This is a genomic window from Phycicoccus mangrovi (assembly GCF_018729305.1).
In the GTDB taxonomy this organism is placed as follows: Bacteria; Actinomycetota; Actinomycetes; order Actinomycetales; family Dermatophilaceae; genus Phycicoccus; species Phycicoccus jejuensis.
The window spans coordinates 57672-112820 of the sequence record NZ_JAHHWP010000001.1; the positions used below are offsets into that span (position 1 = coordinate 57672).

Sequence of the window (55149 nt, forward strand, 5' to 3'; positions counted from 1 at the left end):
TAGAGGTCGTCGGCCGACGCCTCCTCGACGAGCCCGCCGAGGTACATGACGCCGATCCGGTCGCTGATGTGCCGGACCACCGCGAGGTCGTGGGCGACGACGAGGTAGGTGAGGTCGAACTCGTCCTGGAGCTCCTCGAGCAGGTTGATGACCTGCGCCTGCACCGACACGTCGAGCGCGGACACCGGCTCGTCGGCGACGATGAGCTTCGGCTCGACCGCGAGGGCCCGGGCGATGCCGATGCGCTGGCGCTGGCCGCCCGAGAACTCGTGCGGGTACTTCTTGAGGGCCGCCGCCGGCAGGCCGACCGCGGCGAGCAGCTCGCGCAGCCGCGTCGACGTGGCCTTGTCGTCGGTCGCGAGCCCGTGCGCCTTCATCCCCTCGACGAGGAGCGACTCCACCGACTGCCGGGGGTCGAGGCTGCTCATCGGGTCCTGGAAGACCATCTGGAAGTCCTTGCGCCGCTTGCGCAGCTCGGCGCCCTTGAGCGAGGCGACGTCGGTCCCGTCGACGACGACGCTGCCCTCGGTCGGCGGCTCGAGGTTGAGGATGGCCTTGCCGAGGGTCGACTTGCCGCAGCCGGACTCGCCGACGAGCCCGTAGGTCTCGCCCTTGCGGATCTGCAGGTCGACCCCGTCGACCGCGTAGACGTGGCCGATCACCTTGTCGAAGATGACGCCCCGCTTGATGGGGAAGTGCACCTTGACCCCGCGGGCGTCGACGAGCAGCTCGCGCTCGTCGGCGGGCGTCTCGGCGGGCGTGGGTTCGGCGGTGGCGGTCATCGCGGTCCTCCGACGGGGTTGAAGCAGCGCAGGGCGCGGCTGCCGGACTCCTCGAGCTCCGGTGTCCGCTGGGTGCAGACGTCGACCGGCTGCGAGCAGCGGGGGGCGAACGCGCAGGCGCTCGTCCACGGCAGGTTGTCCGACACCGAGCCGGGGATGGGCGTCAGCGGGGCGCGCTCGGCGTCGAGCCGGGGGATCGACGCGAGCAGGCCGTTCGTGTAGGGGTGGCGCGGCTGCCCGAACAGCTCGTGCCGGCCGCCCCGCTCGACGATCCGGCCGCCGTAGAGGACGTTGACCTCGTCGCAGAGCCCCGCGACGACGCCGAGGTCGTGCGTGATCATGACCAGGGCGGTGCCGGTCTCCTGCACGAGCTCCTTGAGCAGGCTGAGGATCTGCGCCTGGATCGTCACGTCGAGCGCGGTCGTCGGCTCGTCGGCGATGAGCAGCCGCGGCGCGCAGGCCAGGGCCATCGCGATGAGCGCGCGCTGGCGCATCCCGCCGGACATCTGGTGCGGGTAGTCCTTGAGCCGGCGGTCGGGGTCGGGGATGCCGACGCGCTGGAGGAGGTCGCGGGCCAGGGGCGTCGCCGCCTTGCGCGACATCTTGCGGTGCCGCTCGAGGACCTCGGTGACCTGGAGGCCCACGGGCACCACGGGGTTCAGCGACGAGAGCGGGTCCTGGAAGATCATCGCGATGTCGCGCCCGCGCCGGTCGCGCATCTCGGAGGAGCCGAGGCGCAGCAGGTCGGTGCCGTCGAAGGTCGCGGTGCCCTCGACCCGGTTGCCGCGCTGGGGGAGCAGCCCCATGATCGCGAGCGAGGTGACGGACTTGCCGCAGCCGGACTCGCCGACGAGGCCGACGGTCTGGCCGGGCCGGACGTCGAACGAGACGCCGTCGACGGCGGTGAACGGCTCCTCGCCCTGCCGGGTGAACGTGACCCGCAGGTCGCGCACGGACAGCAGCGGCTCGTCGCCGTGACGGTTCGCGGACGGGGTGGTCGCCGTGGCGGTCATCGGCCGGTCACCTCCTGGTCTTGGGGTCGAGGGCCTCGCGCAGCGACTCGCCCATGAGGGTGAAGCCGAGGGCGACGACGATGATGCACAGCGCCGGGTACACGGCGAGGTGCGGGGAGTCGTAGATGTACTGCTGTGCGCGGCCGAGCATCTGCCCCCACTCGGGCTGGCGGTCGTTGGGGTTGCCGAGGCCGAGGAAGCTCAGGGCGGCGGCGTCGATGATCGAGGTCGCGAGGACGAGCGTGGACTGGACGATGACCGGCCCGAGCGCGTTCGGCAGCATGTGCCGGAAGACGACGGCCCGCTCGGTGACGCCGAGGGCGCGGGCGGCGAGGACGTGGTCGCTGTGCCGCTGGGCGAGCAGCGAGCCGCGCAGCAGCCGCGCGAAGATCGGCACCTGGACGGCCGCGACGGCGATGATGACCGTCAGCTGTGTCGGGCGGGTGGCGAGGGCCGCGATGGAGAACGCGAGGAGCAGCGAGGGGATCGAGAGCAGGACGTCGACGATGCGCATGACGAGCGCGTCGACCCAGCCCCCGAAGGCCCCGGCGAGGATGCCGAGGACGAGCCCGCCCGCCAGCCCGAAGACCGTCGCGACGACACCGACGATGAGCGTCTGCTGGCTGCCGACGAGGAGGCGGGAGAGCAGGTCGCGCCCGATGTCGTCCGCCCCGAGCGGGAACCCCGGCTCGGGCCCGGGCACCGGGTTGGACTGGGGGCGGACCTTGTCGAGGAGGTAGCCGACGGCCGGGTCGTGCGGCGCGATGAACGGCGAGATGAGCGCGACGACGACGAACACGGCGCTGATGCCCGCCCCGATGAGGAAGACGGGGTTGCGGCGCAGGCGCTTCCACGCGCTCGCGATCAGCGAGACGCCGGGCTTCTCGTCGACGGTGCCGGCCTCGCGCACGAGCACGGCGGTGCCCCCGGAGGAGGCGGCGAGCTCGTCGATGCGGTCCTTGCGGCGGTTCATCGGGTTCGTGGGGGTCATCGGGTCCTCACCCTCGGGTCGATGACGGCGTAGGAGATGTCGACGAGCAGGTTGATGATGACGTACACGCCGGCCGCCGCGAGGATGAGGACCTGGAGCACGGAGTAGTCGCGGTACTGGAACGCGTCGGCCAGGGCGTTGCCGATCCCGCCCCAGTTGAAGACCTTCTCGGTGAGGACCGCGCCGGCGAGCAGGCCGCCGGTCTGCAGGCCGATCGTCGTGACGACGGGGAGGAGCGCGTTGCGCAGGACGTGCCGGCCGCGGATGATCCGCGCGGTGAGGCCCTTGGACTCGGCGGTGCGGACGTAGTCCTCGCCGAGCACCTCGAGGACCGAGGCGCGGGTGATCCGGTAGATGACGGCGAAGGGGATCGTCGCGAGCGTCACCGACGGCAGGACGAGGTGCTTGAGGGCGCTCGCCGAGCAGTCGAACTCCCGGGTCAGCAGGCCGTCGAGGACGAAGAAGTTCGTCACGCGGGTGCACCCGAGGTTGTCCTGCCGGCCCGAGACGGGGAAGACGTTGTGCTCGACGGCGAGCTGGTACTTGAGGAGGAAGGCGAGGAAGAAGACCGGGACCGCGACGCCGATGAGGGAGACGATGACCAGCCCGCTGTCGACGACGCTGTTCGCGCGGCGCGCCGAGACGTAGCCGAGGGGGATCGCGAGGACGACGGCGATGAGGAGGCTGAAGAAGCTCAGCTCGATCGTGGCCGGGAAGCGGGCGAGGAAGATGTCGAAGGCGTCGGCGCCGGGGAGGACCTTCGTCGAGGCGCCGAACTGGCCCTGGGCGGCGCGGGCGAGGAACTTCCCGTACTGGACCCAGATCGGCTCGTCGAGGCCCAGCGCCTTCGTCAGCGCGGCCCGGGTCTCGGGGGTGGCGCGCTCGCCGAGGATCGCGGAGACCGTGCCGCCGGGGAGGGAGCGCAGCCAGAGGAACAGGAGCAGGGAGAGCACGAAGACCACCCCCACCATCTGGAGGAGTCGTCTGATGATGAAACGGGCCAAGGGGGGCTCCTGGTGTTCCCGGTGGACGACGGTGGCCGCCCCGAACGACTGTGTTCGGGGCGGCCACCGACCCTATACGGATGTGCTCGCGGGGTGGGGACCCCGCGCGGTCACTTGCCTGCGGTGACGGTGTCGAACATCTCCGCCGTCAGCGGGCTGGCCACGAGGCCCTGGACCTTGCCGCTCGTGACGAGCGCCGGCGGGGAGTGGCTGATCGGGATGCCCGGCAGGTACTCCTCGGCGATGCGCTTGTTGAGGTCCTGGTACGCGGCCTCGCGCTCGCCCTCGTCGACGATGGCGTCGTCCTTCTTGAGGTCCTCGGAGAGGGTCTTGCCCCACGGCATGACGCTCGTGTGGAAGTCGTTGCCCTTGAGGTCGCTGAAGAACGTGCCGAGGAAGTTGTCCGCGGCGTTGTAGTCACCGGTCCAGCCGAGCAGCCACGCGTCGTAGGCGCCGTTGGCCGAGACGTCGTCGAGGTAGCCACCGTTCCACGGCTTGCTCACCTGCTCGACCTTGATGCCGACGGCCTCGAGGTCCTTGACGAACGCGGCGTGGATCTTCTGGGGGTCCGGCATGTACGGCCGCGAGACCTCGGTCGGGAAGGCGAACTTGAGGGTCATGCCCTCGGCGCCGGCCTCCGCGAGGAGGGACTTGGCCTTCTCCGGGTCGTACGGGTACGGCTGGAGCTGGGTGTTGTAGCCGGACACCGTGTCGGGCATGAACTGCGAGGCGACCTTGGCGCCCTCGGGCAGCTGGCTCTTGACCATCTGGTCCCGGTTGAGGGCGTAGGCGATGGCCTGGCGCACCTTGAGGTCCTTGAGCTTCGGGTTCCGCTCGGGGTTCAGACCCATGTAGAGGATGTTGAAGGCGGGGCGGACCTCGACCTTGTTGCCGGCGTCCTGCAGACCCTTCCAGTCGACCGGGTTCGGCAGGTCGTAGCCGTCGATCGAGCCGGCCTGCAGCTCCTGGCGGCGGGTGCTCTCGTCGGGGATGATCTTGAAGACGAGGGTCTTGGTCTTCGGCTGCTCGCCGTAGTAGTTCTCGTTGGCGACGAGCGTGACGGTCTTGTTGGCCTCGTCGTACTTGGAGAGCTTGTACGGGCCGATGCCGACGGGGTTCGTCGAGTACTCGGGGTAGGTGAAGCCCTCGCCCTGGGTCTGGACGTTGTTGGCGTCGCCGTCCTTGAGGGCCTTGGGCGACTGCATCGAGAAGGAGTCGAGCGACAGGATCGTCGGGAAGCTCGAGGTGGTGCGGGTGACGTCGATGACCGCGGTGTTCTCGTCGGGGGCCTCGCACGACTTGTAGAGCGAGCCGGACGGGTCGTCGCTGAAGGTGCCGAAGAAGTACGTCCAGTACTCGGCCGCCGTCTGGCCGGCGCCCTTCTGCTCGAACATGCGCTGCATGTTGTCGCAGACCGCCTGGCCGTTGAACGGCTCCCCGTCGGAGAACTTCACGCCCTGACGGAGCTTGAAGGTCCAGGACAGGCCGTCCTCGGACGGGGTCCAGCTCTCGGCCAGCTCCGGCTGGATGTCGGCGGTGCCGGGCTTGATGCCGAGCAGGCCCGAGTGGATCTGGCGGGTGATGCGGAAGGTCTCGCCGTCCGTCGCGTAGAGCGGGTCGAAGACGTCGGGGGCCCCGGCCGCGCCGAACGTGAACGTGTCCTTGACGTCCGAGCCGGAGCTGCCGTTGTCGCCGCCCGAGTCGCGCTCGGACTGGGCGCACGCCGTCATGCTCAGGGCGGCGGCCGTCACGAGCACGAGAGGCGCCGTGCGCTTGCGTGTCATCAGTGTGAACCTCGCTTGGGTGTGCGATCGCTCGGACCGCCCGGGTCGGGCGGACGAGGTCCCGCGCGGGCACCGGTCGTCCGGCCCCTCGCGGTTGCACGGACCCTAGCCAGCAAATTGCGCGGGGGGAACGGCCCGACGCGAGTGGTTACCCAAGTGAGACCGAATCCGTGACGCAGACCTTTCGGCCGGCCCCGCGCCCGCGCCACTACGCCGATTCGGTCGCTGGCGCAAGACCTGAGAGACTGGTGGGCATGTCTGCCTCCCGCCGCGACGACCTCCGTAACGTCGCCATCGTCGCGCACGTCGACCACGGAAAGACCACGCTCGTCGACAAGATGCTGTGGCAGTCCGGAGCCTTCGGCGAGCACCAGCACGTCGACGAGCGCGCCATGGACAGCGGTGACCTCGAGCGCGAGAAGGGCATCACGATCCTCGCGAAGAACACCGCCGTCCGCTACGCCGGCCCGGCCGCCGTCGACGCCGGGATCACCGACGGCATGACGATCAACATCATCGACACCCCCGGCCACGCCGACTTCGGTGGCGAGGTCGAGCGCGGCCTGTCGATGGTCGACGGCGTCGTCCTGCTCGTCGACGCCTCCGAGGGCCCGCTGCCCCAGACCCGCTTCGTGCTGCGCAAGGCGCTCGCCGCGCAGATGCCCGTCGTCCTGTGCATCAACAAGGTCGACCGCCCCGACGCCCGCATCGCCGAGGTCGTCGACGAGGTCTACGAGCTCTTCATGGACCTCCTCGTCGACGCCGAGCACCACCAGGACCAGCTCGACTTCCCGGTCGTCTACGCCTCGGCCAAGGCCGGCCGCGCGTCGCTGACCCGCCCGGCCGACGGCGGCCTGCCCGAGGACGAGGACCTCGAGGCGCTGTTCCGGACGATCATCGAGACGATCCCGGCGCCGTCGTACGACGACGAGGCACCGCTCCAGGCGCACGTCACCAACCTCGACGCCTCGAACTTCCTCGGCCGCCTCGCGCTCCTGCGCGTGCACAACGGCACGATCCGCAAGGGCCAGCAGGTCGCCTGGTGCCGCCGTGACGGCTCGACCGTCCCGGTGAAGATCACCGAGCTGCTCATGACCGAGGCGCTCGAGCGCCGCTCCGCGGAGTCCGCCGGCCCGGGCGACATCATCGCCGTCGCCGGCATCCCCGAGATCACCATCGGCGAGACCCTCGCCGACCTCGACGACCCGCGGCCGCTGCCGCTCATCACGGTCGACGAGCCGGCCATCTCGATGACGATCGGCATCAACACCAGCCCCATGGCCGGCCGCGTCAAGGGCGCCAAGGTCACCGCGCGCCTGGTCAAGGACCGCCTCGACCGCGAGCTCATCGGCAACGTCTCGATGCGCGTCCTGCCGACCGAGCGCCCCGACGCGTGGGAGGTCCAGGGCCGCGGCGAGCTCGCGCTCGCCATCCTCGTCGAGCAGATGCGCCGCGAGGGCTACGAGCTGACCGTCGGCAAGCCGGTCGTCGTCACCCGCGAGGTCGACGGCAAGGTCCAGGAGCCGGTCGAGCGCCTGACCATCGACACCCCCGAGGAGTACCTCGGCTCGATCACCCAGCTGCTCGCCGCCCGCAAGGGCCGCATGGAGCAGATGACCAACCACGGCACCGGCTGGGTCCGGATGGAGTACCTCGTGCCCTCGCGCGGCCTCATCGGCTTCCGGACGCAGTTCCTCACCGACACCCGCGGCACCGGCATCGCCAACCACGTCTTCGAGGGCTACGAGCCCTGGCTCGGCGAGATCACGACCCGCATCAGCGGCTCGCTCGTCTCGGACCGCTCGGGACCGGCGACCGCCTACGCGATGATGAACCTCCAGGAACGCGGGACCCTCTTCATCCCGCCGACCACCGAGGTCTACGAGGGCATGATCGTCGGCGAGAACTCGCGGGCCGACGACATGGACGTCAACATCACCAAGGAGAAGAAGCTCACCAACGTGCGCTCCGCCGGTGCCGACGTCCTCGAGCGGCTCGCGCCGCCGCGCGCCCTCTCGCTCGAGCAGTCCCTCGAGTTCTGCCGCGAGGACGAGTGCGTCGAGGTGACCCCCGAGGCCGTCCGCATCCGGAAGGTGGAGCTCGACCAGACCCTGCGCGCCCGCGCCGCGGCCCGCGCCAGGAGGAGCTGACCGCCGGGCATGACGAGCAGGAGCGACCGCAGGGCCGAGCCGGCCGCCGTCTCGCGCAGCGCGCGGCGGCGGGCCGGCCGGCGTCGTCCGACGCGCCTCGTCGTGGGGCTGGTCCTCATCGTCGTCGCGGCCGTCGTCGCGGCGGGGGTCGTCGTGGCCCGCCAGCGCGGCGACGGCACCGGGTCCGACACGCTGCCGACCTCGGCGGTCGGCGACCGGGTCGAGACGCGCGGCGGCACCCTCAGCGCGCTGTCGCTGGGACCGGTGCCCTCGTGGGACCCGCAGCGCATCGCCTCCCGCGCCGACATGGCGTTCGCCGGGCGGGTGTTCGCCCGCACCCTCACCGCGTACGCGCCGAGCACCGACCCGAAGCAGCAGTCGCGCCTCGTCGGGGACCTCGCGACCGACACCGGCACCGCGAGCAAGGACCTCAAGACCTGGTCCTTCACCCTCCGCGACGGCCTCACCTGGCAGGACGGCAGCGAGCTGACCTGCGAGGACGTCGCCTACGGCATCTCGCGCACCTTCGCGACCGACGAGGTGACGGGTGGGCCGACCGACGCGCTGGCCGTGCTCGCCATCCCGCGCGAGGCCGACGGCACGAGCACCTACGACGGGCCCTACGGCTCCGGCTCGGCCGCCAAGGCCGGGCAGGCCGCCTTCGACAAGGCGGTCACCTGCGACGACCGCCAGATCACCTTCACGCTGAGCACCCCGGTCGGCGACTTCGCCGAGATGCTCTCGCAGCCGGCGTTCGGCCCGGTCAAGCGCTCCTCGGACCGGCGTGGCGACGGCACCTACGACGTCTTCAGCAGCGGGCCGTACATGCTGCGCGGGGCGTGGGAGCCCGGCCGCGGCGGTCTCTTCGTCCGCAACCCCCACTGGTCGGCGGCGAGCGACCCGGTCCGCAAGGCCTACCCCGACCAGATCCGGTACCAGGAGGGGCTCGACAGCGAGGCCGTCGCGCAGCAGGTGACGGCCGACAACGCCGCCGGCCGCGCCTCGGTGGCGCTCGCCTCGGTGCCCCCGGCCATCCAGCAGCAGGTGACGGCGGTGCAGAGCCTCGACGAGCGCTCGGTCAACCCGCTGACCGGTGTCGTCGACTACCTCGTCCCCAACGTCGAGAGCGCCGTCTTCGAGGACGAGAAGGTCCGGCTGGCCCTCGCGGCGGCGACGAACCGCGACGCGTACGTGACCGCCATCGGCGGGGCGACCGCGGCGCGGCCGTCGCTGTCGCTCCTGCCGAGCGCCCTGCCGTCGGCGCACGACGACGACCCGGTCGGCACCGGCCTGCGCGGCGACCCCGCCCGGGCCAAGGCCCTGCTCGCGGAGGCCGGGGTGGACGAGCCGGTCGAGTTCACCCTCGCCTACCGCTCCGACCCGACCGCCGACAAGGCGATCGCGGCCCTCGTCGCCGGCTGGCGGCAGGGCGGTTTCGCGCCGACCGTCGAGCCGATCACCGAGGACTACTTCTCGACGATCGCGCAGAAGTCCGCGGCCGACGACTACGACCTCTTCTGGTCGAACTGGGCGCCGGCCTGGCCGTCGGGCTCGACGGTCCTCCCGCCGCTGTTCGACAGCACGATCAACCTCACCGACGCGGGGCCGGGCCGCGACTACGGGTACTTCAGCGACCGTCGGCTCGACGAGCAGATGACGAAGACCTCGACCGTCGCCGACCGCACCGCGCGTGAGCGCGGCTGGGCCGACGTCGACCGGCGCCTGCTCCAGCAGGGCGCCTACATCGGCCTCGCCGAGCGCCGGGCGCTCTACGTCGCCGGCAGCGACGTGCGCAACCTCTCGGCCAACGCGGTGCTCGGCGGCGTCGTCGAGCTCGCCGACATCGCGGTGGCGCCGTGAGGGACCTGCTCGACGGGCTCGACCTCGGGGGGAGGCCGGCGCGGATGCTCTTCGTCCACGCCCACCCCGACGACGAGACCCTGACGACCGGGGTCGCGCTCGCCCACCACGCGGCCCGCGGCGACGACGTCCACGTCCTCACGTGCACGCTCGGTGAGGAGGGCGAGGTCATCCCGCCCGCGCTCGCGCACCTCGAGGGCGACGGGCCCGCGCTCGCCGCCCACCGCCGTGCCGAGCTGCACCGCGCGATGGCGGTCCTCGGGGTCACCCACCACCTCCTCGAGGACGCGGACGGGGCGTTCCGGGACTCGGGCATGGTCGGCTCGCGCGCCGCGGCCGACCCCCGCGCCTGGGCGGGGGTGCCGCTGCCGGTCGCCGCGGCCGCCGTGGCCGAGGTGGTCCGGCGCCTGGACCCCGACGTCGTCGTCACCTACGACGCCGGGGGCGGCTACGGCCACCCCGACCACGTCCGCACCCACCAGGCGACCCGGGAGGCCGTGCGCACGGCCTCCGCCGAGGTCCCGCTGCTCGCGGTGCTCACCCCGCTGTCCTGGGCGACGCAGGACCACGCGTGGCTGACGGCGCACGTCCCCGCGGGTGAGGGCTGGGTCGTGCCGGACGCGACGAGCGAGTACGCCGGGGACGTCGTCCCCGACGAGGTCGTCACCCGGGCCGTCGTCGACCCCTCGGTCGTGCCGGCCCAGGAGCAGGCCCTGCGGGCCCACGAGACCCAGGTCGTCGTCGGCCCCGGCTGGTACGCGCTCTCGAACCGGCACGTCTTCCGGCTCGCCGGTCGCGAGGGCTACGCGCGCCTCGACCTCGCCACGGGCCGTCCGGTGGGGGAGGCGTCGTGAGCGCCCCCGACGAGGCCGTCTTCCGGCAGGCGATGGGCCGGATGGCCCAGGGCGTCAGCATCATCACGACGAGCCAGGGCGGCCACGACCACGCGATGACCGCCGACACCGTCACCTCCGTGTCGCTCGACCCGCTGCTGGTCCTCGTCTGCGTCGAGACCGAGAGCCGCTTCCACGACGCCGTCGTCGACGCCGGCGTCTGGGGGGTCAGCGTGCTCGGGGTCGACCAGCGGCCCCTCTCGGACTGGTTCGCCACCCGGGGGCGTCCGCTGCACGGTCAGCTCGACCGGGCGCCGCACCACCGGGGGCCGCAGACCGGTGTACCGCTCGTCGACGGGGCCCTGACGACGCTGGAGTGCCGCACCACCGCCGTCCACCCCGCCGGGGACCACGTCATCGTCGTCGGCGAGGTCCTCGGCCTCGAGATCCCCGACACCGTCGGGCCCGCCCTCGTCCACTACCGCGGCCGCTACGGGAGCATCGCATGACCGACGACCTGCTTCGGCACGAGACGTGGGACGAGCCCGCGTGGGAGGACCCCGCGCCGGGCCGGCGCCGCTGGCCCTTCGTCGTCGGTGGGGTCCTCGCCCTCGCGGCGGTGCTGTACGGCGCCACCGCCGCCTGGGCCGGGGACCGCGTCGCCCGCGGCACGACCGTCGCGGGGGTCGACGTGGGCGGCCAGGACGCCGCCGCTGCCCGGGCCACGCTGGACCGACGGCTCGGGGGCGCCGCGCAGGAGCGGCTGACGCTCACCTCGCCCGCCGGCGAGGCGGCCCTGACGCCGGCCGACGCCGGGCTCTCGGTCGACGTCCCGGCCACCGTCGAGGGGCTCGTCGGCTTCAGCCTGTCGCCCGCCGACCTGTGGCGGCACGTGGCCGGCGGGGGCGAGCGCCCGGCCGTCGTGCGGGTCGACGACGCGGCCTTCGGGCGGGCCGTCGAGGACGTGCGCGACGAGCTCGACGCGAAGGCCGTCGAGGGCCGGGTCTCGATCAGCGGCGGCAAGGTCGCCCACAAGGCGCCCGTCCCCGGCGTCGAGACCGACGTGGCGCGCACGGCCGCGGCGGTGCGCCGCGCCTGGCCCGGGAGCAACACCGTGGCCGTCGTCGGCGACGTCCGGGCCCCGAAGGTCGCCGCCCGCGAGCTCGAGCGCGTCCGCGACGAGTTCGCGCGGGTCGCCGTGTCCGGGCCCGTCACCGTGCGGGTCGGGGAGAAGTCCTTCGAGCTGTCCGCCCGGCAGCTCGCGCCCGCCGCCGTGCTCACCCCCGCGGAGGACGGCACCATCACGCCGCGGGCCGACGACGCGAAGCTGCGGCGCATCGTCCACGAGGCCGCGCAGGAGGCGAAGGTCGAGGTCGAGCCGAAGGACGCGGTCGTCACCTTCGCCGGCAACGACTGGCGCCGGCCCCGGGTGCGCGACTCGGTCCCCGGCAGCGAGCTCGACGACGCCTCGATCAGCGCCGCCGTCTGGACCGCCTTCTCGACGGCGTCGAGGACCGCCACGGTGACGACGAAGGAGGTGCAGCCGGACTTCACCACCGCGGTGGCGAGGAAGACGCTCCCGAAGGAGAAGGTCTCGAGCTTCACGACCTACTTCGAGGCCGGGGCGCCGCGCGTCACCAACATCAAGAACGCCGCCCGCCTCATCGACGGCACCTACGTCCCGCCGGGGGAGCAGTTCAGCATGAACGGGGTCCTCGGCGAGCGCACGCCCGACAAGGGCTACGTCAAGGCCGGCATCATCCTCAACAACCGGCTCTCGGAGAGCTACGGCGGCGGCATCTCGCAGGTCTCGACGACGATCTTCAACGCGTCGTTCTTCGCCGGGGTGCGGCTCGACGCGTGGCAGGCGCACTCGTTCTACATCTCGCGCTACCCCGAGGGGCGCGAGGCGACGATCTCGTGGCCGGACCTGCACAACAAGTTCACGAACACCCTCGACGGCGGCATCCTCATGGACGTCTCGACGACCGACACCTCGATCACGGTCACCTACTGGGGCACCAAGAAGTACGACGTCGAGGCGACGAAGAGCGCGCGCTACGACATCGTGCAGCCGAAGGTCGTGCGCGACGACAGCCCGACGTGCAAGCCGCAGAGCCCCGTGCCCGGCTTCAAGGTCGACATCGGCCGCATCTTCAAGGAGAAGGGCAAGGTCGTCCGCACGGCCTCGTTCACGACGTCCTACGTGCCCGAGGACGACGTGACCTGCACCGGCACGACCTCCTGATCCGGAGGCCGCGCGTCAGGGGCGGCGCAGGGTCGTGTACTCGTGGTGCACGACGAACCCGGCCCGCCGGTAGAGCGACTGCGCGGCCGTGTTGTCGGTGTCGGTCTGCAGGTGCAGCGAGCGGACGCCCCGGTCGGCGGCCTCGGCCGCGAGCCGTCGCAGCAGGGCCGACGCGACCCCGCGCCGGCGCGCCCGCGGCTCCACGAACATCGCCGCGACGCCGCCCCACGCCGACGCGACGCCCAGCCGACCGACCCCGAGCACGCCCTCGTCGTCCTCGGCGCTCGCGAACACCTGGTCCGGCGACCCGGTGAGGACCGCCCGGGCCGGGCCCTCCGGGGCCTCCCGGTACCCGCGGTACGCGGCGAACCAGCTGTCCGACAGGCTCGTCGAGGTCGCGACCGAGACGCCGGGGGAGGGGCGGGCGGGCAGCGCGGCGAGCACGCCGTCGACGCCCGCGGTGAGGGCGCTCGTCGCCACCCGGGGGGCGTACCCGCGCGCGATCAGGAGGCGGCCGAGCGCGTCCTCGGACGTCCGGAAGCCGGCGGGTCCGGCGAGCGTCAGCATCGGCGCCAGCCCGCGGGCGGCGTACCAGTCCTCCGCCGCGTCGAGCGCCGCCTCGAGCGTCGTGCCCGGGTTGCCCACCGCGAGAACCGAGTTCGCACGGTGCGTGAAGCCGCCGGCGGCCCGCAGCAGCCAGTCGCCGAGGTGCTCCGTCTCGGGTGCCGGCCACGCCCCGACCATGACGCGCTCGAGGTCCTCCACCGAGAGCGCGAGGTGCGGCGCGCCCCTCCGGGAGGGGCGCGGCGGCACCTCCTTGACGACGGTGACCGACGGCCGCGGGACGGCGACCTCGCCGCGGCGCGTGCGGACGAGGAGGTGCGCGGCGTCGGCGAGGACGAGGTCGCCGACCACGTCGGTGAGCGTGGCGCCCGTCCGCGGGTCGGGGGCCGGGAGCCGGTGCCGCACGACGACGCGCGTCCCGACCGGCGGGACGGCGGGGGAGTGCGGCGGCGGGCCGCCCTCCGGGGTGCTCATGCCGTGAATAGTATGGGCGGCATGACGTACGTGATCGCGCAGCCCTGTGTGGACCTGAAGGACAAGGCCTGCATCGAGGAGTGCCCCGTCGACTGCATCTACGAGGGCGAGCGCAGCCTCTACATCCACCCCGACGAGTGCGTCGACTGCGGTGCGTGCGAGCCGGTCTGCCCGGTCGAGGCGATCTACTACGAGGACGACGTCCCCGAGCAGTGGGCCGACTACTACAAGGCGAACGTCGAGTTCTTCGACGACCTCGGCAGCCCCGGCGGCGCGGCCAAGCTCGGCGTCATCGCCAAGGACCACCCGATCATCGCCGACCTGCCCCCGCAGGAGCACGACGAGTGACGGGGTGCTGACCCTCCCCGACTTCCCCTGGGACTCGCTCGCTCCGGCCAAGGAGCGGGCGAGCGCCTTTTCCGACCCCGACCTCGGGCCCGACGCGGGGCGCGGCCTCGTCGACCTGTCGGTCGGCACCCCGGTCGACCCGACCCCCGGGCTCGTGCAGCGGGCGCTCGCCGAGGCGGCGGACGCCCCCGGCTACCCGCAGACCTACGGCACGCCGGACCTGCGCGAGGTCGTGGCCGCTTGGTTCGCGTCGCGGCGCGGGGTCCCGGACGTCGACCCCGCCGGTGTCCTGCCGACGATCGGCTCCAAGGAGCTCGTCGCGTGGCTGCCGACGCTCCTCGGTCTCGGTGACGGCGACGTCGTCGGCTTCCCTCGCGTCGCCTACCCCACCTACGACGTCGGTGCCCGGCTGGCCCGCGCCGTCCCGATGGCCGTCGACGCGCTCACCGCGCTGGGGCCGCTCACCCCTGCGACCACGCCGAGGCTGCTGTGGCTCAACACCCCCGGCAACCCGACGGGCAAGGTCCTCGGGGTCGAGCACCTGCGCAAGGTCGTCGACTGGGCCCGACTGCACGGCGTCGTCGTCGCGTCCGACGAGTGCTACGCCGAGCTGGACTGGCGTCCGCGAGAGGAGGGTTCCGCCGAACCGCCCACCACGCCCTCGATCCTCGACCCGCGCGTCTGCGGCGGCTCCCACGAGGGGCTCCTGGCCGTCTACTCGCTCTCGAAGCAGTCGAACCTCGCCGGCTACCGGGCCGCGTTCGTGGCCGGCGACCCCGCCCTCGTCCGGCAGCTGCTCGAGGTCCGCAAGCACGCCGGGATGATCGTCCCGTGGCCCGTCCAGCGGGCGCTCGTGGCGGCCCTGTCCGACGCCGGCCACGTCGAGGAGCAGAAGGCGCGCTACGCCGCCCGGCGCGCGGTGCTGCGGCCGGCGGTCGAGGCCTTCGGCCTGCGCGTCGACGACTCCGAGGCCGGGCTCTACCTCTGGGCCACCGCGGGCGAGGACTCCCGGACCACCCTCGACCGCCTCGCCGACCGGGGCGTGCTCGTGGCCCCCGGGGACTTCTACGGGCCCGCCGGCCGCGAGCACGTGCGCATCGCGCTCACCGCGACCGACGAGCGCATCGGGGCCGCCGCCCGGCGCCTCGCCCGACCGGGGCGGTGAATCTCACGCCGCCCCCGTTTTTTCCACCGGTGACCGGCGGGTAGGGTCGAAAGGACGCCCAACGCCCATCGAACCCAAGGATCGCGACATGACCGACGGAGCAACCCTCCACGCCGCGGGCACGCAGCTCGACCTCCCCCTCGTCCCCGCGACGGAGGGCAACAGCGGCTACGACATCTCGAAGCTGCTCAAGGAGACGGGGAACGTCACCCTCGACGCAGGGTTCACGAACACCGCCAGCTGCTCCAGCGCCATCACCTACATCGACGGCGACGCCGGCATCCTCCGCTACCGCGGCTACCCCATCGAGCAGCTCGCGAAGAGCTCGACCTTCCTCGAGACCTCGTACCTGCTCATCTACGGCAACCTGCCGACCCCGACCGAGCTCACCCAGTTCGAGGACCGCATCCGCGAGCACACGATGCTCCACGAGGACCTCAAGGGGTTCTTCCGCGGCTTCCCGCGCGACGCGCACCCGATGCCCGTGCTGTCCTCCGCCGTCTCGGCGCTGTCGACCTTCTACCAGGACAGCCTCGACCCGTTCGACGAGGACCAGGTCGAGATCTCGACGATCCGCCTCCTCGCCAAGCTGCCGACCATCGCGGCCTACGCGTACAAGAAGTCGATCGGCCAGCCGTTCCTCTACCCGGACAACGACCTCAGCCTCGTCGAGAACTTCCTCCGGATGACCTTCGGCGTCCCGGCGACCCAGTACGACCTCGACCCCGAGATCGTCAAGGCCGTCGAGCTCCTCCTCGTCCTGCACGCCGACCACGAGCAGAACTGCTCCACCTCGACGGTGCGCCTCGTCGGCTCCTCCCACGCGAACCTCTTCGCGTCGGTCTCGGCCGGCATCAACGCCCTCTTCGGCCCGCTGCACGGCGGCGCGAACCAGGCGGTCCTCGAGATGCTCGAGCGCATCGACGGCGCCGAGTACACCGCCGAGGAGTTCATGAAGAAGGTGAAGAACAAGGAGGACGGCGTCCGCCTCATGGGCTTCGGGCACCGGGTCTACAAGAACTACGACCCGCGCGCGGCCATCATCAAGGACACCGCCCACAGCATCCTCGCGAAGACCGGCGGCAACGACCGGCTGCTCGACATCGCGATGCGCCTCGAGGAGATCGCGCTGGCCGACGACTACTTCGTCGAGCGCAAGCTCTACCCGAACGTCGACTTCTACACCGGCCTGATCTACAAGTCGATGGGCTTCCCGACGCGGATGTTCACCGTCCTGTTCGCCCTCGGCCGCCTGCCGGGCTGGATCGCCCAGTGGCGCGAGATGATCGCCGACCCGGCGCTGAAGATCGGCCGCCCGCGGCAGGTCTACATCGGCGAGGGCGAGCGGTCCTACGTGCCGCTCGACCAGCGCTGACCGACCGCGCGTCGCACCCGACGGCCCGGTACCCCTCGCGGGTGCCGGGCCGTCGTGCGTCCGTGGACGTCCGCTCAGGCGGCGAGCCGGATGACGACCTCGCGGTCGCCGGCGCCGCCCCCGTCGCTCCACGTGAACGCGGAGTCGTCCATCGAGCGGTCCCAGCGCAGGCCGTGGGTGCTGACCTGCGTGGCGCCGGTGTCGGTCGCGCGGGCGACGGCCCACGAGCCGACCGCCCAGGCCTCCTGGGAGGAGCCGGTGCGCACCCGCACCGTCCCGTCGCGCCGGGTGGCGGTCAGGCCGAAGTCCTTCTTCACGAGGGCGACGAGCGCGTCGGCGTCACCGACGCCCTCGGGGGCCCGCAGCGCGCAGCCGATGCCCTGCGCCGTCTGGCCGGAGAGCACCGAGGCCGTCGCCCGCGCCTTCTCCTCGTGCTGCGCGTAGGCCGACCCGGCGGCCGAGCGCTGCACCTCCTGGGCGGCGACGGCGATCTCCATCGAGGTGTAGCCGTCGACCTTCTCGAGCGCGTCGTAGAACTTGTTCGTCGAGTACTCGGGGTCGAGGATCTGCTCGGCCGAGCCCCAGCCCTGCGAGGGCCGCTGCTGGAAGAGCCCGAGCGAGTCGCGGTCGCCGAAGCGCACGTTGCGCACCTTGGACTCCTGCATCGCCGTCGCGATGGCGATGGAGGCGGCCCGCGGCGGCAGCCCGCGCTTGACGGCGATGGCGGTGATGGCGGCGGCGTTGCTCGCCTGGTCCGGGGCCCACTCGTGGGTGGCGCCGGCCGCGGTGACCCGGCACTGCTCGCCCGAGACGGCGTGGAGCAGCCGCTGCACCCCGCCCCAGCCGACGACCCCGAGCCCGACGACGAGCGCGAGCACGAGCACCGCGGCGACCCGGCGGCCGCGACGGGCGGGCCGTCGCTGCTCGGCGAGGGTCACGGAGCCCTGGCGGGTGCGCGGCATCGGGGGCGGTCCTTCGGCTGGCTGGGGTGGCGGGTGCGGGTGGCGGTGCGGGTCGGTCAGTCGTTGGCGTGGAGGGCGGAGTTGAGGACGATGCCGTGCCCGTCGCGCGGCCGGGCCTCGACGGTGCCCGTCACCGAGTTGCGCAGGAACAGCAGGCCCGACTGCCCGGACAGCTCGCGCGCCTTGGTGACCGTGCCGTCCGGCAGGGTCACCTTCGTGCCGGCGGTGAGGTAGAGCCCGGCCTCGACGACGCAGTCGTCGCCGAGGGCGATGCCGAGGCCGGCCTCGGCTCCGAGCAGGCAACGCCTGCCGATGCTCACCCGTTCCGTCCCACCGCCGGAGAGGGTCCCCATCGTCGACGCGCCCCCGCCGATGTCCGAGCCGTCGCCGACGACGACGCCCTGGCTGATCCGGCCCTCGACCATCGAGGAGCCGAGGGTGCCGGCGTTGAAGTTGACGAAGCCCTCGTGCATGACCGTCGTGCCGCTCGCGAGGTGCGCGCCGAGGCGGACCCGGTCGGCGTCGCCGATGCGCACGCCGGCGGGCAGGACGTAGTCGACCATCCGCGGGAACTTGTCGACGGAGAGGACCTGGACCGGGCCGCGCGCCTGCATCCGGGCGCGGACGGTCTCGAAGCCCTCGACGGCGCACGGGCCCTGGGTGGTCCACACGACGTTGGGCAGCACCCCGAAGAGCCCGTCCAGGTTGAGGGAGTTGGGCTCGGCGAGGCGGTGGGAGAGCAGGTGCAGGCGCAGGTAGGCGTCCTGCGTCGACGCCGGGGCGGCGTCCAGGTCGACCCGGACGGTCGCCGTCTCGCGGGCCACGCCGCGCACGTCGTCGGCGACCGCGAGCGCCCGCAGCTCCGGCGGGGCCTCGGAGCCGTCGGGCTCGCCGAGGGCGGGGGCGGGGAACCAGGCGTCGAGGACGGTGCCCTCGGCCGTGCGGGTCAGGAGGCCGTGGCCCCAGGCGGTGCGCGTCATGGGCTCCAGCCTACGGGGGGAGCCCGGGCGCCCCGGACGACCCCGCCGACCGCTCACTAGGGTGTCGGCATGACCGGTCCCACGCCCGTCCTCGACCTCTCCCTCGACGTCACGAGCCTCACCGCGCAGGTCTGCGACGTGCCGTCGGTCAGCCTCGACGAGGCGGCCCTCGCGGACGCCGTCGAGGCCGCCGTGCGCGCCGTCGGGCGCCTCGAGGTGACCCGCCTCGGCAACACCGTCGTCGCCCGGACCGCCCTCGGCCGGGCGGAGCGCGTCGTCCTCGCCGGCCACCTCGACACCGTCCCGCTGACGAGCGACCCGGCCAACCTGCCGACGCGCCGCGTCCCCGGCGCCGACGGCGAGGTCCTGTGGGGCCGCGGCACCGTCGACATGAAGGGCGGCGTGGCCGTGATGCTCCGCGTCCTCCACGAGGTCACCGAGCCGAACCGCGACATCACCTACGTCTTCTACGAGGGCGAGGAGATCGACAGCGAGTACAACGGGCTGCTCCACGTCGAGCAGCAGGCGCCCCACCTCGTCGAGGACGCCGACTTCGCCGTGCTCCTCGAGCCGACCGACGGCCGCGTCGAGGGCGGCTGCAAGGGCACGCTGCGGGCCGAGGTGTCGACCAAGGGGATCGCGGCGCACTCGGCGCGCCCGTGGAAGGGGCACAACGCCATCCACGACGCCGCCGAGGTGCTGGCCCGGCTCGTCGCCTACCGGCCGCGGACGGTCGAGGTCGACGGGCTCGAGTTCGCCGAGGCGCTCAACGCCGTCAAGGTCGAGGGCGGCATCGCCGGCAACGTCATCCCCGACCGCTGCGTCGTGACCGTCAACTACCGCTACGCGCCCTCGCTGTCGCCGGAGGAGGCCGAGGCGCACGTCCGGGAGGTCTTCGACGGCTTCGAGGTGAGCGTCGGCGACAACGCCGGCGGCGCGCGCCCGGGGCTGCACCTCCCGGCGGCGAAGGCGTTCGTCGAGGCCCTCGACCTGCCCGTCCTCGCCAAGCAGGGCTGGACCGACGTCGCCCGCTTCTCGGCGATGGGCGTGCCGGCCGTCAACTTCGGCCCCGGGGACCCCAACCTCGCGCACATGGACGACGAGCAGTGCCCGGTCGCGCAGTACGACGCGTGCGAGGCCGCCCTGCTGCGCTGGCTGCGCGGGTCGGACGGGTGAGCCACCTAGGCTGACGCCGTGGAGACCCCCGAGCAGCCGCAGGAGCGCGACTACCACCAGGGCCCGGTCGTCATGCGCCGGTCCAAGGTGCCGCGCTCGACCACCGACCAGCGCCTCCTCGACAGCCGCGGCTCGGCGGAGTGGGTCCACTCCGACCCGTGGCGCGTCATGCGCGTGACGTCCGAGTTCGTCACCGGCTTCGGGGCGCTCGCCGAGCTCGGCCCGGCGGTCAGCGTCTTCGGCTCGGCCCGCACCCGTCCCGACAGCCCGGAGTACGCGCTCGGCGAGCGCGTCGGTCGGGCCCTCGTCGAGGCCGGCTACGCCGTCATCACCGGGGGCGGCCCCGGCGCGATGGAGGCGGCGAACAAGGGTGCGCTCGAGGCCGACGGCACGTCGGTCGGCCTGGGCATCGAGCTGCCCTTCGAGGCGGGCCTCAACCCCTACGTCGACCTCGGCGTCAACTTCCGCTACTTCTTCGCCCGCAAGACGATGTTCGTCAAGTACGCGTGCGGCTTCGTCGTCCTGCCCGGCGGCTTCGGCACCCTCGACGAGCTCTTCGAGGCGGTGACGCTCGTCCAGACCCAGAAGGTGACGAGCTTCCCGATCGTCCTGCTCGGCACCGCGTACTGGGGCGGCCTGCTCGACTGGCTGCGCGGGACCGCCGTCGCCGCCGGCACGATCAGCGAGAAGGACCTCGCGCTGCTCATCGTCACCGACGACCCCGACGAGGCCGTGCGCGTCGTCGTCGAGGCCGACCGGGCGGTCGTCGAGCAGCGAGCCGCGACGACCCGGCCCGACTGACCCCCGGGACCCGGCCCGGCCGCAGGTCCGGATCGTAGGATCCCCCTCGTGGTCCCCGTCCTGCTCGTCCTCGTCGCGCTGGCGCTCGTCGCCGTCGTGGCCCTCGTGGCGACCGGCCGTCTGCGCGTCGACCCCCTCGCCGACGCCGTGACGAGCACGCCCGACCACGGCCTGCCGGAGGAGCCGGCGGCCGCCGACGTGCGGTCCGTGCGCTTCGACACCGCCGCCCGCGGCTACCGGATGGACGAGGTCGACGCCCACCTGCTCGACCTCGCCGACACGCTCGCGGCGCGCGAGCGTGAGGTGGCCGAGCTGCGGGCCGACGCCGCGGCGACCGCCGCCGCCCCGACCGACGCCACCCCCCGGGAGAGCTGATGGCCTTCACGATCCGCCGCGCGAGCGACCTGCCCCGCGAGGCCGCCTGGGACGCCGTGACCGACCTGCGCGCGCACACCGCCCACGTCCCGCTCACCGACGTCGAGGTGCCCGACGGCGGCCTCGCCCTCGGGGCCGAGGTCAACGCCGTGACCCGGCTCGGCCCGGTGGCCGGCTCGGACCGGATGCTCGTCACGGCGCTCGAGCCCGGGCGCCGGATGCGGCTGGTCAAGACCGGCTGGTTCCTGCGCGGCTGGGCCGACATCACCGTCGACGACGACCCCGCCGGCAGCCGCGTCACGTGGACCGAGGAGATCTGGCTGCCCGGTCTGCGCCGCCTGACGCGCCCGGTCGGCGACCGCCTCGGACCGCTCCTCTTCGGGAAGGTCGTCGAGGGCCTCGTGGCCGGCGCCGAGCGCCGTCGGGGCGGCTCGTGACCTGGTCGGTCCTCGCGGCGGTCCTCGGCGTCGTGGCGGTCCTCGGCGCGGCGTGGTGGCTCGGTCGCCAGCGGCCCGACGACGAGGTGCTCGTCGACGACCCGCGCCCCGGCACCTACCGCACGGCGTTCCGCGGCTACCGCACCGACCAGGTCGACGAGGTCGTCGACCGGCTCGAGGCCCGCATCGCCGAGCGCGAGGCCGAGCTGCGGGTCCTGCGCGGCGAGGCGCCGCCGGCGCCCGCCGCCCCGACGGGGCCGGGGGAGGACGAGCCGCCCCCTCGAGGTCGTCCGGCACCCGGGCGTGACCCGGTTGCCGGACGCCCCGCGCCGCTGCGCCGCACCGACCTCCTCGCCCCCTTGGCCTACCTCCTCGTCGCGGCCTACGTGACGATGCACCTGCTCGGCGCGGTCCGCACCGGCTACCTCTCGCAGGGGGTGCAGGACCAGCAGGCCTTCGAGTGGTACTTCGGGGCGACCGCGCACAACCTCGCCACGCTGTCCAACCCGCTGCTCAGCGATCTCCAGAACTTCCCGGCGGGCGTCAACCTCATGGCCAACGCCGCGGTCCTCGGGCTCGGGGTGCCGCTGGCGCCGCTCACCCTCCTCGCCGGGCCGGAGGTCACCTTCGTCCTCGTCGAGCTCCTCGGCCTCGCCCTCACGGCGAGCGGCTGGTACTGGCTGGTGCGCCGGCGGCTCGCGGTGCACCCGCTCGCGGCCTTCCTCGCGGGGTTGCTCGCGGGCTTCGGCCCGGGGATGGTCAGCCACGCCAACGGCCACCCCAACTTCGTCGTCCAGGCCCTCGTGCCGGTGGTCGTCGACCGGGTGCTGCGGCTCGCCGAGGGGCGCCGTCCGGTGCGCGACGGGGTCGTCCTCGGGCTGCTCGTCGCGTGGCAGGTGCTCGTCGGCGAGGAGGTCCTGCTGCTCACGGCGGTCGGGCTGCTCGTCGGCGGCGTCGTGTGGGCCGCCCACGGGCGCGTGCGCTGGCGCCCGCTCCTCACCGGCGGCGGGGTGGCCGGCCTCGTCGCCCTCGTCCTCGTGGGCTTCCCCCTCTGGTGGCAGTTCCTCGGCCCGCAGAGCTACGCGTCCATCTGGCACCCGCCCGGCGGCAACGACCTCGCCCAGCTGTGGGGGAGGGCCACCCGCACCGTGGGGGCGGACCCGTGGGCGTCCGCCGCGCTCTCGATGAACCGCACCGAGGAGAACTCGTTCTTCGGCGTCGCCCTCTGGGTGGCCGTCGGGCTCACCGTGGTCGCGCTGTGGCGCAGCGTCGTCGTCCGGGCGCTCGCCGTGGTCGTCGTCGTCACCTGCTGGCTCTCGCTCGGCGAGGAGGTCACCCTCCACGGCACGGCGCTCGGCATCCCCGGGCCGTGGGCCCTCCTGGAGCTCGTGCCCGTCGTCCAGAACGTCCTGCCGACCCGGTTCACCCTCGTCGCCCTCCCGGTGCTCGGGGTGCTCCTCGCCCTCGGCGTCGAGCACCTGCGGCGCGCCGTCGACCGGCTCGCCGACCAGACCGGCCCCGGGCTCGCGCTCGGGCTCGCCGCCGGCGTCGTCGCCCTGCTGCCCGTCGTCCCGACGCCCCTCGTCGTCGACCCGCGACCCGTCGTCCCCGCGTTCTTCACGCAGGGCACGTGGCGCGACCACGTCGACGACGGCGGCTCGGTCCTCGCCGTGCCGCCGCCGAACGTCGCCGACGCGCGTGCCCTGGAGTGGCAGGCCGCCGCCCGCTGGGGCTTCCCCGTCGTCGCCGGCTACTTCGTCGGCCCGAACGGGAGCCCGGACCGGGGCGGCCAGTACGGCGCCACCCCGACCGGGCTCACCGTGTGGCTCGCGCAGGTCGCGCAGGCCGACGTCGTCGTCCCGGCGAGCGCGCAGGAGCGGGCCGGCTTCGTCGAGAACCTGCGCGACGGGCGCGTCGACGCCGTCGTCCTCCCCGACGACCGTCCTGCGGCCGGCTCCCTGAGAGACTCTCTCGTGACGCTCCTCGGTGACCCGCAGCACCTCGACGGGGTGTATCTCTGGGACGTGAGGAGGCTGACCGATGGCGCAGGCTGAGCTGGCCCCCGCCGCCGAGGCCGTCACCGAGGCCGGCGGCGGGTCGGTGCTGCGACGGCTCACGACCTCCGCGGGCCGTCACGAGCTCGCCGGGCGCGCGCTGCAGCGGCCGCTGCTCACCATCCTCGCCGTCTACGCCGTCTCGCGGGTCGTCGCCCTCGCGGCGCTCTGGGTCGCCGCGACCTGGTTCCAGAACCCCGCGGGCGTCGGCCACCCCGACCCCTCCCTCGGTGACCTCGTCGGGCTGTGGGACGGCGTCTGGTACCACCGCATCGTCGAGGACGGCTATCCCGTCCCCCTGCCCCGCGACGCCGACAACGGCCGGATCACCTACAGCGCCTGGGCCTTCTACCCCCTCTACCCCTACCTCGTGAAGGGGCTGATGCTCACCGGCCTGTCCTTCGAGGTGGCGGGGGTCGTGCTCAACCTCGTGCTGGGCGCCGTCGGGGCGGTGCTCATCCACGCGCTCTTCCGCAGCACCTACCACGCGGCCCGCCAGCCCCAGCGCGAGCGCCTCGCCCTCGTCGCCGCCTGCCTCTGGTGCTTCTACCCGACCACCTCGGTGATGCTCAAGCCGTACACCGAGGCGCTCGCCGTGACCCTCGTCGCGGCCGCGCTGCTCGTGCTCGTCCGACGCCGCTACCTGCTCGTCGCGGCGGTCGCCCTCCCGCTCGGCTTCACCCGGGGGGTGGCCCCCGCCCTCGGGCTCGCGGTCCTCATCCACCTCGGCGTCCGGTGGCGCGAGGAGCGGTCCGCGGGGCTGCGCCCGCTCGCCGGCCAGTGGCCGCGCATCGTCGTCATGCTCGCGTCCGTGGGCGTCAGCGCCATCGCCTGGCCGGCCGTCGCCGGGATCGCCACCGGCGTCCCGACCGCGTTCTTCGACGTCCAGGCCGCGTGGGGCCAGAAGCCGGCGGACGGACCGTTCGTCCTGTGGTTCCAGTGGGCGTGGGACGGCAAGGGCCTCGCCGGCGTACTCGTCCTCGTCGCGCTCGCGGCCACGTACGTGGCGCTCGTCCTCGGCCGGCACGGTCGCTGGATGAGCGTCGAGATGCGCGTCTGGGCCCTCGCCTACCCCTTCTTCCTCTTCGCGGTCGTCCGCCCGATCACGTCGATGTGGCGCTTCCTCCTCCTCGACATGCCGCTGGCCGCGTTGCTGGCCTCGGTCGCGATGCGCACCGCCGACGGCCAGCAGGTCGTGCCGCACTGGAAGCGCCGGGTGGCCGTCGTCGTCCTCGTGCTCGTCGGGGGCATCCTCTGGTGGACCTGCAGCCTCCTCACCTACACCCCGTGGGGCTCCTTCCCCCCGTGACGTGCGGGTTCGGATTTCGCCACGCCGCAAGCCTGCTGCGATAATGGTCTCCGAGTCTCGGCGGTCCGGCGTCGAGCAGGACGCGGCGCGACCCACGCTGCCGCGACGAAGAAGGGAATCACGCCATGGCGGCAATGAAGCCGAGGACGGGCGACGGCCCGCTCGAGGTCACCAAGGAAGGTCGCGGCATCGTGCTGCGCATGCCCCTCGAGGGCGGTGGGCGGCTCGTCGTCGAGATGACCCCCGACGAGGTGCGCGCGCTGGGCGAGGCCATCGACAACTGCGACGGTCTCTGACCGGCAGGCCGCCGACGGGAGCCCCCACCGACCAACCGGTGGGGGCTCCGTCGTGTCCGGGGGAGGTGTCCGCGTCCGCGCGCGGGGTACGCGGTGAGACGGTGTGGCGCCGCCGCGCCGCCCCCGCCTACGGTCGGGGGCCACGACATCGACGACCCGCCGGCACCCGGCGGCCGAGGAGGACCCACGGATGAACGCCGGCTACGGACTGACGGTGCGCTGGTCGCTCGAGGACGCCCCCGCGGGGGTGGCCGACGAGCTGCGCGAGTACGTCGTCGGCACCTCGATCGCGCGGTTCATGTTCCTCGACGGCCTGGCGTTCAAGGTGTGGCGGATGCGCGAGGGCGAGTGGTTCGAGGGCACCTACGTCTTCGACAGCGAGCAGGAGCGCCAGCACTTCCGCGAGGGGTTCGAGCCCGGGGCGGCGACCGCGCCGGGCAGCGCGATCATCGGCTCGGCGCCGAGCACGATCGAGGAGTGGGAGGTCGTGGCCATCGCCGAGGGCCCGGCCGGCTTCCGACGCGGCGCGGGGCCGTCGGTCAGCTGACGCCGGTCCTCAGCGGCGGACGGCGACGAGCACGCCGTCGCTGACCGGCAGGAGCGCGGTCACGAGGTCGTCGTGGTCGCGCAGGGTCTTGCCGAGGTCGCGCAGCGTCGTCGTCGTCGCGTCCCGCGACGCGGGGTCGGCGACCTTGTCGTGCCAGAGCATGTTGTCGACGACGAGCACCCCGCCGCTGCGCAGGAGGCGGACCGCGTGCCCCACGTACGTCGGGTAGGTGTCCTTGTCGGCGTCGACGTGGACCATGTCGTAGCCGCCGTCGGCCATCCGCGGGAGGACCTCGGCGGCGGCGCCCGTGATGACACGCGTGCGCTGGTGCGGGTAGCCCGCCTCGGCGTACGCCTGGCGCGCGAGGCGCTGGTGCTCGGCCGAGACGTCGATGGTCGTGAGGATGCCGTCGTCGGGCATCCCCGAGAGCAGCCACAGCCCGGAGGTGCCGGCGCCCGTCCCGACCTCGAGGACGTGCTTGGCCCGCACGCTCGCCGCGAGCAGGCGCAGCACGGCGCCCGCCCCGGTGCCGACGGGGGAGGCGGCGCCGAGCTCGGCGCCCCGGCGGCGGGCCGCCTCGACGACCTCGGGCTCGGGGACGAACTCCTCCGCGTAGGACCAGCTGGCCGGCTTCAGTCCGCTCATGGCGGCAACCCTAGTGCGCCCGGCAGGGGGTGGCGCGCCACCGGCTCCCAGCCGGCGTTCAGCCTTCCCGGGAACAATTCACGGTTCCGGCACGTATCGATGGGTGGCATGAGCAGCGTGGTGAGCGAGGAACCGATGGCGACGACCGCAGACCCGGCCCCGGTGGGCACGGGGACCGCGTGGGTGCCCCCGTCGTGGGAGGAGGTCGTCGAGCAGCACTCGGCCCGCGTCTACCGCCTGGCCTACCGCCTGACCGGCAACGTCCACGACGCCGAGGACCTCACGCAGGACGTCTTCGTCCGCGTCTTCCGCTCGCTGCACACCTACCAGCCCGGCACCTTCGAGGGCTGGCTGCACCGCATCACGACCAACGTCTTCCTCGACAAGATGCGCCGCAAGCAGCGCATCCGCTTCGACGCCCTCTCGGACGAGTCGGCGGCGCGCCTGCCGAGCCGCGACCTCGGCCCCGAGCAGACCTTTGCCGACACCCACCTCGACGACGACGTCCAGCGCGCGCTCGACGCGCTCTCGCCGGACTTCCGCGCCGCCGTCGTCCTCTGCGACATCGAGGGCCTCTCCTACGAGGAGGTCGCCGCGACGCTCGGCATCAAGCTCGGGACGGTGCGCTCGCGCATCCACCGTGGCCGGGCCCAGCTGCGCGAGGCGCTCGCGCACCGGGCCCCGCGCCCGCGCCCCGAGGTCTCCGCTCCCACCCGCCGCGGCCCGGTCGTCCGGCGACCCGCCGCCGGAGTCGTATGACGGCCCGCGCGGGCGTGCGGTGCCTCGGCGACGAGCTCTCGGAGTACGCCGCCGGCCGCCTCGGCGCGACCCGCGAGCAGGCCTGGGACCGCCACCTCGTCGCCTGCGAGGTGTGTCGCCACGCAGTCGGGCAGGAGCGCCGCCTGCGGGCCGCCCTCGCGGGTGCGCCGTCGATGCCGGGTGACCTGCGCCTCAGCCTGCTCGCCCTCGCGCGGGACCTCGAGCCCCCGGCCGCCCCCGCGCCGGCGGCGGCCGCCGGGCCGGACCCCCTCCGGCTGCTCGCCCCGTCCGCGCCGCCCTGCCACCGCAGCGCCCTGCGCGCCACCGTCGTGGCCGCCGCCGCGGCCGGCGTCTCCGCCGCCGCCGCCTGGAGCCTGACGGTCATCGGGACGCCCGGCGTCGTACGGCCGGCGGGTTCCCCGGCCGGGCCCGCCTCCGCGACGACGCGGGTCGTCGCCCCCCACGGGACGACGGCGTTCGCGCAGGTCAGCCTCACGACGCGCACCTCCTCGCCCGCGCCGTCCCGCCAGCAGGCACAATCGACGCCATGAGCGAACGGGACCGCGGGTCCGACGACTGGCAGCCGTGGGACCGCGAGCCCCCGAGCGGCCCGGCGACCGAGCCGGTGCCCGCCGCGGAGCCGCAGTGGGCGGGCGCCGCCGGCGCGGAGCCGACCACCGAGCTCCCGGCCGGCCCGCCCCCGCCGCCGTATCAGCCGATCAGCGGCTCGTGGGGCGCCCCGCCCGTGCCTCCGGCCGCGTCGTCCGCCCACCCCGTCTCGCAGCCCGAGCCCCGTCCCGGCCGGCGCGGACCGGGCTGGGGCGCGCTCGTCGGCGTCGCGCTCGCGACCGCCCTCGTCGCCGGCACGACCGGCGGCATCGTCGGGGGGGCGTTGGCCGACCGTGGGTCGGGCTCCTCCGGCGGCACGTCCGTCGCCGCCCCGCAGCCGGGAGCCGGTGCGACGACCCGCCCGCGTGGCTCGGTGGCCAACATCGCGGCGACCGCCCTCCCCAGCGTCGTGACGCTGCGCGTCGAGGGGGCGGACGGCGGCGCCACCGGCTCCGGCTGGGTCTACGACGACCGAGGGCACGTGGTGACGAACAACCACGTCGTCGCGGGCGCCGGCGACTCCACCATCACGGTCGTGCTCTCCAACGGCAAGCAGGTGTCCGGCAAGGTCGTCGGGCGCGACGCGTCCTACGACCTCGCCGTCGTGCGGGTCGAGGGCGCCGACCTCGCGCCGCTGCCGGTCGGCAGCTCCTCGGACGTCGTCGTCGGTGACGAGGTCATCGCGGTCGGCGCGCCCCTCGGCCTCGACTCGACCGTGACGAGCGGCATCGTCAGCGCCCTCGACCGCCCCGTCACGCCCGGCCAGCAGGACGACCAGTCGTTCATCAACGCGATCCAGACCGACGCCGCGATCAACCCGGGCAACTCCGGGGGGCCGCTGCTCGACATGCAGGGCCGCGTGATCGGCGTCAACTCCGCCATCGCCCGCGTGCCGGGCACCTCGCTCGGGGGCCAGAGCGGCAACATCGGCGTCGGCTTCGCGATCCCCAGCGACCAGGTGTCGACGACGGTCGACCAGCTGATCAGCACCGGCAAGGCCGAGCACCCGATCATCGGCGTCTACCTCGACAGCTCCTACGACGGCGAGGGCGTGCGCGTCGCCGAGGACGGGCCGAACGGCGACCCGGCGGTCAACCCCGGTGGCCCCGCCGACGAGGCCGGCATCGAGGCCGGCGACGTCATCACCGCCTTCGAGGGTCGGCCGGTCTCGGACGACGGCGAGCTCGTCGTCAAGATCCGCGCGCGCAGGGTCGGGGAGTCCGTGCGGCTGACCATCGTGCGCGACGGTCGGGAGCGGGATGTCACCATGGTGCTCCAGGGGTCGGAGTGACCCCCCGCAGCGAAGGGGAGTGACGCGGTGTTCGGCGTCAACGGGTGGGAGATCATCCTGCTCGCACTCATCGCGGTGTTCGTGCTCGGCCCGGACAAGCTGCCCGAGTACGCGGCCAAGCTCGCACGCGGCATCCGCCAGCTGCGGGTGATGGCCGAGGGTGCGAAGGACTCGCTGCGTGACCAGCTCGGCCCGGAGTACGAGGACATCGACTGGCGCCAGTACGACCCGCGCCAGTACGACCCCCGACGCATCGTCCGCGAGGCGCTGCTGGAACCGCTCGACGAGGCCGTCGCCCCGGTGCGGGGCGAGATCTCGAGCGTGCGCGACGCCGCCCGGGTGCGTCGTCCCGCGGGGGACGCGGCCGCCGCCGGAGCGGCAGGCGCTGCGGCCGGGGCGACCGCCGCGGCGGGGACCGGGTCGGGCGCGGGCTCGACGGACGCCGGCACCACCGACCTCGGCGACGGGTACGTGGAGGACGGCTACGACGACGAGTACGTGACCGTGCAGCCGTGGATGACGCCGACGGCGTTCGACCCCGCGCTGCCGACGCCGTTCGACACCGACGCGACCTGACCGGACCGGCCGGCCGCGCCGGCCGCGTCAGCGACCGACCGGCGAGAGGCCGAGCGAGCGACCCGCGAGGCCGCGCGAGCGCGTGGCGAGGCCGGAGGCGATGCCCCGCAGCGCGACCGCGGCGGGGGAGTCCGGCTCGCCGAGGACCACCGGGCTGCCCTGGTCGGCGCCGATGCGCAGGCGCGTGTCGAGGGGGATCTGGCCGAGCAGCGGCACCTCGGCGCCGATCGAGCGCGAGAGCGACTCGGCGACCTCACGACCGCCGCCCGAGCCGAAGATCTCCTCGCGGGAGCCGTCGGGCAGCTCGAGCCAGCTCATGTTCTCGATGACGCCGGCGACCCGCTGGTGGGTCTGGAGGGCGATGGAGCCGGCGCGCTCGGCGACCTCGGCCGCCGCCTGCTGCGGCGTCGTGACGACGAGGATCTCGGCGCCCGGGATGAGCTGGGCGACGGAGATCGCGATGTCGCCGGTGCCCGGCGGGAGGTCGAGGAGGAGGACGTCGAGGTCGCCCCAGAAGACGTCGGCGAGGAACTGCTGCAGCGCGCGGTGCAGCATCGGGCCGCGCCAGACGACCGGCTGGTTGCCGGGCACGAACATCCCGATCGAGATGACCTTCACGTCGTGGCTGACCGGCGGCATGATCATGTCGTCGACCTGGGTCGGCTTGTGCTCGACGCCGAGCATGCGGGGGATCGAGAAGCCGTAGATGTCGGCGTCGACGACCCCGACGCGCAGGCCCTGCGCGGCGAGTGCGGCCGCGAGGTTGGCGGTGACCGAGCTCTTGCCGACGCCGCCCTTGCCGGAGGCGACCGCGTAGACGCGGGTCAGGGAGCCGGCCTTGGCGAAGGGGACCTCGCGCTCGGCGGTGCCGCCGCGCAGCTTGGTCTTCAGGTCGGCGCGCTGCTCGTCGCTCATGACACCGAGGGTGACGCTGACGTCGGTGACCCCGTCCACGGCCGCCAGGGCGTTCGTCGTGTCCCGGGTCAGCGTGTCCTTGAGCGGGCAGGCGGCCACGGTGAGCAGGACGGTGACGGCGACGCGGCCGTCGTCGTCGCACGCGAGGTCGCCGACCATCCCGAGCTCGGTGATCGGGCGCCGGATCTCGGGGTCGATGACCTTCTCGAGGGCGGCGTGGAGGACGTCGGTGCTGACCTGCGGCATGCCCCCGAGTCTAGGTCCGCGGCGCGGCCCGGCCGTCGTCGGCCCCGGTCGGGGCGGGGGGCTGTTGCACGACGACGAGGCCCCGCTCCTCCATCTCGTCGAGCAGGTCGCGCAGCTCGCTGCGGACGAAGTCGCGGGTCGCGGTGTCCCGCATCGCGATGCGCAGCGCGGCGACCTCGCGGGTGAGGAACTCGGTGTCGGCGAGGTTGCGCTCGTCGCGCGAGCGGTCCTGCTCGAGGGCGACGCGGTCGCGGTCGGCCTGGCGGTTCTGCGCGAGGAGGATGAGCGGGGCGGCGTACGAGGCCTGCAGCGACAGGATGAGCGTGAGCAGCGTGTAGTTGAGCGACCGGGGGTCGAACTGGAGCACGGCCGGCAGGAAGGTGTTCCAGGCGAGCCAGACGACGACGAAGACGGTCATCCCGATGAGGAAGTACGCCGTGCCCATGAACCGGGCGAACTTCTCGGACAGGACGCCGAAGGCCTCCCCGGAGAACGCGGCGGGCAGCGTGAAGCGCCGCCGGCCGGCCTCGCGGGGGGTGTCGATGCGGGAGCGGCGCTCGCGCTCAGCCACGGGTCACCTCCTCGTGGGTGACGACGTCGTGGCGCTCCTCGCGCCAGTCGTCGGGAAGGATGTGGTCGAGCACGTCGTCGACGGTGACCGCGCCGAGCAGGTGCCCCTCCTCGTCGACGACCGGCATGCCGACGAGGTCGTAGGTGGCGAGCATCCGGGTCACCTGGCCCAGGCTCGCGGTGGGCGGCAGCGGCTCGACGTCCTTGTCGAGGATGCCGCCGATCGGCTGGTGGGGCGCCTCGCGCAGGAGCCGCTGGATGTGGACGACGCCGAGGAACTTGCCGGTGGGGGTCTCCAGCGGCGGGCGGCAGACGAAGACGGTGCAGGCCAACGCGGTCGAGAGCTCCTGGCGGCGGACGACGGCGAGGGCCTCGGCGATCGACGCCTCCGGGCCGAGGATGACCGGCTCGGTCGTCATGAGGCCACCGGCGGTGTTCTCGTCGTAGGTGAGGAGGCGGCGCAGGTCGGCGGCCTCGTCGGCGTCCATCTTCTCGAGCAGCTCCTCCTGACGCTCCGGCGGCAGCTCGGAGAGGAGATCGGCGGCGTCGTCGGGCTCCATCGCCTCGAGGACGTCGGCGGCGCGGGCGACCTCGAGGCCGACGAGGATCTCGACCTGGTCGTCCTCGGGCAGCTCCTCGATGACGTCGGCGAGGCGCTCGTCGGTGAGGGCGGCGGCGACCTCGGCGCGGCGGCGCGGGCTGAGGTCGTGGATGACCTCGGCGAGGTCGGCGGGCTTGAGGTCCTCGTAGGTCTCGAGCAGCTTGGCGGCGCCCTGCCCCTCGCTCGCGGTGCGCAGGCCGACGACGTCCTCGATCGTCGCGACGAACGTCTCGCCGCGGCGGCGCCCGAGCCGGCCGAGGCGGGAGGGGCGCGAGGCGTCGAGGCGCACGGCGACGCGCGTGACGTTCCAGCCGCGCTGGCCGAGCTGCTCGATGCCGACGTCCTGCACGGTGGCCGTCGCGATGTCGCCGTCCTCGGTGCGGACCTGGACGGTGCGCTCGAGGAGCTCGGCGACGACGAGGGTCTCGTTGGGGCGCTGCTCGAAGCGGCGCATGTTGACCAGGCCGGTGGTGATGACCTGACCGCCCTCGACGGAGGTGACGCGGGTCATCGGGACGAACACGCGACGGCGGCCCGGCACCTCGACGACGAGCCCGATGGCCCGCGGGCGGGCCCGGCTGGCGCTGAACGTGACGACGACGTCGCGGACGCGGCCCACCTTGTCGCCGAGCGGGTCGAAGACGTCCAGCTCGGACAGGCGGCCGACGAAGGCCCGGGTCGGCGTGCTCACGTCCGACAGGCTATCCGCCGCCGGAGGGGGTCGTGGACGGCTCGTCCGGGGTGTTGCGTCGGGCGCCGGCCCGGCCGCGCCAGTGCCAGGGCCGCCACCGTGCGGTCGCGGGTGGTGCCGGTCGCACGGGGGTCGCACCGCTGCTCGTGCCATGGTGGCCGGGCTGCTCGCCGGGGCGGCCGTGCGGGGTGAGGACGTGGAGGGTGTCGTGCGCCCGCCAGCGCTCGAGGACCTCCTCGGCGCTGCCCGGTGCGTTGAGCCGTTCGGGCCGCAGCACCGCGGCGGCCTGCTCCCACGCGTCGGTGCCCGGCTCGAGGACGCGGGCGGTGGCGTGGACGGTGAGGAGGCGGCCGCCGGTGTCCTTGCTGCGCAGGACCAGCTCGACCTCGTCGGGCAGCCACGGCAGGTGCTGCTCACCGGGGCCCGACACGACGTAGGCGGCCGGGCCGGTGCCCCGTTCGTCACCGTCGTCGTGCCAGACGTGCCACACCGGGTACGTCGAACCGTCCGGGAGGCGGACCCACAGCAGCCCCGACTTGGAGGCGGCCTCGTCGAGCAGCCTCGTCACGTCGACCCGCGGCCGGGCGGGCGCGGCGGGGGCCGTGGCGGCGTCGGTGGTCGCCTCGTCGGACATGTCCAGCACTCTCCCACAGCATCCGCTCGTCCCGGCTGCTCCGCATCCCGGTGCAGTCGGGACGAGCGGTCGTGGTGCGTCCCGCCGGTGCCGTCTCGCCCTGCCGGTGCGACCTCGCCCTACCGGTGCGACCTCGCCCCGCCGTTCCGCTCCCGCCCGGCCGGGGGGTCACACACCCCGGCACGGCGAATCCCGAGCGGCACGGCGAGACGACGGCGGTGGGGCTGCGAGGAGTCGGGCAGGAGGGGCGACAGTAGGCGGTCCTGCATCTGGTGAGTGGACGAATTCCTTTCTGCTGAGGGCGAACCGAGCCGCGTAGTCCTTTGCTTGTCGAACACGTGTTCGGTACACTGAGGCATGGACACCGAGACTTTCTCCCGCCGCATCGCGGCGCTGCGCGAGGAGTGCGCGCGGCTGGGGGCCGAGCTGGTCGAGGGTGGCCATTCGCTGTCGTCGGAGGAGGCGTTCGCGCTCGCGGGGGAGCTGCAGGGTGTCGTGAACGCGGCCGAGGGGGTCACGGCGGTGGCGGGTGCGTGGGGTGCTCGGGTGGAGACGACGGTGCGGTCCGGGTCGTGGGAGCGGGTGCACCCGGTGGGGTTCGTCGACGCGATGGCCGCGACGCGAATGTCATTGGCGACGGGTCTGACCGAGGGGGTCGCGGGTCGGAAGGCGGCGCTGGGGGCCGCGCTGGGTGAGCGGTTCCCGCAGGTGCGTGACCTGCTGATCGAGGGTGCGGTCGCGGTGGTTAACGTGCAGAAGGTCGTCGACGCGTGCGCGGGGCTGGACGTGCAGGCGTGTGTGCGGGTCGATGCCGACGTGGCGCCGCGGCTGGCGGGGATGGATCCCTCCCGTGTCACCAGTGAGGCGCGCAGGGTGGCGACGCGGGTGGCGGCCGACCAGGTCGCGGCGCACGTGGCCCGGACGCGCAAGGGGCGCCGGGTGGAGGTGTGCCCGGGCGAGGACGGGCTGACGGACTGGTTCGCCTCGTTGCCGACGGCGACGTCCTCGGCGATGTGGGCGGCGGTGGAGGAGCTGGCCGGGGACTACCGGCAGGTCGACGACGCCCTGTCGGTGCCTGAGTCCCGCGCGGACGCGCTGGCCGACCTGGTGCTGCGCAACGTGCGTGTCTCGGCGCAGGTGACGCTCGGGGTGCCCGTGGTCACGGACCGGCCGGCGCCGGAGCAGGTGTCGGGGACGTGGTTCCGGGTGGAGTGGGACGACGAGGACACCCTCGTGGACGCCACGACCGGTGAGATCGTCCGGTACGGCGACCTCGACCCGGACTCGCGCGAAGCACTGTCGTGGCTGGAGGAACCGGCCGACGACCCGAGCGACCGCAGCGTCCTGCAGGCCGAGGTCACGCCCGGGTACGCGGTGTCGGGGACGCAGCTGCCGGGTCTGGGCTGGGTCGACCCGGCAACCCTCGCGAACCTGCTGAAGCTGTTGCCGTTCGAGGTCGCGCGCGCGGTCCTCGAGGCCGACACCGGGACCCTGGCCTCGCTGACCACCGGGGCGTACAAGCCACCGAAGGCGATCAGCGAGTTCGTCAAGACGAGGGACGGGACGTGCCGGATGTGGGGCTGCACCCGCCCGGCCGAACACTGCGACCTCGACCACGTCCGTCCCTGGCCCACCGGCCAGACCACCCCGACCGGGCTGGCGGACCTGTGCCGCCGGCACCACCGCTTCAAGCAGCAAGGCCGGTGGCGACCCCACCTCGCCCCCGACGGCACCGTCACCTGGCACGGCCCCGACGGCGCCACCCGCACCACCGAACCCCAGCACCGCACCACCGGCTGACCCGCGCCCCGGACCGCCGACGTCCGGCCGCCCTGTCATGGCAACCCGGCGAGGCGAGACGACCACGGCACCGCGAGCCCGCGTCGACCTCGCCCGGCCGCCCCGATCTCGCCTGGCCGTCCTGTCATGGCACCTCGGCGAGGCGAGACGACCACGGCGCCGCGAGCCCGCCCCGACCTCGCGCTGCCGCGGTGTGGGTCACACCGTGACGTGGCTCATGCGGAGCGGACCCGACCCGCTGCTAGCGTCCGACGCGACCGTGCACCCCGCCTCGGAAGGCTCGACGATGCGCAGCGCCAAGGACTTCTTCGCCCCCCTCGCCGTGGGGGCGCCGACGCCGCTCCGGGAGGTGCCGGCCCGGCCCAGCCGGATGATCCACTTCTTCGACCCGAGCAACCCGAAGATGGCCGCGAAGGTGCCCGACATGGTCGGCACCGTAGACGTCCTCCTCGGCAACCTCGAGGACGCGGTCAAGGCCGAGAACAAGGAGGCCGCCCGCCAGGGGCTCGTGGACATCGCGCGGGCCACCGACTTCGGGGACCACACCCAGCTCTGGACGCGCGTCAACGCCCTCGACAGCCCGTGGGCGCTCGACGACCTGACCACGCTCGTCACCGAGATCGGCGACCGGCTCGACGTCGTCATGGTCCCGAAGGTCCAGGGTCCGGAGGACATCCACTACGTCGACCGGCTCCTCGCGCAGCTCGAGGCGAAGGCCGGCGTCACGCGCCCGATCCTCGTCCACGCCATCCTCGAGACGGCCCGCGGCATGGCCAACGTCGAGGCCATCGCCGGTGCGAGCCCGCGGATGCAGGGCATCAGCCTCGGGCCGGCCGACCTCGCCGCCGACCGCCGGATGAAGACGACGCGCGTCGGCGGTGGCCACCCCGGCTACCTCGTGCGCCAGGACCCGGTCGACGGCGACGTCGAAGGAGCTCGGTCGGTCTTCCAGCAGGACCTGTGGCACTACACGATCGCGCGGATGGTCGACGCCTGCGCGATGCACGGGATCTTCCCGTACTACGGCCCCTTCGGGGACATCAAGGACGTCGTCGCCTGTGAGGACCAGTTCCGCAACGCCTTCCTCCTCGGCTGTGTCGGCACGTGGAGCCTGCACCCGGTGCAGATCGCCATCGCCAAGAAGGTCTTCAGCCCGTCGGCCGACGACGTCGCGCACGCCCGCCGGGTACGGGCCGCGATGGGCGACGGCACGGGCGCGGTGATGCTCGACGGGAAGATGGAGGACGACGCGAGCCTCAAGCAGTGCCTCGTCATCCTGGAGCTCGCGGACCGCCTGTCCGCCAACGACCCCGAGCTCGCCGAGCTCTACGCCGAGGGGAGCGACGCATGAGCGAGGCCTACCGCCCCCGCCGCTCCGTGCTCTACATGCCGAGCAGCAACGAGCGCGCGCTCGAGAAGGCGAAGACGCTGCCGGTCGACGGGCTGATCCTCGACCTGGAGGACGCCGTGGGCCCGCACGACAAGCCGCAGGCCCGCGAGAACGCCTGCGCGGCAGCCGCATCCGGAGAGTACGGCCACCGTGAGGTGACCATCCGAGTCAACGGCCTCGGCACCGAGTGGCACGACGCCGATCTCGAGGCCGCCTGTGCCGCAGGCCCGGACGGCATCGTCGTGCCGAAGGTCGGCTCGGCCCAGGAGGTCCGCGACCTCGTCGCCGCGATGGAGCGTCACGGCGCCCCGGACCGCACCCGCCTCTGGGCGATGGTCGAGACCCCCGGCGCCGTGCTCGACGCCCGCGAGATCGCCTCCGCGTCGGACCGGCTCGCCGTCCTCGTGCTCGGCACCAACGACCTCGTCAAGGAGCTCCAGGCCCGGTTCGTCCCCGGGCGCGCGCCCCTGCTCGGCGCCCTCTCGACGGTCCTCCTGGCGGCCCGCGCCGCCGGCGTCGCCGTCCTCGACGGTGTCTACAACGACGTCAAGGACGCCGAGGGCTTCGAGGCCGAGTGCCGGCAGGGCCGCGACCTGGGGTTCGACGGCAAGACGCTCATCCACCCCGGGCAGGTCGACCCGTGCAACGCCGTGTTCGCCCCGAGCGCCGTGGACGTCGAGGACGCCCGCGGGCTGCTCGACGCCTGGGATGCCGGTGCCGGCCGCGGCGTCGTCACCTACCGCGGCCGGATGGTCGAGAACCTCCACGTCGAGGTCGCCCGGCGGGTGCTGGCGGTCGACGAGGTCGTCCGCTCGCGCTGACGCCGAGCGGCCACCCCGGCCTCAGGCGGTGCGGACCGTCTGGGCGTCGCGGTAGGCGGCCTCCGCCGCGGCCCACGGCCCGCGGCGCCCGGCGAGCGACGGGACGAGCGGGAGGAGGTCGGCCGAGAAGGCCACGCTCGCCTCGCGGGGCAGGAGCGAGGGCAGGTTGTCGACGGCGATGACGTCGAGCGCCGGGGTGTCGGCGACCCGGCGCGCCGGCTCCTCCCACGACGTGATCGACGTGTTGACCGGGACGAGGTTGTGCTCGGAGGTGACGTCGCACGTGACGTCGGCGACGACGCGCAGCGCGCGCTCCGCGTCGAGGTCCTCGGGCCGCACGAACGCCTCCTGCGGCGTCGTCGAGAGCACGCAGTTGACGAGGAGCTCGTGCTCGAGGATCGCCGCGTGGTCGAGCTCGCGGGTGTCCTCGCGGTCCCAGCCGTCGAGCACGGTGCCGGCGGCCACGAGCGCGTCGAGGGCGCCGATGCCGCTGCGGCCCTGGGCACCGATGACGAGCGCCGACATCCCGTCGGCACCGGCCGAGCGCACGAGGGCGTCGAGCTCGGCCTTCTCCATCGGGTGCAGCGGCTCGAGCCGGCCCCGGGCGGCGAGGACGCCGAGCGAGGCGCCGACGTACCCGGCCCAGTAGCCGAAGGCGATGACGCGCCGGCCGTCGACGGTCAGGTACTCGAGGTCGAGCAGCGTGCCGCCGCCGGCGGTGAAGCGGCGCAGCAGCGCGCCGGCCCCCTCCTGCCCCTTGTAGGCGTGACCGAAGAAGATGTGGGTGTGCCGCAGCTCGGTCGGGGCGTCCGGGAGCTCTTTGATGCCGAGCACGTACGCGTCGTCCGGCGCGTCGACCCACGACCCGGCCGGCGCGACCTCGCAGCCGCCGGTGCGGTAGGCCTCGATGCCGAAGACGCGCTGCGGCGACTCCTCGACGGTGACCCGGACGCCGTCCGCGACGAGGCGCGCCGCGTCGTGGGGGACGAGCGGGGCGCGGCGCTCGGTGGAGCGGGTCTCGTGGCGCAGCCACAGGTGCGGGGACGACATGGTGCTCATTCTCCCGGGTAGACGACGCCGAGCTGGTGGCGGACCTCGTCCATGACCCCCATGGCCCGCCGGGTGGCCTCCCAGGGGACCGACCACGTCTCGCTCCGGCCCTCGGCGACGGCCCGGGCGACCTCGGCCGCCTCGTAGCGGAAGCCGTGGTCGGGGTGCTCGGGCTCGAAGGTGTCGACGAGCGTCCCCTCGGGGTCGAGCAGCCGCACGGTGCTCGCCGAGCCGTAGAAGTGTCCGGGCCCGGTCAGCTCGAGGCGCCCGGCCGCACCTGCCACGAGGGCGGCGCACGGCGTCGCGGCGGCCATCGTCGAGGTCATCCGGGCGAGCGTCGACCCCTTGACCGAGCTGATGCCGACGGTGACGTCGACCCCCTCCGGGCTCAGCGTCCCCCGGGCCGCGACGGCGCCGAGCTCGCCGACGACGTGGTCGACGAAGTGGACCGGGTAGACCCCGAGGTCGAGCAGCGACCCGCCGGCGAGCTCGGGGTCCCAGAGCCGCCGGGGACCGTCCGGCCAGAGGTGCTGGCCGTGGTCGGCCTGGACGAGCACGACCTCGCCGAGCGTGCCGGCCTCGATCGTGCGGCGGACGACGTCGTACTGGGGCAGGTAGCGGCTCCACATCGCCTCCGCGGCGAGCAGGCCGCCGGCCTCCGCGGCGGCGAGCACCTCGTCGGCCTCCTCCCGGTTGCGCGTGAAGGCCTTCTCGACGAGGACGTGCTTGCCGGCGTGCAGGGCCATCAGGGCGTGCGTGTGGTGCTCGCTGTGCGGGCTGGCGACGTAGACCGCTTCGACGGCCGAGTCGGCCACGAGCTCCTCGTACGAGCCGTACGCGCTCGCGACGTCGTGCCGCTGCGCGAACTCCTGCGCCCGCTCGGCCGACCGGGACCCGACGGCCACGACGCTCGAGCGGGTGCCCGCGCGGACGGCGTCGGCGAAGACGTGGGCGATGCCACCCGGCCCGATGACGCCCCAGCGCAGCGGGGGCGCCTCGAGCGGGTCGGGGGTCGTCGGCGGGGCGAGGGAGAGCGGCGACGGCATGGGTGCACCCTAGGCGCTCGCACCCCCGTCGAGCACCGAGCGGATCCAGCGCAGCTGCGGGCCGCCGTGGTCCCGCCAGTAGTCGCCGGTGTGCCCGCCGTCGTCGATGGTCACGCGCGCCGACGGGAGGGCCTGCCCGAAGGCCCGGTTCGCCGCGGCGAACGGGTCCTCGCGCCCGCAGTCCATCCGCACGGGGATGCGCTCGAGCACCCGGCGGCGCCCCGCGGCGAAGACGTCGTGCCGCTCGAAGTCCTCGCGGTCGTCGAAGGCGCCGGGGGCCGCCGCGCCCGGCGAGGTCCACAGCGCCGCGCTCATCGGCGCGACGGCCGCGACCCGCGCCGGCCCGAGCTCGCTGGCCAGGAGCAGCGAGCCGTAGCCGCCCATCGACCAGCCGAGGAACGCGACCTGCTCGGTCGCGCCGTACTCCTCGGCGACGAGGGGGAGGAAGTCGTCGGTGACCATCGCGCCGGAGTCCGTGCCGTCGTCGCGCCGGTGCCAGTACCCGTTGCCGCCGTCCACCGCCGCGACCGCGAGCCCCGTGGCGGCGACGTCCTGCCCCAGGTGGAGGAGGTCGAGCGCCTGCTCGCCGTGCCCGCCCTTGCCGTGGAGCACGACGACGGGCGCGCGCAGCACCGGCCGGTCGCGCGGCATCGCGAGGACCCACGGGAGGTCGCGCCCCGGCACGTGGCGCGAGCGCAGCGTGCCGCGGCGGACCTCGACGTCCCCGCCCGAGCAGCCCGCCAGCACGAGCGCCGCGGCCGACACGGCCCCGGCGACGACCTGGCGGCGGGACGGGCTGGGCACGACGTCAGGCTAGGGCGGGAGCCGGGAGACGCGTCAGAACCGCGCCGTCGCCTCCGCGACGAGGTCGCCGACGAGCTCGCCCGCGTCGACCTCGAGCCCGCGCCGGGCGAACCACGTGACCATCGTCGTCGCGTCGCGCTCGAGGAACTCGAAGCCCTGCGGGTTGCCGATGACGTCGACGACCTGCGGCCAGTCGATGAGCACCAGGCGCTCGTCGTGGACGAGGACGTTGTACGGGCTGAGGTCGCCGTGGGTCCAGCCGTGGTGGGCGAGCGTGAGCATCACCGACCGCAGCTGCTCGAAGAGGTCGCGCAGCAGCGCGGGCTCCGGACGCGTCTGGACCAGGCGCGGCGCCGCGACCGGCGTCGGGCCGTCGGTGCTGCCGACGAACTCCATGAGCATCTCGGACTCGTCGAGCTGGACGGGGTAGGGGACCGGCAGGCCGAGCTCCCAGAGGGAGCCGAGCGCGGCGAACTCGGCGGCCGCCCACTGCCCGGCGATCACCTGCTTGCCGAAGTCGGTGCGCCGGGCCATCGCGCGCGCCTCGCGGCTCTTGCGGACCCGGCGTCCCTCGAGGTAGCCGGCGTCGCGGTGGAAGAGGCGGTGGTCGCCGCTGCGGTAGCGCTTGGCGGCCATCGTCGAGACGGTGCCGGAGCCCGGGAGCCAGCGGCGGACGACGTGGACGTCGGCCTCCTTGCCGGTCTTGAGGACGCCGAGGTCGGCGTCGACGGCGCCGAGCGCGGTGACGACCCAGCCCGGCCGGGGCTTGGGCCCGTGGGTCGCGCCGTCCCAGGAGGACCAGCGCTCGCCCTCGGGCGGGGCGTCAGGAGAGGTGTCGGTGGAGAAGGCTGTCTGCTTCTCCGGCAGGTGGAACGGCATGTGTGCCAACGGGGTGCTCCTGTGCGAGGAAGGGGATCGGGGCCGGGGTGCGGCCCGGGACAGTCATGGACATGTCGGCCTCCTTCGTCGTGCGGGAGCACGCGGGGTGCGCGTTCGGACCCCAGCGTGCGGCAGTCGTCCCCGGCGGCGCCACTGCTTTTCCCGGGCGGCCGGGGCGTGGGCGGCGTCACACGGTGGGGGGACTCACAGTCGACGGCCGTTCCGGGGCGCGGCTGCCGCAGGCACACTGATCCGCGACACCACCGACCCACGCGAAGGCGGCGATCCGCGCATGTCCCGACTCCAGACCACCGACGGTCTCACCGAGGAGCAGCACGAGCTCATCAAGCTGGTCCGCGAGTTCGTCGACGAGCAGATCCTCCCCGTGGCCACCGAGCTGGAGCACAAGGACGAGTACCCGACGCAGATCGTCGAGGGCATGAAGGAGATGGGGATCTTCGGGCTGATGATCCCCGAGGAGTACGGCGGCCTCGGCGAGAGCCTCCTCACCTACGCGCTCGTCGTCGAGGAGATCGCCCGCGGCTGGATGAGCGTCAGCGGCATCATCAACACCCACTTCATCGTCGCGTACATGCTGCTCCAGCACGGCACCGAGGAGCAGAAGCAGCGCTACCTGCCGCGGATGGCGACCGGCGAGGTGCGCGGGGCGTTCTCGATGAGCGAGCCGGGCCTCGGCTCCGACGTCTCCGCCATCCGCACCAAGGCGGTGCGCGGTGAGGACGGCGGCTGGACCATCGACGGCCAGAAGATGTGGCTGACCAACGGCGGCTCGGCCAACCTCGTCGCGGTGCTCGTCAGGACCGACCTCGGGGAGTCCTCGAGCCCGTACAAGAACATGACGACCTTCCTCGTCGAGAAGGAGTCCGGCTTCGGCGAGACCGCGCAGGGCGTGACCGTGCCCGGCAAGATCGACAAGATGGGCTACAAGGGCGTCGACACGACCGAGCTCGTCTTCCAGGGCCACCGCACGACCGACGCGCAGGTCCTCGGCGGGGTCCCCGGCAAGGGCTTCTACCAGATGATGGACGGCGTCGAGGTGGGCCGCGTCAACGTCGCCGCCCGCGCCTGCGGCCTCTCGCGACGGGCGTTCGAGCTCGGCATCGCCTACAGCCAGCAGCGCGAGACGTTCGGCAAGAAGATCGCCGAGCACCAGGGCATCCTCTTCCGCCTGGCCGACATGGCGACGAAGGTCGAGGCGAGCCACCAGATGATGGTCAAGGCCGCGCGGCTCAAGGACGCCGGCCAGCGCAACGACCTCGAGGCGGGGATGGCGAAGTACCTCGCCGCCGAGAACTGCGCCGACGTCGTCGAGCAGTCCTTCCGCATCCACGGCGGCTACGGCTACTCCAAGGAGTACGAGATCGAGCGCCTCTACCGCGAGGCGCCGATGCTGCTCATCGGCGAGGGCACGGCCGAGATCCAGAAGATGATCATCGGCCGCCGCCTCCTCGAGGACTACAAGGCCCGCTGACCCTCGGCACCGGCGCCTCTGCCCAGCGGGCGTCCAGCCCGCGTCCAGCCGGCGGTGACAGACTGGGGGCATGAGCACCCAGCCGATGCGCCCGGGCCTGCGCGCCGCCCTGTCGCTGGAGTACCCGATGAGCCTCGGGGTCCACGACACGTACGAGGAGGCGCAGAAGGCCGTCGACTACCTGTCCGACCACGAGTTCCCGGTCCAGGACGTGATGATCGTCGGCACCGACCTCAAGCAGATCGAGCGCGTCACCGGCCGGCTCACCCAGGGCCGCGTCATCGGCGCCGGCGCCCTGTCGGGCATGTGGCTCGGTCTGTTCGTCGGGACGATCTTCGCGGTCTTCGACCCGAGCGGCTTCAACATCGTCTCGATCATCTCGACGGTCCTCTTCGGTGCCGTCTTCGGGATGGTGTGGGCCTGGTTCGGCTACCGGCTGACCCGTGGCCAGCGCGACTTCACCTCGGTCAGCCAGGTCGTCGCCGCGAAGTACGAGGTCCTCGTCGAGCACCGGCACGTGACCCGCGGCCGCGAGCTGCTCGCCCAGATGGACCCGATGAAGGCCGCGCAGGAGCAGGTCCGCCAGGCCCAGGAGGCCGAGCGGGCCCGGCTCGCGACCGAGCACCCCGCGCAGCCCCAGCAGCCGCCGCAGGCCTGACGCGGCGGGTCGGGCGCGCGTAGCCTCGGCCCATGGCCGACGACCGTCCCGACCTCGCGCCCCTCGAGGGACCCTTCCGCTCCGTCCTCTGCGTCGTGGCGCACCCGGACGACATCGAGTACGGCACGGCGGCAGCCGTGCACCGTTGGGTGGGCGAGGGGGCGCACGTCGCGTACTTCCTCCTGACCCGCGGCGAGGCCGGCATCGACACGATGTCGCCCGAGGAGGCCGGTCCGGTGCGGGAGGCCGAGGAGCGCGAGAGCGCCCGTCGGGTCGGGGTCGACGTGGTCGAATTCGCCGGCTGGTCCGACGGCGCCGTCGAGGCCGGGGTGCCGCTGCGCCGCGAGATCGCCGCGGCCATCCGTCGGCACCGGCCCGACCTCGTCGTCGGGCAGACCTGGGCGGAGTTCTTCGGGCCGAACATGGTCAACCAGGCCGACCACCGCGCGGTCGGGCTCGCGACGCTCGACGCCGTGGCCGACGCCGGCAACCGCTGGCTGCACCGCGACCTGCTCGAGGAGGGCCTCGAGCCGTGGGCCGGCGTCAAGGTCGTCGCCGTCGCCGGATCGCCCTCGCCGACGCACGTCGTGGACGTGTCAGGCGAGCACTTCGAGGCCTCCGTGCACTCGCTCGAGGCGCACGCGGCCTACAACGCGGCGCTGCCCGACGACTTCCCGTCCCCGCGCGACCTGCTCCAGATGATCCTCGGCGGCGGGGGCGAGGCGGCCGGCGTCGAGCACGCGTGGACCGCGCAGGTCGTCATCGACCGACGCTGACGCCGTGGCCGTCGTGCGCCGGTTGACCGACGTCTCGGTCGGGGCCTGGCTCGTGGACCGGCTCGACCGCCGGTCCGAGCGCTTCGGGACGGCCGGGTCCGTGGTGCCCACGGGACGAGCCGGAGGAGGGGAGCATCCCGGCCGCGACGCTCGAGGCGGTGCTGCGGCACTGTCCCGCGGTGGGGGACGTCGTGCACGCGGTGTGGTTCGGCTTCGGATGGGTCGACCCGCCCGAGCCGCTGCTCGTCGGCAACATGCGCGACTACGCCCTGTTCGCCGGCCAGCGCGAGGCGGTCACCGAGTGGCCGGGGATGGACACCCCGTGGCGGCAGAGCGCGAACTACGTCTGGCCGGCCGACCGGTCGTGGTGCGTGGCGACCGAGATCGACCGGGACTTCACCCTCGTGGCGTGCGACGACGCCGTGGCCGACGCCCTAAGGGCCGACCCCGACCTCGAGACCTACGACGTCGCGGAGACCGACGACCTCACGTGGGCCGGGGACCGCGTCAACGGCCCTGGACGCGCCTGACCCAGGCCTCGACGTCCGCCGAGCTGCGCGGCATCGCGTCCGACAGGTTCTCGCAGCCGTCCTCGGTGACGAGCACGTCGTCCTCGATGCGCACGCCGATGCCGCGGAAGCGCTCGGGGGCCTTGAGGTCGTCGGCCTTGAAGTAGAGGCCGGGCTCGACGGTGAGGACCATCCCGGGACGCAGCTCGGCGTCCATGTACTCCTCGCGGGTGGCGAGGGCGCAGTCGTGGACGTCGAGGCCGAGGTGGTGCGAGGTGCCGTGCACCATCCAGCGGCGGTGGTACTGGCCGTGCTCCTTGTCGAGGCTGTCCTCGACCGAGACGCCCTCGGGGAGCAGGCCCCAGGCGTGGAGGTGCTCGGCGATGACGCGGATCGCGGCGGCGTGGACGTCGGAGAACTTGTTGCCCGGCCTCACGGCGGCGATGCCCGCCTGCTGGGCGGCGTACACGGCGTCGTAGATCTCGCGCTGGGCGTCGGTGTAGGTGCCGTCGACGGGCAGGGTGCGGGTGATGTCGGCGGTGTAGAGGCTGTCGACCTCGACGCCGGCGTCGATGAGCACGAGCTCGCCGGCGGTGACCTCGCCGGTGTTCTTGATCCAGTGCAAGGTGTTCGCGTGGTCGCCGGCGGCGCAGATCGAGTCGTAACCGACCCCGTTGCCGCGGTGGCGGGCGGTCAGCCCGAAGGTGCCCTCCAGCCATCGCTCGCCGCGGGGGTCGCCGACGGCGTCGGGGAGCGCGGCGATCATCGCCTCGAAGCCCGCGTGGGTGGCCGCGACCGCCTCGCGCATCTGCTCGACCTCGTAGTCGTCCTTGCACAGGCGCATGAGGGAGACCTCGTGGGCGAGGGCGTCGTCGGACTCCTGCAGGCCCTCCTCGGCGGCCCCGTTCGCGACGCGGGCGGCGTCGAGGCGGGCGGTCAGCTCGTGGTCGGCGTCACGGACGACGCGGACGGTGACCTCGCCGGCGTCCTTGGCGACGGCGTCGACGAGACCGTCGACGTGCCGCGCCGTGAGGCCGAGCTCGAGCTCGACGTCCTCGAGGGTCGGCCGGGCGCCGACCCAGAACTCGCCGTAGCGGGCGTCGGCGAAGAACTCGTCGCTGTCGCGGTCGGCGAGCGGGCGGAAGTACAGGACCGCCTCGTGGCCGCCGTCCTCGAGCGGCTCGAGGACGAGCACGGCGTCCGGCTCGCGGTCGGCCCCGAGGCCGGTGAGGTAGGCGAAGGCGGTGTGCGGGCGGAAGACGTAGTCGGTGTCGTTGCTGCGGACCTTGAGCCCGCCCGCGGGGACGACGAGCCGCTGCTTCGGGTAGGCCGCGCTCAGCACGGCGCGGCGCGCGGCGGCCGGGGCCGCGGCGGGCGAGGGTCCCGTGACGGTGGGGCGGCGCGGCGCCCAGTCCTCGCGGATGAACGCCCGCAGCTCGTCGGTGGTCGCCCGGGCGCGGTTGTCGGCCTGCTTCTGCTCCTCGCTCACCCACCCCATGCTGCCACGGCCGCCCGACCGCCCGACCCGTGGCGCAGCGTTTGCGGCCTCGGAGCGCACGTTGCGACACTCTGCCGGTGACAGCAGAGCAGGCGGCGCACGGCCACGGGGCCGGCGCCGGGCAGACCCTCGCGGACCGGTTCCGCGAGCACTTCGGCCACCGGGACCACCTCTACGGGGTGCTCCTCGCCGAGATGGCCGACGACTGGGAGGACGAGGGCGTCACCCGCGAGATCTTCGAGGGCTGGGAGCACTCGGAGGCGCGCCAGTTCGTCCAGCTGCGCCTGCTCGCCGGGCTCTTCCGCATCGTCCTGCGCGGCGACGCCCCGCAGCTCGTGCCGTTCTACCCGGTGCTCGGCGGCGACGCCGACCCGGAGGAGGCCTGGGCCGCCGTCCGGCCGGTGCTCGCCGCGCACGTCGTCGAGCTGAGGGACAGTCTCGACGACGCGCCGCAGACCAACGAGCCCGGTCGGGCCGTGGCGCTCCTCGTCGGCATCTCGGAGGCGGTGCGGCGCACCGGCCTGCGCAACGTCCGGCTGCTCGAGCTCGGGGCGTCGGCCGGGATGGGCCTGCAGGTCGACCGCTACCGGTTCGAGGGCGACGGCTGGAGCGCGGGCCCCGAGGACGCACCCCTCGTCATCGACGCCTGTGGCGCAGCGGGGTTCGACCCGCAGCCGTTCGAGGTCGTCGAGCGGCGGGGGTGCGACCTGGCGCCGGTCGACGTGTCGACGGAGGAGGGCGAGGCGTACATGCGCTCCTTCGTCTGGCCGTGGATGCTCGACCGCCACCTGCGGTTCGACGGGGCCCTCGAGGTGATGCGCCGGCACCCGGTCACCGTCGACGCCGCGCCGGCCGGCGCGTGGCTCGCCGAGCAGCTGGCGGCCGCCCCGGCGGAGGGGGTGCTGACCGTCGTCTGGCACTCGGTGACCCGCGTGTACTGGGCGGTCGAGGAGGCCCGGGCGGTGGAGTCGGCGATGGTGGACGCCCGGCGCCGCATGCCGCTCGCCCACGTGTCGATGGAGACCCCGTGGGCGGTCTGGGAGTCGGCCGTCGCGCGGCCCCTGCCGCGGATGCCGCGCATCGAGCTCGACGGGGTCCTCCTCGGCACCTGCGACCACCACGGGCCCCCGGTGCAGCTCGAGCGTCGATGACGCCGCGGCTGCCGCCCGTCAACCTCGCCCGTGCGTGCCTCGGCCCGGCGCCGCACCGGCCGGCCGACGGGCTCGGGCTCGTCGTCACGCACGACCTCGACGACCCGTCGGCGGGCGAGGAGCGCTGGACCTGGGGCGAGCTGGCCGACGCGGTACGCGCCGTCGCGACGGGATTGCTGGACAGCGGGATCCGGCCGGGGGACCGGCTCGTCCTGCGGCTCGGTGACACGAGCGACTTCGCGCTCGCGTTCTTCGGTGCGGCGGCTGCGGGCATCGTGCCCGTCCCGACGTCGGACCAGCTGACCGCCGACGAGGTCGCGTTCGTCGCCGCGGACTGCGGTGCGGTCGCCCTCGCGGTGGCGCCGGGCCTCGAGGTGGCCACCGGCCTGCCGGTGGTGGGACCGGAGGACCTCGGCCGCTGGCGGGCCGGTGGCGCTCGGGCGGACTGGGCCGCGACGGCGGCCGACGACCCCGCGTTCCTCGTCTACACGTCGGGGACGACCGGTCGCCCCAAGGGCGTGCTCCACGCGCACCGGTCGGTGCTCGGGCGGCGGCCCATGTACGACGGGTGGCTCGGCATCGGGCCCGCGGACGTCGTGCTCCACGCCGGGTCGTTCACGTGGACCTACACGCTCGGGGTGGGCCTCACCGACCCCTGGGCCGTCGGAGCCACGGCGGTCGTGCACAGCGGACGTCGCGACCCGGCAGCATGGCCTCGGCTCGTGGAGCATTGCGCCGCAACGGTCTTCGCAGCGGTCCCGGGCGTCTACCGGCAGCTGCTGGCCCGGTGGCCGGGTGGTCCGCTCGGTGCACCGGACGGTCCGCTGCGCTCGCTGCGGCACGCAGTCACGGCGGGGGAGGCGCTGACCCCGGCGCTGCTGGAGGAGTGGCGCTCACGGACCGGGCTCGAGCTGTTCGAGGCGCTCGGGATGAGCGAGGTCTCGACGTTCGTCTCGTCCGGGCCGTCGACACCGGTGCGGCCCGGCAGCCCCGGGCGGGCGCAGCCCGGGCGGCGCATCGCCGTGCTGCCGGTCGACGGAGGGGAGGAGGCGCTGCCGGTCGGTGAGGCGGGGCTGCTGGCGGTGCACCGCAGCGACCCGGGGCTGATGCTCGGCTACTGGCGGCGTCCGGACGAGGACGAGTCCGCCTGGCGCGGAGACTGGTTCGTCAGCGGTGACCTCGTCCACCTCGACGCCGACGGCTACGTCCGCCACCACGGCCGGGCGGACGACGTGATGACCTCGATGGGGTACCGGGTCTCGCCGCACGAGGTCGAGGCCGTCCTGGCGCGCCACCCCTCTGTCGGCGAGGTCGCGGTGACGGAGGTGCCCGTACGCGACGGGGTGCGCGTGATCACGGCGTTCGTCGTCCCGGCGGTCGACGAGCACCCGGACGAGCAGGTGCTGCTGGCCTTCGCCGCCGAGCACCTGGCCCGCTACAAGTGCCCGCGCGCCGTCCGGGTCGTCTCGCGGCTGCCGCGCACGCCCAACGGCAAGGTCGTGCGGCGGTCGCTCGCCGACGATCGAGAGTCGCTGTCGTAGAACGACTCTCAGTCGTCGACCCAGTCGAGGGTGCGGTCGACGGCCTTGCGCCACCCGGCGTAGCCGTCGCGTCGCTGCTCGTCGGACCAGGTCGGCTCCCACCGCTCGTCCTCGGCCCAGTTGGCCCGCAGCTCCTCGGTGTCGGCCCAGAACCCGACCGCCAGCCCGGCCGCGTACGCGGCGCCGAGAGCGGTCGTCTCGGCGACGACCGGCTTGCTGACCGGCACCCCGAGGACGTCGGCCTGGAGCTGCATGCACAGCCGGTTCGCGGTGACGCCGCCGTCGACCTTGAGGCACGTCATCTCGACACCGGAGTCGGCAACCATGGCGTCGGCGACGTCGCGCGACTGGTAGCAGATGGCCTCGAGCGTCGCCCGCGCCAGGTGCGCGTTGGTGTTGAAGCGCGACAGGCCGACGATCGCGCCGCGGGCGTCGCTGCGCCAGTAGGGGGCGAACAGGCCGCTGAACGCCGGCACGAAGTACACGCCGCCGGAGTCCTCGACCTGGGCCGCGAGGCGCTCGACCTCGGAGGCCCCCGAGATGATGCCCAGCTGGTCGCGCAGCCACTGGACCGCGCTGCCCGTCACCGCGATCGAGCCCTCGAGCGCGTACACCGGCTTGGCGTCGCCGAGCTGGTAGGCGACCGTCGTCAGGAGCCCGTTCGTGCTGCGCACGAGCTCCTCCCCGGTGTTGAGCAGGAGGAAGTTGCCCGTCCCGTAGGTGTTCTTGGCCTCGCCGGGGGCGAAGCACACCTGCCCGACGGTCGCGGCCTGCTGGTCGCCGAGCACGCCGGTGATCGGCACCGCGCTCGTGCCGCGCCGGCCACCGGTCTGGCCGAACGCCTCTGCGTGGCTGCTCGCGCTGATGGTCGGCAGCATCGTGCGAGGGATGTCGAAGAAGCCGAGGAGCTCGTCGTCCCAGTCGAGCGTGGTGAGGTCCATGAGCATCGTGCGGCTGGCGTTCGTCACGTCGGTGACGTGGAGGCCGCCCTCCGGGCCGCCGGTGAGGTTCCAGACGACCCAGGTGTCGGGGGTGCCGAAGAGTGCGTCACCACGCTCGGCGGCCGCGCGCAGGCCGTCGACGTTCTCGAGCATCCACTGGACCTTGCCGGCGCTGAAGTAGGTGGCCGGCGGCAGCCCGGCCTTCTCGCGGATGACGTCGCCGCGACCGTCCGCGTCGAGGGCCCTGGCGATGCCGGCCGTGCGGGTGTCCTGCCAGACGATCGCGTTGTGGAACGGCCGGCCGGTGCGCTTGTCCCAGACGATCGCCGTCTCGCGCTGGTTCGTGATGCCGATCGCGGCGAGGTCGCTCGTCGAGAGACCGGAGCTCGTCAGCGCCGAGCCGATGGCGGTCTGGGTGCGGTCCCAGATCTCGAGCGGGTTGTGCTCGACCCATCCGGCGCGGGGAAGGACCTGCGCGTGCTCCAGCTGGTGCCGGGCCACCTCACGCCCGTCGTGGTCGAACACCATGAACCGGGTGCTCGTCGTGCCCTGGTCGACCGCGCCGATGAAGTCCGCCATGACTCGACCCTAGAGCCCCCGACCCTCGACCACCGAGGCTCCGGGCGGGCTTGTCGGCGCCGGGCGGGGTCGTTGCCCCGCCCCGCGCCGACAACCCCGTCCCTGCTGGACCCTGTGGACAAGTCCACGGCTGCGGCGACCGGTTACAGCACGATCTCGGGATGGACGGTCGACTGACGGCGTTCGCGCTGGCCCGAGGTGGGGTGTTCACCAGCGCGGAGGCGACGGGCCTCGGGGTGGAGGAGACGGCGCTGCGCCGAGCCAGGGCCGCGGGGGACGTGGTGCGGGTGCGCCGTGACGCCTACGTGCTCGGCGAGTGCTGGACGGACGCGGGGCCCGAGCAACGGTTGGCCTTCCGGACGCGGGCTGTGCTCCGGACCCGGGGGGAGGACGTGGCCTCGCACCAGTCGGCCCTCGCCCTCCACGGGCTGCCGCTCGTCGACCTCGCGCTCGACGTCGTCGACGTCCTCGGCGGGTCGACCCGTACGCGCTCGGCGGGCGGCCTGCGGGTCCACCCCCGGGGGGACGTCGAGCACGTCGTCGCCGACGGCTACCGGTGCGTCCCCGTCGCGTTCGCCCTCGCGCAGGTCGTCGTCCGGTCGGGCGTGCGAGCGGGGATGGTGCCGGTCGACGCCGCGCTGCACTCCGGGCGCATCTCGCGAGAGCAGCTCGGTGAGGCCCTCGGGCGGGTGGCCGGGCGCCCGGCGCAGGTCCTGCGCGCCGAGTCGGTGATGGCTCGGTGCAGCGCCCTCTCGGAGTCGCCGGGCGAGACGCTGACCCGGCTGTTCCTCGTGGACGCCGGGTTCGTGCTGCGGGCGCAGGTGCCGGTCGGTGACGACGACGGTCTCGTCGGCCGGGTCGACCTCCTCGTCGAGGACCGCGTCGTCGTCGAGTTCGACGGGGCCGTGAAGTACGGCGGGGCGGACGGTCGTGAGGCGCTGGTCGCCGAGAAGCGCCGGGAGGACCGCCTGCGGGCGCTCGGGTACGCGGTCGTCCGCGTCACGTGGGCCGACCTGGAGCATCCCGAGCGGATCGTCGCGCGGGTCCGACGGGCGCTGGCGGGGTTGTCGGCATCGGGCGTGGCAACAACCGTGTCCTGAGCCGGTTTCCCCGCCTCGAACCTGGGTGGGCCGGTGATGTACCCGCGTGGCGCGCCTGCGGGTCGCTGCGGGGGTGTGGGGAAGGGCACGTCGCGGCGGGCTGCCACCGGTCGCGGGCTCGCGCGAGGATGTCCGGGACACCGGAGCGAAGGAGATCGACGTGCAGTTCGGGCGCAGCTACGAGGAGTTCGAGGTCGGGGCGACGTACAAGCACTGGCCCGGCAAGACGGTGACCGAGTACGACGACCACCTGTTCTGCCTGCTGACGATGAACCACCACCCGCTCCACCTCGACAGCCACTACGCCGAGGAGACGACGCAGTTCGGGAAGAACGTCGTCGTCGGCAACTACGTCTACTCGATCCTCCTCGGGATGTCGGTGCCGGACGTCAGCGGCAAGGCCATCGCCAACCTCGAGATCGAGAGCCTGCGGCACGTCGCCCCGACCTTCCACGGCGACACCCTCTACGGCGAGACGACGGTGCTCGACAAGTGGGAGAGCACGAGCAAGGACGACCGCGGGGTCGTCCACGTCGAGACGATCGGCTACAAGCAGGACGGCACCGTCGTCTGCATCTTCCGGCGCAAGGTGATGGTCCCGAAGCAGTCCTACCTCGACGCCCGCGGCGGCGAGCAGCCCGGCCGGCCGACGCCGCAGCCGGACCGGAACTGGCCCGGTCCGGCTGCCACGCAGCAGTCCTGAGGGATCAGGGCCGCTCGGTGACCGTGCGGCCGCCCTCGTCCCAGGTGATGCTCCGGTAGCCCGGCCCCTGCGGTGCCGCGGGGTAGGAGTAGCGGGTCCACAGCACGGCGAGGTCGGTGCCGGGCACCGGCGCGATCGTCAGCGGGTCCTCGACGACGGTGCCGGCGCCGGGGGTGAAGGTCCCGGGGGTCGTCCCGGCCGGCACGACCGCCGCGAACAGGCCGTCGATGCGGTCTCCCGTGCCCCGGCCGGTCCCGAGGAACGGGCGGCCGCTGCTGTTGCGCGAGCCGTCGAGCTCCATCATCGACTGCCCGCCGTCGGCCGAGAAGGTGCCCATCCGGTCGAGGTCCTCGGACACGAAGACGGTCGTGCGATCCGCGTCTCCGAGCGTCGCGGCGGGGACGACGTCGCCGGTCTCGTCGTGGACCGTCCCCCGGCCGTCCCACCAGAGGAGGTGCCGGACCGTGTCGGCGTCGCCGGCCACCTCGAACCGCACGGCGAAGGCCTGGCGACCGGTCCCGGCCAGGGGCGCTCGGACCGAGGTCGAGGCGTGGCCGCCCTCGTCGGACATCGGCGTGACGAGCTGGAACTCCTTCGCCTGCTCCGGGAGCACCCCGACGAGCACGTGCGAGTCCGGGCCGGCGGTGCCCCAGGTCGACGCGAGGGCCGGGACGCCGTCGAGGCTCGAGCCGCCCAGCATCGACGTGCTGCCGTCCGCGCCGACCGCGAGGTACTCGAGGTCCGGCATGCCGCCGGGCGTGACCCGGACCCCCACCCGCTGGGGGCCGGGGATCGCGAGCGGTTCGCCGTCGGTGCTGCTCGAGAGGTCGGAGAACGGCTCGAGCAGCGCGGTGACGGGGCGCACCGAGGGAGCGTTGGTGCGGGTGGCCGGGACCTCCAGGGCGCGGTCCGACGACCCGTCGAGCGCGGCCCACGAGCCGATCCCGACGACCGTGACGGCGGCGAGCGCGGCGCCGGCCGCGGCCATCCGGCGGCGGCGCACGACGCGGCGGCCGCTGCCGAGGACCTCGGTGGTGTCGATGTCGTGGAACGCGGGGTTCTCGGCCTCGGTGGCGCCGCGCAGCAGGGTGCGCAGCTCGTCCTCGAAGACGTCGTGGCTCATCGGGTGCTCCCGTCGGTCGTGGTGAGCTGGGTGCGCAGGGCCGCGAGCCCGCGCGAGGCGGCGGACTTGACGGAGCCGAGCGAGATGTCGAGCAGGTCGGCGACGGCCTGCTCGCTGAGGTCGGTGTAGTAGCGCAGGACGACGACGCGTCGCTGCTGGTCGGGCAGGCCCGCGAGCAGCCGGACGACGAGGTCGCGGTCCTCGCTCGTCGTCGGCGGGGCCACGGTCGACTCGGGGACCTCGCCGACGCTGACCTCGCCGCGGCGTCGGCGCCAGGAGTCCGTCCGCTCGTTGACGAGGATCTTGCGCGAGTACGCGAGCGCCCCCTCCGGACGCACCCGCGGCCAGGCGACGTAGGTCTTGACGAGGGCGGCCTGCACGAGCTCGTGGGCCGCGTGGTGGTCGCCGGTCAGCAGCCACGCCGTGCGCAGCAGCGACGGCGACGCCTGCTCGACGAAGGCCGTGAACGCGGCGTCGCGCTCGGCCCTCACCCGTGTGCTCATGGACCCTCCTGGTGCTCGGTGTCACCCTCTCTACGGCGGCACCCGGGGAAAGGTTGCCCCGGTCGGGAGGGTTCTCGCTCGCCGATAGCATCTGCGGGTGATCGACCTGCACACGCACTCCACCGCGAGCGACGGCACGGAGCCGCCGGCGCAAGTCGTGGCCTCCGCGGTGGAGGCCGGCCTCACGACGGTCGCGCTGACCGACCACGACACGACCCTCGGATGGACCGACGCGTCCGAGGCCGCGCGGCGCCTCGGCATCGCCCTCGTGCCCGGCATCGAGGTGTCCTGTGCCCGCGGACGCCGCTCCGTGCACCTGCTGGCCTACCTGCCCGACTCCACGCACCCGGCCCTCGTCGCCGAGCTCGAGCAGGCGCGCGACAGCCGCGAGACCCGTCTGGACCGGATGGTCGACCGGATGGCCGCCGACGGCCTGCCGGTCTCGGTCGAGTCGGTGCGCGCCGAGGTCGAGGAGGGAGCGACCCCCGGGCGGCCGCACATCGCCGACGCCCTCGTCCGGGCCGGCGCCGTCGCCCACCGCGACGAGGCGTTCGCCCACCTGCTCTCCGACCGGGGCCCCTACTACGTGGGGCACTACGCCCCGGACCCCGTGCGCGCCGTCGAGGTCGTCCGGGCCGCCGGCGGCGTGCCGGTCGTCGCACACCCGCTGTCGGTCACCCGGGCCGGCACGGTCGGGGACGAGCTGCTCGAGGAGATGGTCGCCGCGGGGATGGCCGGCATCGAGGCGCACCACCGCGACCACGACCCCGACGCGGTGCGCCACCTCGTCGACCTCGCGGCGTCCCTCGACGTCGTCGTCACGGGCTCCAGCGACTACCACGGCGACGGCAAGCAGAACCGCCTCGGCGAGCGCACGACGACGCCCGAGGTGCTCGAGCGGATCGAGGCGCTCGCGACCGGGTCCGAGGTGGTCCGGCCGTGAGCTGGTTCGACGTCTCCGCCTTCACGACGACGTTCGTCACCCTCGTCGTCATCCTCGACCCGCCCGGCGCCATCCCGATCTTCCTCGCGCTGACCGGCCCGCTCACCAAGGAGCAGAAGGTCTCGGCGGCCCGCCGCGCGAGCCTCGTGGCGCTCGGCGTCATCGCGTCGTTCGCGGTCTTCGGCCAGCGGATCCTCGACTACCTGCACATCTCGCTGCCCGCGCTGCAGGCGTCCGGCGGGCTGCTGCTGCTCATCGTCGCGCTCCAGCTGCTGACAGGCGCCGAGTCCGAGCAGCACGCGGACGCCGGGGTCAACGTCGCGCTCGTGCCGCTCGGCACCCCGCTGCTCGCGGGCCCCGGCGCCATCGTCGCGACGATGCTCGCGGTGCAGAACGCCGACGGCACCGGCGGCGTGGTGGCCGTCGCGGTCGCGCTCGTCGCCGCGCTCGGGCTGGTCTTCGTCGTCTTCCGGTTCGCCACGCCGCTGGCCCGGCTGCTCAAGGACAGCGGCATCGTCCTGCTCACCCGCATCGCCGGCCTGCTGCTCTCGGCCATCGCCGTGCAGATGGTCGCCGACGCCGTCATCGCCTTCGTCCACGGGGCCGGCGCCACCCACTGAGCCGCGCGGCGCGGCCGTCAGGGCAGGGTCAGCTCGAAGGCCGCGCCCGTGCCGGTGTCGAGCAGGCGCAGCTCGCCGCCGTGCGCCCGGGCCAGCCCGCGTGCGATCGGCAGCCCGAGGCCCGCTCCGCCCCGGTCGCGCGAGCGGGCCTCGTCGA

The 55149-nt window shown here is 73.7% G+C and carries 55 protein-coding genes (2 of these 55 running past the window's edge); 33 read left to right on the plus strand and 22 right to left on the minus strand.

Going from position 1 to position 55149, the window contains the following annotated elements; translation table 11 throughout:
• The 5 genes from KMZ30_RS00265 to KMZ30_RS00285 form a co-directional block, all read right to left on the minus strand.
• Positions 1-782, minus strand: partial view of an ABC transporter ATP-binding protein gene (locus tag KMZ30_RS00265; RefSeq protein WP_215513808.1) — the 5' portion only. The gene continues 424 nt to the left of window position 1, outside the view; only the first 782 of its 1206 coding nucleotides appear in the window; its start codon is at positions 780-782; the stop codon falls past the left edge of the window.
• Positions 779-1795: an ABC transporter ATP-binding protein gene (locus KMZ30_RS00270; RefSeq protein ID WP_215513807.1), complete on the minus strand. Its 1017-nt coding sequence runs from the start codon at positions 1793-1795 to the stop codon at positions 779-781. Before KMZ30_RS00270 ends, KMZ30_RS00265 begins: the two co-directional genes overlap by 4 nt.
• A gap of 7 nt (positions 1796-1802) precedes the next feature.
• Positions 1803-2786, minus strand: coding sequence for an ABC transporter permease (locus KMZ30_RS00275; protein WP_215513806.1), 984 nt, complete (start codon positions 2784-2786; stop codon positions 1803-1805).
• Positions 2783-3790, minus strand: a complete 1008-nt coding sequence (locus KMZ30_RS00280) for an ABC transporter permease (RefSeq protein WP_215513805.1) — start codon at positions 3788-3790, stop codon at positions 2783-2785. The genes KMZ30_RS00275 and KMZ30_RS00280 overlap by 4 nt, the downstream gene beginning before the upstream one ends.
• Positions 3791-3900: 110 nt before the next feature.
• Entirely contained in the window at positions 3901-5574 is a 1674-nt protein-coding gene (locus tag KMZ30_RS00285; protein ID WP_215513804.1) for an ABC transporter substrate-binding protein, read from the minus strand.
• 254 nt (positions 5575-5828) lie between these two features.
• Here KMZ30_RS00285 and typA point away from each other — a divergent pair, with 254 nt between their 5' ends.
• Genes typA through KMZ30_RS00310 form a run of 5 tightly spaced genes read left to right on the plus strand, consistent with a single transcriptional unit; the run spans position 5829 to position 12665 of the window.
• Positions 5829-7724 carry a translational GTPase TypA gene (gene typA, locus KMZ30_RS00290; protein WP_215513803.1) on the plus strand — a complete coding sequence of 632 codons (1896 nt, stop codon included), beginning with the start codon at positions 5829-5831 and terminating at the stop codon, positions 7722-7724.
• Positions 7725-7733: 9 nt separating this feature from the next.
• Positions 7734-9584, plus strand: coding sequence for an ABC transporter substrate-binding protein (locus KMZ30_RS00295; RefSeq protein ID WP_215513802.1), 1851 nt, complete (start codon positions 7734-7736; stop codon positions 9582-9584).
• Positions 9581-10438, plus strand: coding sequence for a PIG-L family deacetylase (locus KMZ30_RS00300; RefSeq protein WP_308279829.1), 858 nt, complete (start codon positions 9581-9583; stop codon positions 10436-10438). Before KMZ30_RS00295 ends, KMZ30_RS00300 begins: the two co-directional genes overlap by 4 nt.
• The gene (locus KMZ30_RS00305) at positions 10435-10926 is read left to right on the plus strand and encodes a flavin reductase family protein (protein ID WP_308279827.1); all 492 of its coding nucleotides are present in this window, start codon (positions 10435-10437) and stop codon (positions 10924-10926) included. Before KMZ30_RS00300 ends, KMZ30_RS00305 begins: the two co-directional genes overlap by 4 nt.
• Positions 10923-12665: a VanW family protein gene (locus tag KMZ30_RS00310; RefSeq protein WP_215513801.1), complete on the plus strand. Its 1743-nt coding sequence runs from the start codon at positions 10923-10925 to the stop codon at positions 12663-12665. Before KMZ30_RS00305 ends, KMZ30_RS00310 begins: the two co-directional genes overlap by 4 nt.
• A gap of 15 nt (positions 12666-12680) precedes the next feature.
• On the opposite strand, the gene KMZ30_RS00315 is transcribed toward KMZ30_RS00310, so the two are convergent.
• A complete protein-coding gene (locus KMZ30_RS00315) occupies positions 12681-13703 on the minus strand; it encodes a GNAT family N-acetyltransferase (RefSeq protein WP_215513800.1) in 1023 nt (340 codons plus the stop codon).
• A 21-nt stretch (positions 13704-13724) separates the two neighbouring features.
• Here KMZ30_RS00315 and fdxA point away from each other — a divergent pair, with 21 nt between their 5' ends.
• The 3 genes from fdxA (at position 13725) to KMZ30_RS00330 (ending at position 16591) form a co-directional block, all read left to right on the plus strand.
• On the plus strand, positions 13725-14051 hold the full coding sequence (gene fdxA / locus KMZ30_RS00320; RefSeq protein ID WP_030529541.1) for a ferredoxin: 327 nt from the start codon (positions 13725-13727) through the stop codon (positions 14049-14051).
• Between the two features lie 4 nt (positions 14052-14055).
• The gene (gene dapC / locus KMZ30_RS00325) at positions 14056-15216 is read left to right on the plus strand and encodes a succinyldiaminopimelate transaminase (protein ID WP_215513799.1); all 1161 of its coding nucleotides are present in this window, start codon (positions 14056-14058) and stop codon (positions 15214-15216) included.
• An 88-nt stretch (positions 15217-15304) separates the two neighbouring features.
• A complete protein-coding gene (locus KMZ30_RS00330) occupies positions 15305-16591 on the plus strand; it encodes a citrate synthase (RefSeq protein WP_215513798.1) in 1287 nt (428 codons plus the stop codon).
• Positions 16592-16665: 74 nt separating this feature from the next.
• Here KMZ30_RS00330 and KMZ30_RS00335 read toward each other — a convergent pair whose 3' ends face one another.
• Together KMZ30_RS00335 and dapD are read right to left on the minus strand one after the other, a co-directional pair.
• Positions 16666-17553: a hypothetical protein gene (locus KMZ30_RS00335; RefSeq protein ID WP_215513797.1), complete on the minus strand. Its 888-nt coding sequence runs from the start codon at positions 17551-17553 to the stop codon at positions 16666-16668.
• Positions 17554-17609: 56 nt separating this feature from the next.
• Positions 17610-18533 carry a 2,3,4,5-tetrahydropyridine-2,6-dicarboxylate N-succinyltransferase gene (gene dapD / locus KMZ30_RS00340; protein ID WP_215513796.1) on the minus strand — a complete coding sequence of 308 codons (924 nt, stop codon included), beginning with the start codon at positions 18531-18533 and terminating at the stop codon, positions 17610-17612.
• 69 nt (positions 18534-18602) lie between these two features.
• Between dapD and dapE the strand changes: the two genes are divergently transcribed.
• The 8 genes from dapE (at position 18603) to KMZ30_RS00380 (ending at position 25528) form a co-directional block, all read left to right on the plus strand.
• Complete coding sequence (dapE, locus tag KMZ30_RS00345; RefSeq protein ID WP_215513795.1) at positions 18603-19709, plus strand: succinyl-diaminopimelate desuccinylase; 1107 nt, start codon at positions 18603-18605, stop codon at positions 19707-19709.
• Between the two features lie 72 nt (positions 19710-19781).
• Complete coding sequence (locus tag KMZ30_RS00350) at positions 19782-20510, plus strand: LOG family protein (protein ID WP_215513858.1); 729 nt, start codon at positions 19782-19784, stop codon at positions 20508-20510.
• Between the two features lie 48 nt (positions 20511-20558).
• Entirely contained in the window at positions 20559-20885 is a 327-nt protein-coding gene (locus tag KMZ30_RS00355; RefSeq protein WP_215513794.1) for a DivIVA domain-containing protein, read from the plus strand.
• On the plus strand, positions 20885-21322 hold the full coding sequence (locus tag KMZ30_RS00360) for an SRPBCC family protein (protein ID WP_215513793.1): 438 nt from the start codon (positions 20885-20887) through the stop codon (positions 21320-21322). The genes KMZ30_RS00355 and KMZ30_RS00360 overlap by 1 nt, the downstream gene beginning before the upstream one ends.
• On the plus strand, positions 21319-23376 hold the full coding sequence (locus KMZ30_RS00365; protein WP_215513792.1) for a DivIVA domain-containing protein: 2058 nt from the start codon (positions 21319-21321) through the stop codon (positions 23374-23376). Before KMZ30_RS00360 ends, KMZ30_RS00365 begins: the two co-directional genes overlap by 4 nt.
• A complete protein-coding gene (locus KMZ30_RS00370) occupies positions 23363-24685 on the plus strand; it encodes a putative hexosyltransferase (RefSeq protein ID WP_226903001.1) in 1323 nt (440 codons plus the stop codon). Before KMZ30_RS00365 ends, KMZ30_RS00370 begins: the two co-directional genes overlap by 14 nt.
• 125 nt (positions 24686-24810) lie before the next feature.
• Positions 24811-24981, plus strand: coding sequence for a DUF3117 domain-containing protein (locus KMZ30_RS00375; RefSeq protein ID WP_084696920.1), 171 nt, complete (start codon positions 24811-24813; stop codon positions 24979-24981).
• A 190-nt stretch (positions 24982-25171) separates the two neighbouring features.
• Positions 25172-25528 carry a hypothetical protein gene (locus KMZ30_RS00380; protein WP_030529552.1) on the plus strand — a complete coding sequence of 119 codons (357 nt, stop codon included), beginning with the start codon at positions 25172-25174 and terminating at the stop codon, positions 25526-25528.
• Between the two features lie 9 nt (positions 25529-25537).
• On the opposite strand, the gene KMZ30_RS00385 is transcribed toward KMZ30_RS00380, so the two are convergent.
• Positions 25538-26173 carry an O-methyltransferase gene (locus tag KMZ30_RS00385; RefSeq protein ID WP_215513791.1) on the minus strand — a complete coding sequence of 212 codons (636 nt, stop codon included), beginning with the start codon at positions 26171-26173 and terminating at the stop codon, positions 25538-25540.
• 135 nt (positions 26174-26308) lie between these two features.
• Here KMZ30_RS00385 and sigE point away from each other — a divergent pair, with 135 nt between their 5' ends.
• The 4 genes from sigE to KMZ30_RS00405 are packed head-to-tail and all read left to right on the plus strand — an operon-like array spanning position 26309 to position 29408.
• A complete protein-coding gene (gene sigE / locus KMZ30_RS00390) occupies positions 26309-26932 on the plus strand; it encodes an RNA polymerase sigma factor SigE (RefSeq protein WP_215513856.1) in 624 nt (207 codons plus the stop codon).
• A complete protein-coding gene (locus KMZ30_RS00395) occupies positions 26929-27483 on the plus strand; it encodes an anti-sigma factor family protein (protein ID WP_215513790.1) in 555 nt (184 codons plus the stop codon). Before sigE ends, KMZ30_RS00395 begins: the two co-directional genes overlap by 4 nt.
• Positions 27480-28832, plus strand: a complete 1353-nt coding sequence (locus tag KMZ30_RS00400; RefSeq protein WP_215513789.1) for a S1C family serine protease — start codon at positions 27480-27482, stop codon at positions 28830-28832. The genes KMZ30_RS00395 and KMZ30_RS00400 overlap by 4 nt, the downstream gene beginning before the upstream one ends.
• Positions 28833-28859: 27 nt before the next feature.
• Entirely contained in the window at positions 28860-29408 is a 549-nt protein-coding gene (locus KMZ30_RS00405) for a twin-arginine translocase TatA/TatE family subunit (protein WP_215513788.1), read from the plus strand.
• A gap of 27 nt (positions 29409-29435) precedes the next feature.
• Here KMZ30_RS00405 and KMZ30_RS00410 read toward each other — a convergent pair whose 3' ends face one another.
• From KMZ30_RS00410 to KMZ30_RS00425, 4 genes are read right to left on the minus strand one after another with little or no spacing between them, the layout of a single operon-like run.
• Complete coding sequence (locus KMZ30_RS00410) at positions 29436-30569, minus strand: Mrp/NBP35 family ATP-binding protein (protein ID WP_215513787.1); 1134 nt, start codon at positions 30567-30569, stop codon at positions 29436-29438.
• Between the two features lie 10 nt (positions 30570-30579).
• Positions 30580-31140, minus strand: coding sequence for a DUF1003 domain-containing protein (locus tag KMZ30_RS00415; protein ID WP_215513786.1), 561 nt, complete (start codon positions 31138-31140; stop codon positions 30580-30582).
• Entirely contained in the window at positions 31133-32431 is a 1299-nt protein-coding gene (locus tag KMZ30_RS00420; RefSeq protein WP_215513785.1) for a magnesium transporter MgtE N-terminal domain-containing protein, read from the minus strand. The genes KMZ30_RS00415 and KMZ30_RS00420 overlap by 8 nt, the downstream gene beginning before the upstream one ends.
• Before the next feature lie 10 nt (positions 32432-32441).
• Positions 32442-33065: a hypothetical protein gene (locus tag KMZ30_RS00425; protein WP_215513784.1), complete on the minus strand. Its 624-nt coding sequence runs from the start codon at positions 33063-33065 to the stop codon at positions 32442-32444.
• A gap of 357 nt (positions 33066-33422) precedes the next feature.
• Between KMZ30_RS00425 and KMZ30_RS21960 the strand changes: the two genes are divergently transcribed.
• From KMZ30_RS21960 to KMZ30_RS00440, 3 genes are all read left to right on the plus strand, one after another.
• The gene (locus KMZ30_RS21960; protein WP_215519834.1) at positions 33423-34865 is read left to right on the plus strand and encodes an HNH endonuclease; all 1443 of its coding nucleotides are present in this window, start codon (positions 33423-33425) and stop codon (positions 34863-34865) included.
• A 286-nt stretch (positions 34866-35151) separates the two neighbouring features.
• Complete coding sequence (locus tag KMZ30_RS00435; protein WP_215513782.1) at positions 35152-36216, plus strand: HpcH/HpaI aldolase/citrate lyase family protein; 1065 nt, start codon at positions 35152-35154, stop codon at positions 36214-36216.
• Positions 36213-37076, plus strand: a complete 864-nt coding sequence (locus KMZ30_RS00440) for an HpcH/HpaI aldolase/citrate lyase family protein (protein ID WP_215519835.1) — start codon at positions 36213-36215, stop codon at positions 37074-37076. The genes KMZ30_RS00435 and KMZ30_RS00440 overlap by 4 nt, the downstream gene beginning before the upstream one ends.
• Before the next feature lie 21 nt (positions 37077-37097).
• Here the strand turns inward: KMZ30_RS00440 and KMZ30_RS00445 are convergent, their stop codons facing one another.
• The 4 genes from KMZ30_RS00445 to KMZ30_RS00460 are packed head-to-tail and all read right to left on the minus strand — an operon-like array spanning position 37098 to position 40855.
• Positions 37098-38126, minus strand: a complete 1029-nt coding sequence (locus KMZ30_RS00445) for a saccharopine dehydrogenase (protein ID WP_215513780.1) — start codon at positions 38124-38126, stop codon at positions 37098-37100.
• Between the two features lie 5 nt (positions 38127-38131).
• Complete coding sequence (locus tag KMZ30_RS00450; RefSeq protein WP_215513779.1) at positions 38132-39172, minus strand: Gfo/Idh/MocA family protein; 1041 nt, start codon at positions 39170-39172, stop codon at positions 38132-38134.
• A gap of 9 nt (positions 39173-39181) precedes the next feature.
• Positions 39182-39976: an alpha/beta hydrolase gene (locus KMZ30_RS00455; RefSeq protein ID WP_215513778.1), complete on the minus strand. Its 795-nt coding sequence runs from the start codon at positions 39974-39976 to the stop codon at positions 39182-39184.
• A gap of 33 nt (positions 39977-40009) precedes the next feature.
• The gene (locus KMZ30_RS00460) at positions 40010-40855 is read right to left on the minus strand and encodes a serine protein kinase RIO (RefSeq protein ID WP_215513855.1); all 846 of its coding nucleotides are present in this window, start codon (positions 40853-40855) and stop codon (positions 40010-40012) included.
• A 292-nt stretch (positions 40856-41147) separates the two neighbouring features.
• Between KMZ30_RS00460 and KMZ30_RS00465 the strand changes: the two genes are divergently transcribed.
• The 4 genes from KMZ30_RS00465 to KMZ30_RS00480 all read left to right on the plus strand — a co-directional run bounded on the left by KMZ30_RS00465 (position 41148) and on the right by KMZ30_RS00480 (position 44311).
• Positions 41148-42347, plus strand: coding sequence for an acyl-CoA dehydrogenase family protein (locus KMZ30_RS00465; protein ID WP_215513777.1), 1200 nt, complete (start codon positions 41148-41150; stop codon positions 42345-42347).
• A gap of 70 nt (positions 42348-42417) precedes the next feature.
• Positions 42418-43005: a YflT domain-containing protein gene (locus KMZ30_RS00470; protein WP_051750731.1), complete on the plus strand. Its 588-nt coding sequence runs from the start codon at positions 42418-42420 to the stop codon at positions 43003-43005.
• A gap of 32 nt (positions 43006-43037) precedes the next feature.
• Positions 43038-43781, plus strand: a complete 744-nt coding sequence (locus KMZ30_RS00475) for a PIG-L deacetylase family protein (protein ID WP_215513776.1) — start codon at positions 43038-43040, stop codon at positions 43779-43781.
• A gap of 179 nt (positions 43782-43960) precedes the next feature.
• A complete protein-coding gene (locus KMZ30_RS00480) occupies positions 43961-44311 on the plus strand; it encodes a hypothetical protein (protein ID WP_215513775.1) in 351 nt (116 codons plus the stop codon).
• Here KMZ30_RS00480 and KMZ30_RS00485 read toward each other — a convergent pair.
• On the minus strand, positions 44289-45779 hold the full coding sequence (locus tag KMZ30_RS00485; RefSeq protein WP_215513774.1) for an aminopeptidase P family protein: 1491 nt from the start codon (positions 45777-45779) through the stop codon (positions 44289-44291). The two genes, KMZ30_RS00480 and KMZ30_RS00485, sit on opposite strands and share 23 nt — an antisense overlap.
• A gap of 86 nt (positions 45780-45865) precedes the next feature.
• Here KMZ30_RS00485 and KMZ30_RS00490 point away from each other — a divergent pair, with 86 nt between their 5' ends.
• Together KMZ30_RS00490 and KMZ30_RS00495 are read left to right on the plus strand one after the other, a co-directional pair.
• Entirely contained in the window at positions 45866-46939 is a 1074-nt protein-coding gene (locus KMZ30_RS00490; RefSeq protein WP_308279826.1) for a DUF2332 domain-containing protein, read from the plus strand.
• Positions 46936-48480: a class I adenylate-forming enzyme family protein gene (locus tag KMZ30_RS00495; protein WP_215513773.1), complete on the plus strand. Its 1545-nt coding sequence runs from the start codon at positions 46936-46938 to the stop codon at positions 48478-48480. The genes KMZ30_RS00490 and KMZ30_RS00495 overlap by 4 nt, the downstream gene beginning before the upstream one ends.
• 8 nt (positions 48481-48488) lie before the next feature.
• On the opposite strand, the gene glpK is transcribed toward KMZ30_RS00495, so the two are convergent.
• Positions 48489-50000 carry a glycerol kinase GlpK gene (gene glpK / locus KMZ30_RS00500; RefSeq protein WP_215513772.1) on the minus strand — a complete coding sequence of 504 codons (1512 nt, stop codon included), beginning with the start codon at positions 49998-50000 and terminating at the stop codon, positions 48489-48491.
• A gap of 161 nt (positions 50001-50161) precedes the next feature.
• Here glpK and KMZ30_RS00505 point away from each other — a divergent pair, with 161 nt between their 5' ends.
• Together KMZ30_RS00505 and KMZ30_RS00510 are read left to right on the plus strand one after the other, a co-directional pair.
• Positions 50162-51100, plus strand: coding sequence for a type IV toxin-antitoxin system AbiEi family antitoxin domain-containing protein (locus KMZ30_RS00505; RefSeq protein ID WP_215513771.1), 939 nt, complete (start codon positions 50162-50164; stop codon positions 51098-51100).
• A gap of 160 nt (positions 51101-51260) precedes the next feature.
• A complete protein-coding gene (locus KMZ30_RS00510) occupies positions 51261-51803 on the plus strand; it encodes a MaoC family dehydratase (protein ID WP_215513770.1) in 543 nt (180 codons plus the stop codon).
• Positions 51804-51807: 4 nt separating this feature from the next.
• Here KMZ30_RS00510 and KMZ30_RS00515 read toward each other — a convergent pair whose 3' ends face one another.
• A complete protein-coding gene (locus KMZ30_RS00515; protein ID WP_215513769.1) occupies positions 51808-52926 on the minus strand; it encodes a hypothetical protein in 1119 nt (372 codons plus the stop codon).
• A complete protein-coding gene (locus KMZ30_RS00520) occupies positions 52923-53429 on the minus strand; it encodes a SigE family RNA polymerase sigma factor (protein ID WP_215513768.1) in 507 nt (168 codons plus the stop codon). Before KMZ30_RS00520 ends, KMZ30_RS00515 begins: the two co-directional genes overlap by 4 nt.
• Positions 53430-53526: 97 nt before the next feature.
• On the opposite strand from KMZ30_RS00520, the gene KMZ30_RS00525 reads away from it, so the two are divergent.
• Both KMZ30_RS00525 and KMZ30_RS00530 read left to right on the plus strand, forming a co-directional pair.
• On the plus strand, positions 53527-54372 hold the full coding sequence (locus KMZ30_RS00525) for a PHP domain-containing protein (RefSeq protein ID WP_215513767.1): 846 nt from the start codon (positions 53527-53529) through the stop codon (positions 54370-54372).
• Positions 54369-54992 (plus strand): MarC family protein, encoded by a 624-nt coding sequence (locus KMZ30_RS00530; protein WP_215513766.1) that lies wholly within the window; start codon positions 54369-54371, stop codon positions 54990-54992. The genes KMZ30_RS00525 and KMZ30_RS00530 overlap by 4 nt, the downstream gene beginning before the upstream one ends.
• Before the next feature lie 17 nt (positions 54993-55009).
• On the opposite strand, the gene KMZ30_RS00535 is transcribed toward KMZ30_RS00530, so the two are convergent.
• Positions 55010-55149 carry the end of a sensor histidine kinase gene (locus KMZ30_RS00535; RefSeq protein ID WP_308279825.1) on the minus strand. The gene runs 1234 nt beyond the window's last position, so only the last 140 of its 1374 coding nucleotides appear in the window; its start codon lies off the right edge, out of view; the stop codon is at positions 55010-55012.

Bases quoted from the DNA above. Each gene is read 5' to 3' on its own strand.
- KMZ30_RS00400 (WP_215513789.1), top strand. From the start codon at position 27,480: ATGAGCGAACGGGACCGCGGGTCCGACGACTGGCAGCCGTGGGACCGC.
- dapE (WP_215513795.1), top strand. From the start codon at position 18,603: ATGACCGGTCCCACGCCCGTCCTCGACCTCTCCCTCGACGTCACGAGC.
- sigE (WP_215513856.1), top strand. From the start codon at position 26,309: ATGGCGACGACCGCAGACCCGGCCCCGGTGGGCACGGGGACCGCGTGG.
- KMZ30_RS00360 (WP_215513793.1), top strand. From the start codon at position 20,885: ATGGCCTTCACGATCCGCCGCGCGAGCGACCTGCCCCGCGAGGCCGCC.
- KMZ30_RS00315 (WP_215513800.1), bottom strand. From the start codon at position 13,703: ATGAGCACCCCGGAGGGCGGCCCGCCGCCGCACTCCCCCGCCGTCCCG.
- KMZ30_RS00375 (WP_084696920.1), top strand. From the start codon at position 24,811: ATGGCGGCAATGAAGCCGAGGACGGGCGACGGCCCGCTCGAGGTCACC.
- KMZ30_RS00385 (WP_215513791.1), bottom strand. From the start codon at position 26,173: ATGAGCGGACTGAAGCCGGCCAGCTGGTCCTACGCGGAGGAGTTCGTC.
- KMZ30_RS00495 (WP_215513773.1), top strand. From the start codon at position 46,936: ATGACGCCGCGGCTGCCGCCCGTCAACCTCGCCCGTGCGTGCCTCGGC.
- KMZ30_RS00350 (WP_215513858.1), top strand. From the start codon at position 19,782: ATGCGCCGGTCCAAGGTGCCGCGCTCGACCACCGACCAGCGCCTCCTC.
- KMZ30_RS00395 (WP_215513790.1), top strand. From the start codon at position 26,929: ATGACGGCCCGCGCGGGCGTGCGGTGCCTCGGCGACGAGCTCTCGGAG.
- KMZ30_RS00310 (WP_215513801.1), top strand. From the start codon at position 10,923: ATGACCGACGACCTGCTTCGGCACGAGACGTGGGACGAGCCCGCGTGG.
- KMZ30_RS00520 (WP_215513768.1), bottom strand. From the start codon at position 53,429: ATGAGCACACGGGTGAGGGCCGAGCGCGACGCCGCGTTCACGGCCTTC.
- fdxA (WP_030529541.1), top strand. From the start codon at position 13,725: ATGACGTACGTGATCGCGCAGCCCTGTGTGGACCTGAAGGACAAGGCC.
- KMZ30_RS00475 (WP_215513776.1), top strand. From the start codon at position 43,038: ATGGCCGACGACCGTCCCGACCTCGCGCCCCTCGAGGGACCCTTCCGC.
- KMZ30_RS00335 (WP_215513797.1), bottom strand. From the start codon at position 17,553: ATGCCGCGCACCCGCCAGGGCTCCGTGACCCTCGCCGAGCAGCGACGG.
- KMZ30_RS00460 (WP_215513855.1), bottom strand. From the start codon at position 40,855: ATGCCGTTCCACCTGCCGGAGAAGCAGACAGCCTTCTCCACCGACACC.
- glpK (WP_215513772.1), bottom strand. From the start codon at position 50,000: ATGGCGGACTTCATCGGCGCGGTCGACCAGGGCACGACGAGCACCCGG.
- KMZ30_RS00285 (WP_215513804.1), bottom strand. From the start codon at position 5,574: ATGACACGCAAGCGCACGGCGCCTCTCGTGCTCGTGACGGCCGCCGCC.
- KMZ30_RS00445 (WP_215513780.1), bottom strand. From the start codon at position 38,126: ATGTCGTCCCCGCACCTGTGGCTGCGCCACGAGACCCGCTCCACCGAG.
- KMZ30_RS00410 (WP_215513787.1), bottom strand. From the start codon at position 30,569: ATGCCGCAGGTCAGCACCGACGTCCTCCACGCCGCCCTCGAGAAGGTC.
- KMZ30_RS00440 (WP_215519835.1), top strand. From the start codon at position 36,213: ATGAGCGAGGCCTACCGCCCCCGCCGCTCCGTGCTCTACATGCCGAGC.
- typA (WP_215513803.1), top strand. From the start codon at position 5,829: ATGTCTGCCTCCCGCCGCGACGACCTCCGTAACGTCGCCATCGTCGCG.
- KMZ30_RS00275 (WP_215513806.1), bottom strand. From the start codon at position 2,786: ATGACCCCCACGAACCCGATGAACCGCCGCAAGGACCGCATCGACGAG.
- dapD (WP_215513796.1), bottom strand. From the start codon at position 18,533: ATGACGCGCACCGCCTGGGGCCACGGCCTCCTGACCCGCACGGCCGAG.
- KMZ30_RS00450 (WP_215513779.1), bottom strand. From the start codon at position 39,172: ATGCCGTCGCCGCTCTCCCTCGCCCCGCCGACGACCCCCGACCCGCTC.
- KMZ30_RS00370 (WP_226903001.1), top strand. From the start codon at position 23,363: ATGGCGCAGGCTGAGCTGGCCCCCGCCGCCGAGGCCGTCACCGAGGCC.
- KMZ30_RS00425 (WP_215513784.1), bottom strand. From the start codon at position 33,065: ATGTCCGACGAGGCGACCACCGACGCCGCCACGGCCCCCGCCGCGCCC.
- KMZ30_RS00295 (WP_215513802.1), top strand. From the start codon at position 7,734: ATGACGAGCAGGAGCGACCGCAGGGCCGAGCCGGCCGCCGTCTCGCGC.
- KMZ30_RS00270 (WP_215513807.1), bottom strand. From the start codon at position 1,795: ATGACCGCCACGGCGACCACCCCGTCCGCGAACCGTCACGGCGACGAG.
- KMZ30_RS00380 (WP_030529552.1), top strand. From the start codon at position 25,172: ATGAACGCCGGCTACGGACTGACGGTGCGCTGGTCGCTCGAGGACGCC.
- KMZ30_RS00515 (WP_215513769.1), bottom strand. From the start codon at position 52,926: ATGAGCCACGACGTCTTCGAGGACGAGCTGCGCACCCTGCTGCGCGGC.
- KMZ30_RS00435 (WP_215513782.1), top strand. From the start codon at position 35,152: ATGCGCAGCGCCAAGGACTTCTTCGCCCCCCTCGCCGTGGGGGCGCCG.
- KMZ30_RS00505 (WP_215513771.1), top strand. From the start codon at position 50,162: ATGGACGGTCGACTGACGGCGTTCGCGCTGGCCCGAGGTGGGGTGTTC.
- KMZ30_RS21960 (WP_215519834.1), top strand. From the start codon at position 33,423: ATGGACACCGAGACTTTCTCCCGCCGCATCGCGGCGCTGCGCGAGGAG.
- KMZ30_RS00470 (WP_051750731.1), top strand. From the start codon at position 42,418: ATGAGCACCCAGCCGATGCGCCCGGGCCTGCGCGCCGCCCTGTCGCTG.
- KMZ30_RS00465 (WP_215513777.1), top strand. From the start codon at position 41,148: ATGTCCCGACTCCAGACCACCGACGGTCTCACCGAGGAGCAGCACGAG.
- KMZ30_RS00330 (WP_215513798.1), top strand. From the start codon at position 15,305: ATGACCGACGGAGCAACCCTCCACGCCGCGGGCACGCAGCTCGACCTC.